Raw genomic sequence first — 54,943 nt, 5'->3', positions numbered from 1 at the left:
TCGCCGCGCAGCCGGGCGTCGTCGGCATCCGCTTCACCTCCCAGCTCGGCTACAACGGCGCGGTCAAGACGCCCGAGGAGATGAGCGGGTTCGTCACCGCCGCCGCCAAGGCCCTGCACCAGATCGCCCCGGGCAAGAAGCTCGGCGTGCACACCGTGGTCCCCGCGTTCGGGTGCGGCGCCGACGACTCCTGCGGCACCGAGATGACCAAGAAGTACCCGCTGCTCACCCCCGAGCACATCGAGCCGCTGCTGACCTCCGGCTCGGTGGACCAGCTCGCGCTCGACTCCGGCCTGCTGTCGTCGGCGTACGCCACCTGGAAGATCACGCCGCAGCAGGCGCAGCGCAACCAGTGGAGCAAGGTCAAGTCCCTGGCCTGGGACACGCTCGCGCAGATCGCCGCCGAGGACGCCGGGCTCGCCGGCAAGAACGCCTCGCCGCTGACCACCGAGCAGGCCGCCGCCGTGGCACAGGACCGCATCGCCGCCCCGCTCAAGGACGGCGCCGCCACCGTCAACCTGTGGACCCGCTGGCAGGACACCTCGGGGGCGACCTACCGCGTCATGGGATCGGGCCTGGCCTCCACGCCCGCCTGGGAGCAGCTCACCAAGCTCCAGCCGCTCCAGCGCCGCCTGTCCACCATGTACAGCCCGGCGGCCCCCGAGGTCGGCATCGCCCAGGACCTCAAGAAGCTCTCCGAGGTCTTCAGCCAGGTGTACGTCACCGAGTGACCGCCGGTTCCCCGGCGGGGTCCGGCTATGACATAGCGCGATAACTCCGGATTTCTGCGGCGTGTCAGTGCGAATTCCGGTATTTCGCTAATGTTTCGCTCTACCATCCCCCTGTGGCATATCCGGGACCGGGGGAGCGGATCCCCCCTGGCCAGTTCGTGCAGGCCGCCTCGCCGCTGGGGCGGTCCCCGCAGGGAGGCGCTCGGCCGCAGGCGACGGCCGAGCCGGTGGTGGTCGACGTGGGAGCCGGTTCCAAGGTCAAGGCCGTCGCGGCGGCCGTCGTCGCCGGGACGCTCGGCGTGGTCACGGTGGCGTCCGCGCTGACCGGCCAGGTCGACGGCGGACCCGCCACGACCGTCGTCGCCGGAGTCCTCGGCGTGGTCTTCATCGCCCTCGGGCTGCTCCCGCTGCTCGCCTGGCGCAAGATCACCCGGCCGCGCAAGCTGGTCATCGAGCAGGTCGGCATCCGGTGGGACGACCCGCGCGGCACGTCATGGGCGGTCCCCTGGCATGAGCTGTCCGGGGTCGCCGTCTCGCGCACCGTCCAGCGCCGGTTCAAGCTGGACGACTACCTGCTGCCGCGCAAGGTGATGGTCCGGGTCGACCTGTTCCCGGCCGACCCGGGCTTCCGGGTCAGACACCCCGAGATGGAGCCCCTCTGGGAGTTCCACCGGGTGCGGAACGGCTACCGTCTTCCGCTGGGGTCCGCGCCCAAGCACATCGCCCCCATCGACCGGGGGATGCGGGCCCACCGGCCGAACCTCTACCTCGGCGTGCGGGACGAGGGCTTCGTGATCGGGCTCGTCTGAACCGGCGTCGCGCCCCCGTCCGGGGTGCCCGGACCCTGCTCGCAACTGCCGTCCCGGTCCGTGCCGCCGACCTGCGGCAGCTCGTCCACCACCGACGTCTTGAGCCGCGCGGTCAGGGCAAGGACGCTGCCCGCCGGCGCGCCCGCGGCCTTGGCGTCGACGACCGTGCCGCGTTCCCCGAGGTACATGGACGTCTGCGGGTCGAAGATGAGCTGGGTGAGCACGCCGTCGCGCGCCCTGCCGAGCGCGATGCCCCGGCGCCCGGCCGCGTCCTCGACGCCCTCGGCCACCTCGACGCCGCCGATCGTCTTGGCCGCGGCCACGAGCGCCTCCCGCTGGGCGCGCGGCAGGTAGCTCTCGCGCACCAGGTCGCCCACCGCCGTGAACGCTTCGTCGTCGGCGGCCACCTTCCCTCCGGGACGCGCGTAGAGGTGCTCGCGCATGCCGGCCTCGTCCGCGGGCAGGGTGCTCACGTAGGCGTAGTCGGTGCGGGAGTCGTCGGGCGTGCCCGGACAGTGCCCGGCGATGTCGTGCCACTGCTCGCCGGGCCATCCCTGCGCGTCCGCGGGGAGCGACTCGCCGGGCCACGGCTTGGACGGCAGCCCCTCGATCGAGAGCAGACCGCGCGCCGTCCCGTCGGCCGACTGCCAGATCTTGCGCTTGGTCCGGTAGAGGTAGCGCGTCCCGTCCTGCGGACCGGCGGAGGAGGCCGTGGACATCGTGGACATCGTGTACATCGTCTCCGACTCCACCAGGACGAACTGTCCGGGGCGGGGGTGCAGCTCCGTGCCGTCCACGAACGGGGCGAGCGACACCGCGTCGGTCGCGGGCTCGGGTGAGGCGGCGGTGGCGACGGCGGCCGGCCTCGGGACGGGTGCGGGACGCGAGGAGAGGGCGACCCCGACGCCGCCCACCAGGGCGAGGGTCACCCCGAAGGCCGCGGCGGCCTGCCAGCCGGGCCGGGGGACGCCCGTCCGGAAGAGGCGGGGACGGGCGCGCGAACCGTTCGCGGCCTGGGCGAGCAGGCGGCGCCGCGCGCTTTCCCGGGCGCCGGGCCGGTACGGCGGGGCGTCCGGACGGCCGTCCCTGAACGACTGGATCTCGTCAGTCATGCTGGTGCTCCAAGGTGAGGGGGTCGCTGCCACCGAGCGCCCGGCGGAGTTTGACGCGGACGCGATGCAACCGGGAGCGCACGGTCCCGGAGGGGATGTCGTGTGGGCCGCCGTACCGGCCGGTGTGGCGGCCCGCCTGCGCCCGGTCGCCGGCGACCTCGCCGACCAGATGATCTGCGAGATCCAGCAGCGCGTCCCCGAGTACGCCCGCCCGGCGGACGAGGTCTACCTCAAGGTGCTGCGCCTGGCGGTCGACGAGGCGCTCCAGCGCTTCATCGGCCGCATCGAACGGCCCCGCGAGCCCTGGGACCCCGACGTCTTCCGCGCGATCGGGCGGGGCGAGGCGGCCGAGGGCCGTGACCTGGAGCCCTTCCAGACCGCCATGCGGCTCGGCGCGCGCGTGGCCTGGCACCGCCTCACCGACCAGGCGGAAGGGCTCGGCCTCGACCCGCGCACGCTGTACGACATGGGGGAGGCCATCTTCGTCTTCCTCGACCAGCTCGCCGACGCCGCGACCGAGGGGGACAACGAGGCCCGCGCGAACGCGGCCGGCGAGATGGAGCGCCGCGACCTCACTCGGATGGGCCAGGGACGCGCTCGCGCTGGCCGCGCGCGGCATCCTCCCCGACGGGACGGAGTTGCTGCGGTGCGCCGACCACATGGCCGCGCTGGTCGTGTTCAGGGACGAGGAGCTGGTGGCCGCGCTGGCCGCGGTGCGGCTCGCCCCGCTCGCCCACCTGTGCCCGCGGCAGCGGGACCGGCTGGCCGAGACGCTGCTGGCGTGGCTGCGGTACGGGCGCGGCGCCGGGGAGGTCGCCGCCCGGCTGCACGTCCACCCGCAGACCGTCCGCTACCGGCTGCGGCAGCTCGAGGAGCTGTACGGCGACCAGCTCGCCGACCCGGATGTCCGCTTCGAGCTGGAGGTCGTCCTGCGCGCCCGCCAGGCCCTCCGATGAGAGCGGCGGCCTGACGGGGCCCCTCGGCGACTCCCCGGACGGGTCAGCCGGTCGTGGCGGCGAGGTAGCGGGAGAACTCCTCCAGCGAGATGCGCCCGTCGCCGTCGAGGTCGAGCTTCTGGACCGCCGCGTCGGCTGCCTCCTGGGACACGGGCTGGCCGAGCACGTCCATCAGCCGCAGCAGTTCCTCGGCCGAGATGAGCCCGTCCTTGTCGACGTCTACCAGGTCGAAGGTCACCGCGTAATCGCTCATAGCCACTCCTCGCGAGTTAGGTCGTCCAGCACCTTAGTGCGCCAACTGCCACCATTTCGGGATTTCATTCACTTACGTCACCCTGCGGCGCCTTTCCACGTCCGCGTGCGCCGTACCAGGGCGGGCCGGACGCCCGTCCGGGATTGCCGTGCCGCAGATGGGTATGTGGGGTTGGTGAGAGTTGGTGAGAAGAAGGGAGCGCCGATGGCCGCCGAGCGTGACCAGGCCCGGCTGCGGGAGGAGCTCGACATGGTCGAGGAGGACCTGGTGAAGCTCCGCGAGACCGTGGCCGAGCTGCGCGGGACCGTCGGAGGAAGTGCCGAGGCCCCGACCGACGCGGCCGAGGTCTCCATGCTGATCGCCATGGCCGACGAGCAGGAACAGCTCATGAACACGCTGGAGGCCCGCCGCGAGGACCTGCGCCGCCGCCTGGGCGAGCAGCCCTGAGAGCGGTGAGGCCGCCCTCCCGGAGGAAGGCGGCCTCGGACTGGCCGTGGCCCGGGCGCGCTCGGCCGCGGTGTTCCAGGTGCGGTCAGCCGCAGTGTTCGAAGGGGCTGTCGTAGGTGGACGAACCGGCTTTACCACCCCACTTCACGCACTTGTCGGCCGCCGCAGCGCGCACCGGGCCCGCGTAGTAGGCGAAGTCGCCCGAGTCGGTGATCCTCGTCGATCCCTGCACCTCCAGGTACGCCGAGGTGGCCGTGGCCGTGCCGAGCGAGGTGCTCTTGATCGTGGCCACGCAGTTGCGGCCGCTGGAGGTGTCGTACAGCAGGTACACCGTCCCCGACGTGCCGAGCGCGGCCGAGTCGATCACGCTGTAACCGGTGCCGCACACCTGCTCCGGGGTGTACGGGTTGCCGCCGGAGCCCCCGGTGACGTACTGCATGTACTTGGTCCAGTTCCAGTTGGGCCCCGGGTCGGTGTGGTCGGTCCCGGGCACCTGGGCGTGGCCGATGATGTGCGTGCGGTCCTTCGGGATGCCGTACTTGTCGGCGACGTAGCGGGTCAGCGCCGCCGACGAGCGGTACATCGCGTCGGTGAACCAGCTCGCGTCGTTGACGTACCCCTCGTGCTCGATCCCGACGGAACGGTCGTTGTAGACGGTCGCGTGGTAGGCGACGTCCTTCTCACGGACCATCTGCGTGATGTCGCCGTCCGACGACCGCACCAGGTAGTGCGCCGAGACCTTGGCGCTCGGGTTCTGGAACCAGGAGATCGTCCCGGCGTACGAGCCCTGCATCACGTGGATGACGATGCGGTCGATCGTGCTCGCGCCCCGGCTGCCGACCCGGTAGTTACTGGTACTGGCCGCCGCCCAGTGGGCGCTCGGGTAGTCCGCGGCGGCCGCGAGGCGCGGAGCGTTCAGGTCGGGCGCGTCGGCGTACGCGCCCCGGTCGGGTTCCACGGTCCTGGCCTGGACGTCCACCGTCTCGCCGCGGGGCGTGACGGTGTGGATGCCTTCGCCGAGCAGGTCGTACACGGTGTCGGCGTAGAGCCGGGCGGAGGAGGGGTTCGCGGCCCCGCCGTACCTGGCCACGGCCGAGTACCACCTGCCGATGTCCCGGCGGTCGGCGGCGCGCAGGCCCAGCCCGTCGGCCTCGGCGCGCAGCACCGCGGCGCCGCCGGCGATGTTGGCCGCGCTGTCGGACCGCACCGCCGCGACCGGCCTGCCGGTGAGCGCGGCGGCCTGCTCCAGAGTGTGGCGCGTCGGATTGGTGACCAGGTGCATCACGCCGTACCCGCCGCTCGCGCTGGGCGCGCCGTCGTGCCCGTCGAGGTGGGTCTCTGCGTAGGCCAGCGCGACGAGCAGATCGCGCGGCACCTCGTACCTCGCCGCCGCGCCGCTGAACGCGCCGCCCAAGGGGTCGGCCGGTGCGGCCGGTGCGGCGTTCGCCGGTGCGCCGAACAGGCAGACCGGAGCCGCGAGCAGACCGGCCAGCGCCACCGCCAGGCGATGTGAGCGGCGGACGCGGAAAGCCATCATGGGTCCTCCTCAACACGGGCGCTCCTGGTGCGAAGCGCCGTGCCGTACAGCGTCCGGAGGACTCATATAAGAAAGCTCCAAAACCCATACATCCGCATGAAACGGATGCGGCCGTACCCCGGGAGCCGAGGGGTCAGCGGCCGGTGGGGGTGAGGGGGGTGAGCGGGCGTTCGAGGGAGACGGGGCCCGTCTCGGCGGGTCTCCCCTCGTTACGCCGGAGCGCGTTGAGGGCGAGCACCAGCACCGCCCCGTACGTCACGTGCGCGGCGGCCAGGACGGCCTGCCGGCCGGGCCGGTCGCGGTGGGCGGGCGGCATGGCGGTGAGGCGTGGCACCCACCCCTGGTAGCTGACCAGCCAGATCGCCAGCCCGTACGCCATGCCCTCCGCCACGCGGGGCCGGCGCCGCCGGAACGGGACCGCGAACAGCCCGCCGGCGGCGGCGCCGAAGCCGACGTGCGCGACCGTCGCCAGCACGTTCTCGCCCGGCTTGGGCCGGTGTTTCGAGCCGGGCAGCACCGCCCGGACGATGTGCTTGGGCGGCGGCTTCCACGACCGCCCGGCCCTGCTCCCGGTCATCATGACGACAGTGTGGGCAGCGGTCGCGATCGTGCCGCTGACGGCGCCTTTGACGAGGTCACGGATCATTGCCGCTACCTGCCCTCACGGCCGGTCCCGAAAACGGGTTCAAGGGATGGCCGAGTCGGCGTCGTGGCCGGAGACGGCGAGGACGCCGTCGATCTCGGTCAGCGTGGCCGTCAGCTCCGCGACCGGCCCCGGTCCGTGCACGCTGAGCCACAGGGTCACCGCGGAAGGATCCCTCTCGGCGCGCTGGTCGACCGACACCTCGCTCATGGTGAACCCCTGGCCGCTGCACACCTCAAGCACCCGCCGCAGCACCCCGCGGCCCGGCAGGTACGAAAGGTGGACGCGCGACGGCGCGTACTTGGAACGGGGCAGCATGTCCGAGACCGGGGCCAGCACGAACACCGCGATGAAATGGCCGACGGTGACGATGATCGCCAGCAGCCACAGCCCCGCCCCGGACGCCATCCCGACGGCGGCGGTCAGCCAGATCGTCGCGGCCGTGGTGAGGCCGCGCACGGCGTCCCGCCTGATGAAGATCAGCCCCGCGCCGATGAAGCCGATGCCCGACACGATCTGCGCGGCCACGCGGGACGGGTCCAGCGTCACGTTGTGCCCGAGGACGTCCTGGAAGCCGTACTTGGACACCAGCATGATCAGCGCGGCGGCGAACCCGACGAGGATGTGCGTGCGCAGGCCCGCGCTCTTCTGGCGGATCTCGCGCTCGACGCCGATGGCCGCCGACAGGACGAACGCCAGGGCGAGCTCCCCGACCTGTGTCCAGCCCTGCCCGGGGAGGCCGCCGAGATATGCCGCCACCATCCGACCAGGTTAGAACAGCCCCGCCCTTCCACCACGAGAGCACGCCGCACGTCTGCGCAGGTCAGCGCGGTGCTTCGTCCGCAGGGGGAGCCGCGCGGGCGGCGGCGAGCGCGTCGGCGACCACGCGGGGGGCCTCGGCCAGCGACGGGCCGTACCAGGTGAGGTGCCGGCCGCTGACCAGCGCGGCGGGGACGCCGGGGAAGAAGCCCGGCCCGTCGCCGGGGGTGAACCGGTACGGCTCGTCCGGCAGGACCACCAGGTCGGGACGGGCGTCCAGCAGCTCGGCAAGGGGGATGCGCGGGTAGCGCTCCGCGTGACCGGCGTAGATGTTGCGCACGCCGAGGCGCATCAGCAGGTCCCCGGCGAAGGTGTCCCGCCCGACCACCATCCACGGTTTCCGCCACACCGGGATCACCGCCCGCCGCACCCCGCCCGCACCCGTCGAGCCCGCGGCACCCGTACCTCCATCCGGTCCGGGACCGGTGCCGGTGCCGGTGTTCCAGGCTCGTTCGGCGGCGGAGAGCCAGGCGGGCTCGGGCAGGCCCAGGGCGGTGACCAGCAGCCGGCGCAGAGAGGCGAACGCGTCGTCGAGCGTGCGGACGACCGTGACCCAGACGGGCACGCCCGCCGCGCGCAGCGCGTCCAGGTCGGGGACGCGGTTCTCCTCCTCGTTCGCCACGACCAGGTCCGGACGCAGCGCCACGATCGCGTCCACGTCGGGGTTCTTGGTGCCGCGCACCCGGGTCACCTGGAGATCGGCGGGGTGCGAGCACCAGTCGGTCGCGCCGGCGAGCAGCCCTGGAGCCGTCGCCGCGACCGATTCGGTGAGCGAGGGGACCAGGGACACCACCCGGCGCACCCGCCCCGGGACGGGCACGGCGAGGCCGAGATCGTCGTGGAGGAGTGTCATGCCCCGGCCCCTTCTCCCGCCCGTTGCGCGGCGTGCGCCCACTGCGCCTCGCGGACCGCCGGGTCGAGCAGGGCGCAGTCGTCGCACATCCCGCCGCCGGGGACGCGGTAGTACAGGCAGCAGCTCACTCGCACGAAGGAGTACCAGCCGGGCGCGGGCTCGGCGAGGCGCCCGGTGCCGGCCAGGACGCCGAGCCCGAGCACCTCGCGCACGAGCCGCGCGGCGCGCGGGCCGAGGTCCGGCCGCGCGACGGGGAGGGTGCGCAGTGTCCCGGCGAGCGAGGAAGCGGCGTTCCCCCACAGGAGCGGCACGGAGACCCCGGCGATCTCGCGGACGGCGCCCAGCAGGGGTTCCAGCAAATCGGTCACGACCACCCGATAGGCCACCTCGGCCGCCCCTCCTGCGCCCTCCGACCCGCCCCCGCCTCCGGGGACGGCACCGCCGGAGGAGGTCCCACCGTCCGGCACACCCTGCGCGGACGAGTCCACGCCGGCCGGCAGGTCCTCCCCGGCGGAGCCTCCCCTGGCCGGCAGGACGAGCCAGCGGGATGTGGCGGAGGCGCGTAGGGGGAGGGGGCCGGTGGCAGCCGGGCGCCAGTGGAGGTCCGACGGGGCCTCGGCCGGGATCAGGCCGCGTGCGGCGACGGCGCCGATGACCGGCGACCACAGCCGGGCGGCGAGCCCCTGGAACAGGACTGAGGCGGCGACGCGGACCTCCTCGGCGCCGAGCCGCCGCTGGTAATCCTCGATCTTCGCGCGCAGCGCTCCGGTGTCCGTCACGAGCTCACTCAGCGGACGCCAGCCCCCGTCATCCTCGGAGCTGGAAGTGGAGCCGGAGTCCGAGCCGGAGCCGGAGTCCACGCCGGAGCCGGGGTTCGTCCCGGGGCCGGAGCCGGGCTCGGGGCCGGTGGAGATGGCGTAGTAAGGACCGATGGCCGAGAGTTCGGCGAGGGTCTCGGCGACCAGACCTAAATCCGCCCGCACACCCCGCACGACCCTCACCCCCCGGTCCGCCTCGGTACGCCTCGGTACGCCTGACCCGGTCAATCCTCGCATCAGACCCGTCCGAACGTACCCGTCCGGGAACCGGCGCGGGCCGCTCACCCCGGTCCGCCTCGTTACGTCCGACCCGGTCAATCCTCGCATCAGACCCGTCCGAACGTGCCTCTCCGGGAACCGGCGCGGGCCGGGGGCCGGGCCGACCGGATGTTACCAACAAGTCAGTAACTTGTGGTGTGAGGTTGTCAAGCGGCCGGGACGGGCCGACAGTCTGAGCAACAGCCGATCGGGGGATCACCCCAGGAGCCAGCTTGGACATCCGCCGCCGCACCCTCGTCATCCTGTCCGCAGTAGCGTTCGTCTTCCTCCCCGCCTCCGCCGTGGCGCTCCCGTCCCCGGCCCTCGCCGCGGCCCCGCCGGTCCCCGGTTCGATGGCCTCGATGGGCGACTCCATCACGCGCGGCTTCAACGCCTGCGGCTTCTACCTGGACTGCACCTCCCGGTCGTGGTCCACCGGGTCCAGCAGCTCGGTCAACAGCCACTACCTGCGCCTCAGAGCCGCCAACCCGTCCCTGGTCGCCCACAACGACGCCAAGTCCGGCGCCACGGTGGCCGACATGCCCGGGCAGGCGCAGCAGGCCGTCTCGCAGGGCGTGGACTACGTGACCATCCTGATCGGAGCCAACGACGCGTGCGCCTCCTCCGAGGACGGCATGACCTCGGTGGCCGACTTCGAGGCGAGGTTCCGCGCCACCATCGACACCCTCTCCACCGGGCTGCCGGAGGCGTCGATCTTCGTCGCGAGCGTGCCGGACCTCAAGCGCTTGTGGGAGGTCGGCAAGGGCAACCTCGCCGCGCGCACCGCGTGGGCCGCACTGGACATCTGCCAGTCGATGCTCGCCCGTCCCCGCTCGACCGACGCGGCCGACGCCGCCCGGCGCGACCGGGTGCGCCGGCGCGTCGCCGACTACAACACGGTGCTGTCGCAGGTGTGCGCCGAGCGGCCCGCCTGCCGGTACGACGGCGGGGCCGTCTTCGGGTACCCGTTCGCGCTCGCGGACCTCAGCACGTGGGACTACTTTCACCCCAACACCAACGGCCAGAAAGTGCTCGCCGAGGTGACCTACGCGGCCTCCTTCGGTCTGGCCTCCCACGACGACCGCTAGCGCGGTCGACCACCCGTCCACCACACCGACGGCCAGCAGGTGCTAGCCGAGGTGACCTCCGCGGCCTCCTTCGGCCTGGCCCCCACGACGACCGCTAGCGCGGTTGACCACCCGTCCACCACACCGACGATCAGAAAGTGCTAGCCAAGGTGACCTCCGCGGCCTCCTTCGGCCTGGCCCCCCACGACGACCGCTGGCGCGGTGACCACATCCGTCCACCGGGCGCGGCTTTCCACCCCCGGCCATGAGTCGGAGGTGATCGGCGCCGGGTCGGCGGGTCGTGGTACGGCGATGCCGGCGCCCGCTACGCCGCCAGAGCCGGTGCAGGCTCGTGAACAGCGCATCAGCGCGCCGTTGGATCCTTGGGACCGATTGGGGAGCCGGCCACGTCCGTCCACCGGGTGCGGTTCTCCAGTCCCGGCCATGAGTCGGAGGTGATCGGCGCCGGGTCGGCGGGTCGTGGTACGGCGATGCCGGCGCCGGTTACGGTGCCCGACCCGGTCAACATTCGCGGACAGCCCACCAGCACGCCGTGGAAGGAGATGGTGCCCGTGTCGGGGTGGGTCAGGGGACCAGGTAGGTGGTGTCCCTGATGTCGGTGATGGCCATGTGGCCGGGCGCGTGCCCGATGGCGAACGGCGGGCGTGAGCGCATGACCGCCGCCTGCGGGGTCACCCCGCAGGCCCAGAACACCGGGATCTCTCCCGCCCGCACCTCGACCGGCTCGCCGAAGTCGGGCCGGTCGAGGTCGCGCACGCCCAGCGCGCCGGGGTCGCCGACGTGGACGGGAGCACCGTGCACGGCCGGGTAGCGGGAGGTGACCCGCACCGCCGTCGCGACCATGTGCGCGGGCACCGGGCGCATGGACACGACCATGGGCCCGGACAGCCCGCCCGCGGGCCGGCAGTCGCGGTTCGTGCGGTACATCGGCACGTTCGTCCTGCTCTCCAGGTGCCGCACGGGCACCCCCGCCTCCAGCAGCGCGGCCTCGAAGGTGAAGCTGCAGCCGATGAGGAAGCAGACCAGGTCGTCGCGCCAGTACGCGGTCACGTCCGGCACCTCGGCGACCTGCTCGCCGTTCTCGTACACCCGGTAGGCGGGCAGGTCGGTGCGCAGGTCGCCGTCGAAGACGGAGGCGGCGACCTCGCCCGGCTCGGTCACGTCCAGCACGGGGCACGGGCGCGGGTTGCGCTGGGCGAAGAGCAGGAAGTCGTACGCGCGGTCCCGGGGGAGCGCCAGCAGGTTGGCCTGCGTCCAGCCGGCCGACCAGCCCGACGTGGGCGTCACCAGCCCGTCGCGGAACAGCGACCGGGCCTCGCCGGGCGTCAGCAGAGCGGGATCGAGCATGCCTTCGTCTCCTTCCTCGCGCTTCATGGGCGAGCCTCGTGCCTCATGGGCGGGCCTCATGTTTCATGGGCGGCTCTCGTGCTTCATGGGCGGGCCTCGTGCGTCACGCGCGCGCCAGGCGGAACCGGACGCGCTGGCCGGGGCGGACCTGCGCCGCGCGGTCCACGTCGGACGTGCGGACCACCGCGATCACCGGGTACCCGCCCGTGACGGGGTGGTCGGCCAGGAACAGCGTCGGCTGCCCGGACGGCGGCACCTGCAGCGCGCCCGGCACCATGCCCTCGGGCGGAAGCTCGCCCTCCCGGACCCGCTCCAGGCAGGGCCCGCGCAGCCGCATGCCGACCCGGTTGCTGTCGACGGTCACCTCGTACGGCTCGGCGCACAGCGCCTGGAGCGCTCCGGGGGCGAACCAGTCGTCCCGGGGTCCTGGCAGGACGGAAAGGACGGGCTCCCCGGGGTACAGGGGGGTCACCGGGGCGAGGTCCACGATGGGGAACCTCTCCGGCGGCGGCCCCACCGGCAGCGCCGAGCCGCGCGCCGGCCGGTCGGGGCCGACCCCGGCCATGATGTCGGTCGCCCGGGACCCGAGGACCTCCGGCACGTCCAGCCCGCCCCGCACCGCCAGGTACGTGCGCAGGCCGCGCCCGGGTACGCCGAGCCGTAGCGTGGCTCCGTCGGGCAGCCGTTCGACGGCCTGGTGGCCGGCTCCCCGCGCCCGGCCGGCGGCGTCGGTGACGGTGGCGGGGCACGGCGCCCCGCTCAGCGCGATCGTCAGGTCGCCGTGGGCGCGCACCTGGAGCCCGCCCAGGGTGACCTCCAGCGCGGCGGCGCCCTCGGGGTTGGCCAGCAGGCGGTTCGCCAGGCGCAGCGCCGCCCGGTCGGCCGCGCCGGACCGTCCCACGCCGAGGTCGCCGCGGCCTGGACGCCCGAGATCCTGCACGGTCGTGAGCGGCCCGGTGGCCAGCACCTCCAGCCACCCCGGCCGCTCCGCCTCACCCATGACGGACCTCCCCGCGGCCGGGAGCGACCTCGGTCCAGACCTCCCTGCGGCCGGGGGCGACCTCGGTCTGTATCTCGGTCGCGGTCTCGGGCATGGTCGCGGTCGCGGTCCCGGGCGTGGTCTCGGTGAAGCGCACGCGCATGCCGGGGCGCAGGAGGGCGGGCGGGTCGGCGGCGAGGTCCCACACGGAGAGCGGGGTGCGGCCGATGAGCCGCCAGCCGCCGGGCGACTCGCGCGGGTAGACCGCGCTGTACCCGGCCGCCAGCGCCACCGCCCCGGCGGGGACCCGCACCCGCGACTCGGTGCGGCGCGGCACCCGCAGCCGCGGGTCGCCGCCGACCAGGTACCCGAAGCCGGGGGCGAAGCCGGAGAAGGCCACCGTCCACGGCGTTCCGGTGTGCGCCTGGACCACCTCGCGTTCCGAGAGCCCGGTCAGGGCCGCCACGTCGGCGAGGTCGGCCCCGTCGTAGACGACCGGGACGGTCACCTCCCCGCTCGCCGCGCGCCGGCCGGCCGCCGGACGGGCGCGCAGGATCGCCGACTCGACCGGTTCGCGGCGCCGGGGCCCGTCGAAGCGGACCAGCAGCGTCCCGGCCGCCGGGAGCAGGTCGGTCACCCCGGGCGGCGGGTCGGCGGCGAGCGCTTCGTACAGGGCCAGGACCTCCTCGACCCCGTCCAGCTCGACCAGGACGGCGCTGTCCCCGCACCTGCGCAGGCGCGGGCTCATGGCGCCCGGTTCCCGATGAAGGGCGCCACCTCGACGCCGCCCGCGGCCAGCGCGGCCCGTACCCGCCGGGCCATGGCGACCGCGCCGGGGGTGTCGCCGTGCACGCAGATCGACGCGGCCGTGACCGTCAGCGGCGTGCCGTCGATCGCGGTGATCGGCTCGCCGCGCGCCATGCGCACACAGCGTTCGGCCACCTCGCCGGGGTCGTGCAGCACCGCGCCCGGCTCGCCCCGCGGGACCAGGGTGCCCTGGGGGGTGTAGGCCCGGTCGGCGAAGCACTCGGGGACGACGGTCAGGCCCGCCTGCCCGGCCTGGCGCAGCCACTGCGAGCCGGGCAGGCCGAGCACCGGCAGCCCGGGATCGTAGGCGCGGACGGCCGCGACGACCGCGGCCGCCTGCTCCTCATGGTGGACGATCGCGTTGTACAGGGCGCCGTGCGGCTTGACGTAGCTCACCCGCGTCCCGGCCAGCCGGGCGAACGCGTCCAGGGCCCCGATCTGGTAGACGATCTCGTCGGTCAGCGTCTCGGGCGGCACGTCGATGAAGCGCCGCCCGAAGCCGGCCAGGTCGCGGTAGCTCACCTGGGCGCCGATCGCGACGCCGAGCGCGGACGCGGTCGCGCACGTGCGCCGCATGATCGTCGGGTCGCCCGCATGGAAGCCGCAGGCCACGTTGGCGCTGGTGACGACCGACAGCAGCGCCTCGTCGTCGCCGAGGCTCCAGCGGCCGAACCCCTCACCGAGGTCGGAGTTGAGGTCGACGGTCGTGACCGGGCCTGGGCGGCCGGCCGTCGCGATCGGGCCTGACACGATGGGCTCCCAATTGACTCGTGCGGGTGGGTCAGGAAAGGCGCCGGGCCCGGGTCTCGGGCAGTCCCAGCAGGGCCACGACCGCGAGCCCGTACGCCAGCGCGCCGAACGCCATGGCGCCGCCGACGCTGTAGGCGGTCGCGAGGTATCCGATGATCGTGGGGAAGAAGGCGCCGAGGCCGCGGCCGACGTTGTAGGTGAAGCCCTGCCCGGTGCCGCGGATGGCGCTGGGGTACAGCTCGGCCAGGTAGGCCCCGAAGCCGGAGAAGATGGCCGAGGAGCAGAACCCGAGCGGGAAGCCGAGGAACATCACGTACTCGCCGGCCGAGCTCGGAAGCTGTGTGTAGAGCAGGATGAGCGCGCCGCTGAGCACCGAGAAGATGGCGAAGGTCCGCTTGCGCCCGATCTTGTCGGTGAAGTAGCCGCCGGTCAGGTAGCCGCAGAACGCGCCGGTGATGAGGAAGACCAGGTAGCCGCCCGTGCCGATGACCGACAGGCCGCGCTCGGTCTTGAGGTAGGTGGGCACCCAGGTGGCCAGGGTGTAGTAGCCGCCCTGCACGCCGGTGGCGAGCATCGTCGCGAAGACCGTGGTGCGCCGCAGGCCGTCGCCGAAGACGGCGAGCGGTGACACCCGGTCGCCGGTGGCGCGCTGCTCGGTGAAGATCGGCGCGTCGGTGACGTTGCGCCGTACGTAGATCACCGCCAGCGCCGGGAGCGCGCCGGTCCAGAACAGCACCCGCCAGGCCAAATCCTCGTCCAGGAACTGGAACACCAGCGTGTACACCAGGACGGCGAGGCCCCAGCCGATGGCCCACGAACTTTGGATGACCGCGACGGCTCGCCCCCGGTGGCGCGCCTGGGCGTACTCGGCGACCAGGATGGCCCCGGCCGCCCACTCGCCGCCGAAGCCGAGGCCCTGCAGAGCGCGGAACCCGAGGAGGGTCTCGTAGTTGGGCGCGATGCCGCACAGCGCGGTGAACAGCGCGTAGACCGAAACGGTGATCATGAGCGTGCGGGCGCGGCCGACCCGGTCGGCGAGCACGCCCGCGATGACGCCGCCGAGCGCGGAGCAGACCAGCGTGGCCGTGGCCAGCAGCCCGGTCTGGGCCGTGCCGAGGCCGAAGGTGCCCGCGATGGCCACCAGGCCGAGCGGGAGCACCCAGAAGTCGTAGGAGTCGAGGCTGTAGCCGAGGAAGGCCCCGGCGAACGCCTTGCGGCCCTTGGCGCTGAGCGTGGAGTACCAGGCGAACGCGCCCTTGTGGGGCTGCTCGTCGTGGGGGAGGTATGCGGCTGGTTCCGGCTTGGACGTCGTCATGGCGCACCTCGCTGCCACTCTGCCAGACGGGAGGCGCCACCGGCTCCGGCGGGCCGGAGCGGTGTCCCCGAGCGCCTCATGGCTCTGTGAGCCAGTGGATTCAACATAAGGATCGTTCAACGATCTGGCAATAGCCTCGTGCTAGGATTTCACCTCACACCGATGGGATTGAAGGGGCTGAACCGTCGTGACCGATGGTGCCGCGGGGGTCACCGAGCGCCTCGCAGAGGACCGTGCCCTGCTCGGGCGCACCAGCACGGCCGAGCGCGTCGCCGCCATCCTCCGCGAGCGCATCACCGAGGGCATGTTCTCGCCCGGCACCCGCCTGTCGGAGGAGTCGATCGGCGCGGCGCTCGGGGTGTCACGCAACACGCTGCGCGAGGCCTTTCGCCTGCTGTCCCATGAACGGCTACTCGTCCACGAGCTCAACCGGGGCGTGTTCGTCCGCCGGCTCACCGCCGAGGACGTCGTCGACCTCTACCGCGTCCGGCGCCTGATCGAATGCTCGGCGATCCGCCAGTCCGGCCGCCCCTCCGCCGAGGCGCTCGCCGACCTGCGCGAGGCCGTCGCCGCCGCCGGGCGCGCGGCGGCCGAGCAGCGCTGGGAGGACGTCGGCACCGCCAACATCCGCTTCCACCAGGCGATCGTGCACCTCACCGGCAGTCCCCGCCTGGACGAGACCATGCGCCGCCTGCTCGCCGAGCTACGGCTGAGCTTCCTGGAGATGGCCAACCCCCGCGCCTTCCACGAGCCGTACCTGTGGCGCAACCGCGACATCCTCCAGCTCATCGAGACCGGCGACACCGAAGGCGCCGAACGCGCCCTCAGCGACTACCTCACCGACGCCGAACACCAACTCGTCACCGCCCACACCTGAGGCGGCTACTGTCCCCTTCCTGCGGTCCTCGCCTCCGCGCCCTGGGGGCGCTCCGGCTCGGGCTGTATTTCCCAGGAGGCAAGCCCCCTTCGACCCCCGATCGAGGGGCCGGCCCCTCAAGCTCCCCGCCATCTGGCCCAAGTCGTCAGCGGAACACCGCTTACGGAAGCGCCAGAAAGCAGGGCCCGCCACCACGATGTGTGACCCGCTCCGCTGTCCGTCGAAATTTGTCTCATACATAGTCGGCTTATATGCGACTTGCGCTGATTGTGCAGTCGGCTAACCGCTCGCCGAAAGATAGTGCCGGGTTTACCATTCTCGGGAATCGGCGCGTGTTGCCATGGTCGTGAACGTGGCTGGGTGTATCGCCGTGAGTTTCATCATCTGGTGAAGCAGGTGAAGTATGCCCTCCGATCGGGAAATGGACCCCTATGCGTCCCCTCGCGCTCTGTTCGCCTTCGAGTTGCGCCGTCACCGGCAGGCGGCCGATCTGACGCAGCGGCAACTCGGCGAACGCATCGGCTACTCCGACTCGCTGGTCGCCATGGTCGAGTCGTGCAAGCGGGCGCCGTCGCGGCAGTTCGCGGAGCTGTGCGATCGGGCTCTCGGGCTGGACGGCACCATGGCCAGGCTCTACGCCGCCACCACCTGGAGGACCGCACCGGACTACCTCCGGCCCTGGCTGGAGGAGGAACAGGACGCCACCAGCCTGCGCACCTGGCAGCCGACCCTGGTCCCCGGCCTGCTCCAGACCGAGGCGTACGCCCGGGAGATCCTGGCGACCTGGCCGGGCATCGGTGCCGAGCAACTGGAGGAACGCCTGGCGGGGCGCATGGAGCGCCAGACGATGTTCAGCGGTGAGATGCCGCCGGACTTCACCGTCGTCATCGACGAGGACGTGATCAGCCACGTGATCGGCGACACGAAGGTCATGCGCGAGCAGCTCACGCACCTGCTGGAGATCGCCCACCATCCCCAGGTGACGCTCCAGATCGTCCCGTACGCGGCCAGACCGCATTGTGGCGCGATGGGCGGGTTCATTATCGCCGAACGCAACGGGCATCCCTATGCCGCGTACGCGGAGGCTCAGCCAGTCGGTCGCACCTTTGATGACCGCCGGCTCATATCCGAATTGATCCGGAGATATGACGCGATCCGGGCGGAGGCCGTACCGTTCAAGCAGTCCCTCCGGCTGATAGAGGAAGCGGTGAACCGACTTGGCGTCTGAGCTTCAGAACGCGCGGTGGCGTAAGAGCAGCTTCAGCGGTGACTCGGGGGAGTGTGTCGAGGTGGCCTCGGGCGTTCCCGGTCTGGTCGGGGTGCGCGACAGCAAGAATCCCGGCGGTGGCGTACTGGCTTGCATCCCCGGCGAGTGGTCCGCGTTTCTGGCCGGCGTGAAGGCCGGTCGCTTCGACGGCTGATCCCTCCGGAGCGTCCGTCCCCAGGACGAGAGCTCTCAACGATGAGGGCTCTCGTCCGCCGTTCTGGCAGTCTGGCTCTCGTCCCAGTGAGCCTTTCCGCGCAACGATGTGTAGCGCTTCGTGATCGACGACTGTGATCAGGTGATGCGCTCGTGTTCGATGTGCGGCAGGACGAGTGTGGTACGCGGCTCGAGGTGTCGCGCTACACCTCGTACACCTCGTATGCCTCGCCATCGGTGCTGGCGACCACGACCGTATAGCCGTCGAGATCCTTGAGCCAGATTTCGCGGTGGCCCGGCCCGTTGCCTTGGCCCTGCGGGGGGTTGCGGTGCGGCGGTCGGACCACCGTGGCTCCGAGGTCGGCTGCGCGTTGGAGTACGCCGTCGAAGTCGCCGACTTCCCCGAACCACACCAGGACGCCGTTGCCGACATCGCTGCCGACGTCGGTGAACAGGCCGTGGTGGTGCTCGACGCGCCGCTGGTGGAGCTGGAGCACGAGGACGCCGTCTGCGAGCAGGCGCTCGTACTCCGGCCCGCCGTGGTCGCTGCGCAGGCCGAGGAGCTGCTGGTACCAGCGGCTGGACGCCTCGACGTCGCTGACGGCGAGCAGCGTCTGGGCCTGGGCGGTGCGGGCCGGCGCGACGACGCCGATCCGGTTGCCCGCGGGGTCGTCGATCTCAGCCAGCCAGCGTTCGCCGCCGTCCGGCCGGGGGCGGCCACGAACCCGGCCACCGGCGGCCTCCACCCGTTGCAGCGCCGGATACAACTGGTCGACCCAGACCCAGACGACCGGCCCGGCATCGCGGGCCGGCGTCAGATCGGTGGTCCACTGGCCGATCATCCCGGGTGCTTCGAAGTCGCCGTGCTCGCTGTCGGCAGACCAGCCGAAGGCCGCCTGGTAGAAGGCCGCGGAGCGGGCCACGTCGGTGGCGGGCAGTTGCAGGTAGGCGATGCCGCCCTCGGGCGGGTACTGACCCATGGCGGGGGTGGGTCGGGTCACGTCGTTCTCCTTCGGTGGTGGACGGATCCGGGGGTGTCGTCGATGAGCAGCCGGCTGGCGGAGCGGGCGAACCAGTCCTGATAGCGCTCGACCGTCCAGCCACGGCGACGGACCAGTCGGTCGAACAGTGCGGGGTCCATCAGGATCCACACGGTGTCGATGGCGTCCTGCCTGCTCAGGCCGCTGCGCAGGGCTGCCTTGGCGGTCAGCCCGTCGACGATCCAGTCGGCGGTGATCTCCCGCTGCGCGATCATCTGCTCGGCGACGTCGGCCAGCCCGGGATCAGCCGCGGATCCCTCGAACACCGCCAGGACCAGGCCGGCGGAACGCGCCTGGGCCGGGCCGAGCACGTCGGCGACGACATCGAGAAACTCCTTCGCGCCGGCGGCGTTCAGCGCGGACACCGTCCAGTCGCGTTCCAGCACCGGGACCGCCTCATCATCACCGGCGATCGCAACGTCGATGGTGGCCTTGAGCAGGCGTGCCTTGGTGCCGAACAGCAACTCGACGGTCGGCACTGAGACACCGGCCGCCGCCGCCACGGCGCGCATCGTGGTGCCGGCATATCCCTTCGCCACGAACACTGAGGTCGCGGCCTCCATCACCCGGCGCTTGGTGCGGCGTGCCTGCTCCTCCCGGCGGCTCGAACGATAGGAACGCGCCGGTGCCTGCTCGCCTGGTGGTACTGGTTCCACAGACGACAGAATTGACTATGGCTGCCCCATAGTCAATCTCTGATGCAGAGCGACATCGACGCCCCGGTTCTGGGTGAGCGGTGTCCACATGAAGGCTCTGCTGGACGATCAAACTCAACAGCTACGGAAAGTCACGAATGATTGCACGGAATGGCTCAGTGGGCTGATGACGGTCATCGTGCCGGGCGGTCAGGAGTGGGGGGTGGATGCGTGGGGCAAGGGGGGTCTCATGAGGGTCGTCGTCCTGTCCGACACGCATGCTCCCCGGTTCTGGAAGTCGTGCCCGCCGCGGGTGGCCGAACACCTGCGGGGGGCCGACGTCATCCTGCACGCGGGGGACGTGTGCACGGCCGGCGTCCTGGACGAGCTTGCCGCGTTCGCGCCGGTCCACGCGGTGAAGGGCAACAACGACGGCCCGGACGTGGACGCCCCTGAGACGCTGGAGCTCGACCTCGACGGGCTGCGGGTGGCCATGATCCACGACAGCGGCGCGGCCAAGGGACGCTGGGCCCGCATGCGCAGGCGCTTCCCATCCGCCGATCTGGTGGTGTTCGGCCACTCGCACATCCCGCTGGACCACGCCGAGGAGGGGCTGCGCATCTTCAACCCCGGTTCCCCCACCGACCGCCGCCGTCAGCCCCACGGCACCATCGGCGTGCTCCACGTCGAAGACGGCCGCCTGCTGGCCGCCGACATCATCCCGGTCACCTGACGACGCGCGAGCGCCCCGGCCTCGTCGAGGTGCGGGGGCGGCGCCGTCACCCTCGCCCCCGTGAGGGCGAGGGCGCGAAGTCCCCTGACGCTCCGCGGCGGCTCGCTAACCGGCGGCGGCGGGCGGCTGGGAGGCGCTGGTGCGCTGGAGGTGGACTATCTGGCGGAAGGCCTGTTTGAAGACGGCGTAGACGTCCTCGCCGATGGCCTCGGCGTGCCGGCGCTCGATGTCGGCGGCGATGGCGTCCGACCGTTCCATCTCGTCCAGGCCGAGCGGGGTGGGGACGATGAGCTTGGCCCGCCGGTCCTGCGGGTCGGGCTCGCGGCGCACGTAGCCGAGTTCGACCAGTTCGTCCACCAGTGTGCCGATCACCTGCTTGTGCTGGCCGGACTGCTGTGACAGGTCGGTGGCGCGGCTGCCCTCCTCGTCGAGGTACGCCAGGACGGCGCCGTGCCGGGGCCGCAGGTGCGGGTGGCCCTCCCGGACGAGGGTCTCGAACATCTCCCGCTGGACGGCGAACAGCATCTGGCCGGCCATGATGCCGAGGTCGGGGTCGGTCTTCTTGCGTTCGCTGCGCCGCATGGGGGCCATCCGTCCGTCAACTAGTCACTAAACTTGATAGTCACTGATACTTACTATATCGTCGAAGTCGCCTGCTCACATCAGGAGACAGCGATGACAACCGTAGAACTGACCAGATTCCATGTGGCGCCCGGTGAGGTGCGCCGCCTGCTCGCGGCCCGTCCGGCGATGCTCGCCGACTTCCGCGCCGACCGCGCCGGCTTCCTCGGCGCCCGGCTGGTGCGCCTGCCCGGCGACGACTGGCTGGACATCGTGCGCTGGCGGACCGCCGAGGACTTCGCCGATTCGCGGGCCAAGGGCGCGAACCTGCCCGGCATCAGAGCCTTCTTCGAGGCCATCGACCACGTGGTGTCCGCCGAGGCGGGCACCGCCATTGAAGACGAGGACCAGCCATGACCACCCTGATCACCGGCGCCACCGGCGCCGTCTCCAGTGCGCTCCTGCGCTCCCTGCCCACCACGGACGACGTCCGCCTGCTCGTGCGCGACCCCGCCCAGGCGCCCGACCTCCCCGGAGCCGAGGTCGTCGTCGGCGACCTGGAGCAGCCCCGCACCCTCGGCCCGGCGTTCGACGGGGCCGACACCGTGTGGCTGCTCACCGCGATGGGCCCGCAGGCCCCGCACGCCTCCATGAACGCCGTCTGGGCCGCCCGTCAGGCGGGGGTGCGCCACGTCGTGCGCATGTCCGCCGTCGGGGCCGGTCATGACGCTCCGACCCGCAACGGCCGGCTGCACGCGTTGTCCGACGCCGAGCTGATGGCCTCCGGCCTGCGATGGACCATCATCCGGCCGCACTTCTTCATGCAGAACCTGTTCGGCTCGGTGAACGGCGGCACGCTGTACGGGGGCCTCGGCGACGGGCGGGTCGGCATGATCGACGTGCGGGACATCGGCGACTTCGCCGCCCGCGTCCTCACCGAGCCGCAGTCCCACGAGGGGAAGGTCTACACCCTGACCGGACCGGCCGGCATCTCCCTCAAGGAGGTCGCCGAGCGGCTCCGGCTCATCTATGGCACGCCGGTCGACTATCACGCGCTGAGCGAGAGGGAGGCATACGAGGCCATGCTCGGCGCCGGGCTGCCCGACTGGATCGCCGCGGTCAACGCCGAGTACGGCACCGCGTACGCGCGTGGCTGGGGAGACTTCACCACATCGGACTTCCCCGATGTCATGGGACGGCCCGCCCGGTCGTTCGGCGACTTCGCCCGCGACTTCGCCGACCGCATCCGCGGCGCCTGAGGAGCCCACCGGAGCTGCGGCGCCCGAGGAGTCCGACCGGTTCCGCCGCGCTGAGCGTTTCGCCGGCCGTTCCGCGACGCTCGTCCAGCGGTTCCGTGCTCCCGTCCATCGGTTCCGGGGCATCGATGGGCTCCGCCGGGCGGATCCGTGGCGCCGGGAGGGGAATGTACCCGGGATCGAGCCGGGAGGGGCGGCTCGCGGCCGGGAAGGTGGGCGGATGGGCGAGGTGTGGTCGATCGCCGTGCGCGGGCTGTGCGGGGGGCTGCTGGTCATGGCCTTCGCTCTCGCCGGCGAGATCGTGAGCCCGAAGCGGTTCGCCGGCATCTTCGCCGCGGGGCCGGCCGTCGCGCTCGCGGGGATGGCCGTGACGCTGCTGGTGCTGGGGGAACGCCAGGTGGCGGAGGCGGGGCACGGCATGGTCGTCGGGGCGGTGGCGCTGGTCGCCTACTGCGCTTCGGCGGTCCCGCTGACGCGGCGGCTCGGCGCCACCGCCGGCAGCGCGGTGGCGATGGTGATCTGGGCGGCCGTCGCGGCCCTCGGCTGGGAGCTGATCACGTGAGCGACGATCCCGGCAGGATCCGCGTGCACCCCGAGAAGATCCGCGAGATCTCGCTGCCCGGGATGGCGCTGCGCTTCGCCTTCGGCATGGTGGTCTCCGTGATCGCCGGCCTGGTGGGGCAGCGGTGGGGGGTCACCGCGGGCGGGGTGTTCCTGGCCTTTCCCGCCGTCATGGCGGCCACGCTCACGTTGATCCAGGACGAGGAGCACAGCCGGGTCCCGGTCGCGCAGGACGCCCGGGGCGCGGTGCTGGGCGCGATCGGGATGATCGTCTTCGCGGTGTGCGTCTGGGCGCTGGCCGGCCGCGTCCCGGCGGCGCCGGCGATGGCGTTGGCGACCGTGGCCTGGATGATCGTCTCCGCCGTCCTCTACCTGGCGGTGCGGCGTCACACGAGATAGGTGTGCCGGGGTGTCACCGGGAGGATGGAGAACCCTCACCTCAGGGCGGCGGGAACCGAAGGTGGGAAAACGCTGGGCGACGGGCGAATAGGGGGCCCGATAGCGCGGTAGGGGTGGCCGGCGATAAGTGTGCGACGCGCTGTTTCGCAGGACGGCGCGGCTGTTCTTCCAATAATTCCCGGAAAATGACTGATGCGGCCGGAGACGTTGTCTCCGGCCGCACCTCAGCCGTCTGCCACTAGCGGTCGGTCAGATCCAGGGAGTGCTGTTGTCACTGGTGGGGGTGGGGGTGGGAGTCGGGGTCGAGCTCTGGGTCTGCGTGTCGCCCGGGGTCGTCGCGTCGGCCATGGACATGCCCGCGACGGCGGCGCTTCCGGCGGTGGCGAAGATGGCGACGATGGCGATGCGGGCGGCGGCGGACTTCATGTTCTTCATCATTTTGCTGACCCCTTTTTTGTGGCCTTCGGCTTGTTTCCCTCACCGTTTTCCTGGTGACATTTACGAAGGTATGGGGGGTCGCTATCCATGCCTTATCGCTCCGCTTCTGTTTCACCACCGCCGAAGTAGGGGGCGGCGATAGCGGTTATCGAATGCCTTTTTCCGGAGGGCGTCGCGCCGCGCGGGAAGGTGGGCCATGGGCCTCGCGCCCCAGGTCGGGGAACGGCGATGACGGGCGATGACGGGCGACGACGGCAGCGACAGGGGCGGCCGGGTGGCGGGACGCGATGGCGGGACGCGATGGCGAGACGAGGTCGCGGCGTCGACCGGACGGGGGTGGCGCGTCCGCCCGGACGAGGATGGGCCGACGATGGCGGCAGGGAGCTGGGCGAGGAAGGTATGAGGCCGGTCGTCCGGTCGCTACCGTGTCGGACGTGAAGCCACATCGACGCATGCGGCGCGGTGGCCGCGCGGAGCGCGGCGCCCGGCCGGCGAAGGTGCCGCCGCCGGGGGAGCTGACGGGCATGGACGTCGTGCTCGTCGGCTACTTCTCCGCCAAGGAGCGGCATTACCTGGTGATCATGGACGAGTTCGCGAGCGCGGTGGCGGCCCTGGGCGCCCAGGTGGTGGGACGCTTCGTCCAGCGCCGGGGCGTCTCGGACGGCGGGGCGCGGACGATGGACGCGCCCTATTCGTCCCGCACGCTGGTCAGCGCCGGCAAGGTGGAGGAGATCGCGCTGGTCCGGGAGAAGACCCGTGCCGACGCCGTCATCTTTCTCAACCCGCTGACCGCGCACCAGGTCGAGACCCTCACCGGCCTGTTCAACTGCCCCGTGCTCTCCTCGCAGGACCTGGTGCCATAGGCGGGCGTCCTCACGAGGGCACTGTCGGGAACGCGGATACGGCGAGCGGCGCCGCCGTCGCGGCGGTCTCGGCCGGGAGCCGGGGGACGCCCGCCGGGACGCCGTGATGGACGGGTCCCGGTGGGCGTAGGCGCTGACCGGTGGATCACACCGGCATTGTTAGCGCTAACATTCGAGGGTCTCGAGGTGCGTCGTTCTTCCTGGCGCGGGCCCTTTTCGTAACCCGGGCTCGGCGCGCCTGTCAACCCACCGCCCGCCGCGGCTGAAATTTACAGCCGCCGGCCGGGCCGTGCCCGGACGCGGTGCCACCCGCGGGCGCAGGCGGAACGCGCCGCCGGCGGCCGGAGAACCCGCCGCTCACCGCCTGCGCGGCGCCCCCGGCGACATCTGGGCTCATGCTTGGGGGACGACGCGGGCATGGCGGACGGGCGCACGCCGGCCGTTGCGCGCCGGTGATCGCGGACGTACAGTCGCCACCGCCTCACCCCTCCACCCACAGGGGCGGGCCCTTCACGACGCCCTCCGGCCGCACCGACGGCCGCGGGCGACGGCCTGGCGCGGGAAGCCGGGCACCGGCACGACGCCCCGCCACCTGCGGCGCGCCTCCTCCGGCGCCGACCCGGCGTGCCCGCGCGGGCGCGCCTGTGCGCCGGACCGCCGTCCTGCCCCGGTGAGTCCCTGCCGCCCCGCCTCGCCCTGTGCCGTGGCGCGGGCGGCGCCGCTCGAACCACGGATGAGGACCAGGGATGAACTCCGCGACTTCCACGCCCAGAACCGGCCCGCGCCGCCGCCTCCGCCGAACGCTCGCGGCGGCGGCCGTCGCGGTCGCCGCCCTGTGCGGCTCCGCCCCGGCGCACGCCGCGACGTCCGCGCCCGCCCTGACCGGGAAAGCGACCGCTGCCCTGACCGCGAAAGCGACCGCCGCGCTGACCGCGTCCGCGACGGGTGCGGCAGGTACGACCGCCGCGTCGGCGACCGGTGCGACCCTCGGACAGGCCGCTCGGCGGTCCACGGCCGGGGGCGCCCCCTTCGCGGCCCGCGCCGCCTACCCCAACCCCGGGTACGTCACCGGATCGATCTCGGTGCACGACCCGTCCATGGTGAAGACGCCCGCCGGCGGCTACATCCTCGTGCACACCGGCGACAACATCGCCATCAAGACCTCCACCGACCGGACGGCCTTCCGTGACGCCGGCACGGTGTTCCCGGGCGGCGCGTCCTGGACGACGGCCTACACCGGCGGCAGCCGCAACCTGTGGGCGCCGGACATCTCCTACCGCAACGGCCGGTACTACCTGTACTACTCGGCCTCCACCTTCGGCTCCAACCACTCGGCGATCTTCCTGGCGACCAGCACGACCGGCGCCTCGGGAAGCTGGACCAACCAGGGCCTGGTCATCGAGTCCCGGACCTCCGACAACTTCAACGCCATCGACCCCAACCTGGTCGTCGACGGCCAGGGCGCCTGGTGGCTGTCGTTCGGCTCGTTCTGGTCGGGCGTCAAGCTCGTCCGGATCGACCCGGCCACCGGCAAGCGGGCCGACTCCACCATCCGGTCCATCGCCGGGCGCAACGGCGGCGCGATCGAGGCGCCGTACATCTTCAGGCGCGGCTCGTACTACTACCTGTACGTGTCGTTCGACCTGTGCTGCCGGGGCGCGTCCAGCACCTACCGCGTCATGGTCGGCCGCTCGACCAGCGTCACCGGCCCCTACGTCGACCGTAACGGGGTCGCGATGACCTCCGGGGGCGGCACCGAGATCCTCGCCGGGCACGGGAGCATCCACGGCCCCGGCCACCAGGCCGTCTTCACCGACGTCGACGCCGACGTGCTGGTCTACCACTACTACGCCGACAACGGCGCCTCGCGGCTCGGCATCAACCTTCTCGCCTACGACTCCGCCGGCTGGCCCTACGTCTACTGACCGGGGATGAGGGGGACCGGGCTCCGTCCGGTCCCCCGTCGCCCTAGCCGACGGTGTAGTTACGGAACAGCAGCAGGGCCAGGCACAGGGCCACCACGATGTTGACCACCGTGGCGGCGGCGAACACGCCCACCGGGCGCCAGCCGGCCTCCTTGAGGGAGGAGACGCGGAACTCCAGGCCGATGCTGACGAAGGCGAGGATGAGGAACCAGGTGCGCAGGTCGTTGGCCACGCCGATGACGGCCTTGCCGTGGTCGGCCGGGACGGTGGTCAGCCACCAGGTGGCGATCACCGACGCGGCCACGAACCCGATGACGAACTTGGGGAACCGCCGCCACAGCTCGACGGCGCTCGGCCTGGCGCTGTCGGCGCGGCGCTCGACGCGGAAGGCGAACCAGGCGGTCAGCGCCACGACGACGACCCCGATGAGCGCGTTCTGGGTGACCTTCACGATGGTCGCGATGGCCAGGGCGTTCTCGCCGACGATGGTGCCGGCGGCGGTCACCGCGGCGGTGGTGTCGATGTTGCCGCCGATCCACGCGCCGGCCACCTCGGGAGTCAGGCCGAAGGCGGAGGCCAGCGCCGGCAGGATGAAGATCGACGGCAGGGCGAAGGCGATCACCAGGCTGGCGCTGTAGGCGAGTTGCTCGCGCCGGGCCTGCACGGCGCCGGCCGCGGCGATGGCGGCGCTGACCCCGCAGATGGACACGGCCGCCGACAGCAGCGCGCGGAGCTTGTCGTCCAGGCCGAGCCGGCCGCCCAGCCACCAGGTGAACAGGAAGACCGTGCTGATCAGCACGATGCCCTGGACGATGGCGGGCCCGGCCGCGGTGACGATCACCTTGAGGTTGATCGACGCGCCGAGCAGCACCAGGCCGGTCTTGATGAAGAACTCGGTGCGAAAACCTCCGGACAGCCGTTCGCGCAGGCCGGTCGCGGTGAGGACCGCGTTGCCCAGCAGGCCGAGGATGATGGCGTAGACCGGGAACTCGATGGCCTTGGCGAAGCTCGACCCGGCGAACCAGGCGGGGACGTTCTTGTCCAGGAACCGGGTCGCCGCGGCGAGCAGGAGCACGACGAGCACGCCGGCGACCGGCCACTGCCAGGCGACGGGCGCGCGGGCCGGTGCGGTCTCCGGGACGGTCCGCTCGGTGCTCATCAGGGCACCAGCCCGACGGGGATCACGCCGATGATGATCAGCACGAGGAGCGCCAGGCCGACGATGGTCGCCGCCCAGTCCTCGTTGATCGCGATACGGCTCTCGCTGCTCGTCGGCGGTTCCTGGCCGCTCATACCGGCGCCTCCGGCGATCGCTGCACGCTCATGGCGGTGCCTTCCTGCGGCCCTCGGACCGCGTCGGGACGGGCCGTCACTCGCAGCCCGCCCCAAGAGTCGGGCGCATTTAGCTATAAGTCAATAGGGAATACATGGATTAGGTCCGGGGCAGGGCCCGGCCGGAGCGACCCGGAGGTCAGGCCGGGACCCGGCACGGTGACCCGGGTGTCCGGCGCCGGACCGCGCCTGGGCGCCTCCTCGGCCGCGTACCTCCGTCCGGAGGGCGGCGCGCTTTCCGTGTCCCGGCGAACCCGCACGGTGTCCGGCCGCATGTAGTTTTCATCGGACGGCGCCGTCCATCACCCCTTTGACCATGAATGCAACACATATCGCTTTCCCTGTGTCATATCCATATTGCTCGGAGCGTGACGCCGTCGTTATGATCCCTCGATGCGGAGTAGCCTCGGGATGATCGCCCTCCGACGGGGTGCCCGCCTCCGCCTTGACAGTGCGACGGCCGGCGCTTTCTTCGTGCCCGCCCTCCGATTCTCCCGACACAGGGGTGCTTCGACTCGTGCATGAAATCGACCGGCCCGAATTGGCGACGCCGGAAAGCGGAGAGCGTTTCACGGCCGCGCTCCACCTCCCCTCCCGCGGCCACGTCCGCGCGCCCCAGTGACATGTGGGTCCTCGGGCTCAACGCACCCGCGGTCGGCTGGCACGACGTGGCCGCCTGCCTGGTGGACGGCGACGGTGTGGTCCACGCGCTGGTGGAACAGGAGCGGGTCAGCCGCGTCAAGCACGGCCTGCGCGAGTACCCCGCCCGCGCGGCCCAGGCGTGCCTGGACATGGCCGGCATCACCGCGGCCGACGTGGACGTCGTCACCGTCGGCTGGGACATGCCCCGGCACTCGGCGCGCGACGATCTCGGCCTCGACCCCCCGGTGCTCGGCCGGCCGTGGCGGTTCGGCGACAGCCGCGACTGGCTCGCCACCGCGCTCGGGTGGCGGGTCGACGCGGCCCGCCACCCCGAGGTCGTCTTCGTCCCGCACCACCTCGCCCACGCCTGCGCGTCCTTCTACGCCTCCGGGCACGCCGAGGCGGCCGTCCTGGTGGTCGACGGCAACGGCGACGACGAGAGCGTCTCTATCTACGACGCCCGCTACGGCCGGATGCTGGTGCGCCGCGAGCGCTGGCCCATCCCGCACTCGCTGGGGCTGATGTACGACGCGGTCTCCAGGACCATCGGGCTGTCGTTCCTCGAGGCCGGCAAGACCATGGGCCTCGCCGCGTACGGCAAGGCCCGCGGCGCCGACCGCTGGCCGATCTACGAGGTGTGCGCCGGCGCCTTCACGCCTCCCTTCGACCTGCCGCCCGGCGCTCCGCACCGCGACGTGATGCGGGCCTGGTGGGACCACTTCGCCCGCATCGGCTTCCGGCGGCACGACGGTGACCCGGCCACGCTGGACGGCGACGAGGACGCCGTCCGGCTCGCCTGGAGCGCCCAGGCGAGCCTGCAGGAGGTCATGGCGATGCTCGCGCGCCGGGCCAGGGAGGTGACCGGGCACGACGTCCTGTGCCTGTCCGGCGGCGTCGCGCTGAACTGCTCCTCCAACGGCCTGCTGCCGCCGCCGGTGTACGTGCCGCCGGTGCCGCACGACGCGGGCGTGTCGCTCGGCTCGGCCTGGGCGGTCGCGCCGCCCGCCCGTCCCCGCGCCCCGCTCAGCCCGTACCTGGGCCGGCGGGTGCGGCCCCGGGAGATCGACGAGGCGCTCGCGCGGCACGGGCTCGCGGCCCGGGAGGTGCTGCCCGAGACCGTCGCCCGCTGGCTGCTGGCCGGCCGGATGGGCGGCGTCGTCACCGGGCGGGCCGAGATCGGCCCCCGCGCGCTGTGCCATCGTTCGATCATCGCGGCGGCCACCGACGACCGGATGCGCGACCGGCTCAACCGCGCCAAGGGCCGCGAGTTGTGGCGGCCGCTCGGCCCGGTGGGCCTGGCCGAGAGCGAGGGACGCCACTGGGAGGCCAGCCCGCTGCACCGCTACATGGTGGGCGCCAGCCTGATGACCGACCTCGGCGCCAAGGAGGCCCCGGCCGGCGTGCACGTCGACGGCACCGCGCGTCCGCAGATGATCGGCCGTGAGGACGGGGTGGTGTGGGACGTGCTCGACCGGTTGCGCGCGAGTGGCGCACCGGCCGTGGCGATCAACACCTCCTTCAACACCCGGGCGGAGCCGATCGTCGACGACGCCGAGGGCGCCGTGCGCTCGGCCCGGGCGATCGGCCTGGACTTCCTCATCCTGGAGGACCGCCTGGTCGACCTGAGCGGCGACGGCTGACCGGGCGCGGACCGGTCAGGCGCCGCCCACAGGGCGGCGCCTGACCGTGGAAGGCGAAAGGCGCCCCGCTCGTGCGGGACGCCGTCGCGGTGGGCCGGCGGTCACCAGGTGGCCGGCTTGCCCTTCTGGTACAGCCACACGTCGAAGAAGCCCTTGAGGTCCTTGCCGGACGCGCTCTGCGCCGCGGCGACGAAGTCGGCGGTGGTGGCGTTGCCGTACTTGTGCGTGGTGGCCCAGTCCTTGAGCAGCGTGAAGAACGCCGCGTCACCGATCTTGCCGCGCAGCGCGTGCAGCGTCATCGCGCCCCGGTTGTAGGGCACGTTTCCGAACATGTCGACCGGCCCGGGGTCGGTCAGGACGGTCTGCCAGAACGACGAGGTGGCCGCGCGCCCGTAGTTGCTCGCGCTGTCGAAGGTCTGCTGCGCGGTGGCGCCGCCGTTGTGCTCGGTCCACAGCCACTGGGCGTAGGTCGCGAAGCCCTCGTTGAGCCAGATGTCGGACCAGCGCTTCAGCGACACGCTGTCGCCGAACCACTGGTGGGCGAGCTCGTGGGCCATGGTGCCGAGGCTCGGCGCGCTGGAGAAGATCGGCTTGGTCTGGCTCTCCAGGGCGTAGCCGACGTCCGGCGCCTTGTCGATGATCGCGCCGGTCGAGGCGAAGGGGTAGGGGCCGAAGAGCGAGGAGAAGTACTCGACGATGTCGGGGATGCGGGCGACGGTGGCCGCCGACTGGCTCGCGAGCTGCGGGTCCACGGCGGTGTAGACCGGGACGCCGCTCGGCGTGACCGACCTGGCGACCTGGAATCTGCCGAGGGTCACCGTGGCCAGGTAGGTCGCCATCGGCTCGGTGGAGTCCCACACGAAGGTCGTCCTGCCGCCGGTGGTCGTCTGCGACAGCAACTGCCCGTTGCCGACGACGGTGATGCCCTCGGGCACGGTCGCGTGGAAGGTGAACGTCGCCTTGTCCGTCGGGTGGTCGTTGCCGGGCAGCCAGGCCGGCGACCCCTGCGGCTCGCCCGGGACGAACGCGCCGTCGTCGGTGGGCACCCAGCCCTCGATGGAGTCGTCGGGGTCGGTGATGACCGGCGGCGTGCCCGCGTACTTGACCTGGACGGTGAACCGCTCGCCGTTCTTCAGCTTGGGCCGCGGGGTGACGACGAGCTCCTGTCCTTCCCGCTTGAACGACGCCGGGTGCTTGCCGACGGTGAGGGAACTGATCTCGGGGCCGCGGAAGTCCAGGTCGAACCGGTCGAGGTCCTGGGTCGCCACCGCGGTGATCGTCGTGGTGGCGTCCATGCGCTTGGTGGCCGGGTCGTAGGAGAAGACGACGTCGTAGTGCCGCACGTCGTAGCCGCCGTTGCCCTCGGAGGGGAAGTACGGGTCCCCGACGCTCGGCGCGCCCGCCGAGTACCGCGGCCCGCCGGGGTCGCCGGGGGCGGCGAAGGCGGGTGGGGCGCAGACCAGGACGGACAGCCCCGCCACGACGGCGGCTCCCCGCAGACCACGAGACCTCATCGAATTCCTCTCTGGACGCTCCCTGCCGGAACCGGCTGGTTTCTAGGGGAGCGGAGCATGTGGACGCCACGTGCGATCCAGGTCGGATCGTACAAACCCCCCTTAAACCGGTCAAGATCCACTGAATCCCCTGAAAAGCAACTTTCCCCGCTTTCTACCCCAGAACGGATGGTCGCTCGCACGGGTACGGTCCGCGAAAAGCACCGGCCGGCAGGGGGTACGGCACTCCGAGGCGTCCAGGCTCCCATGGGTCACCGCGCCCCGTCCCGCCGGTTGTGAACTTCTCGTTACGTCCTCGGCCGGGCCGCCGCCGCCCCTCGCCGGGTCTCACTGCGACGGCATCAGGACGACCTTGCCGGTGAACCCGCCGGCCTCGGCGAAGCGCAGCGCCGCCGCCGCCTCGGTCAGCGGGAAGGTGCGGGCCACCTGCGCCGTGATGCTCCCGGCGGCCAGCATGGCGAACAGCCGGCCGAGGTCGGCGCGCAGCTCGGCGCGGTAGCGGTCCAGGTGGCGGGCCTTGCCGGCCCACAGGTTGAAGAAGTGGGCGCCGCGTCCGTTCGGCAGATGATTCCAGACCGCCAGCCGGGCCACCAGCTTGAGCACCGCCAGCGTGCCGCTGCCCGGCTTGTCGCGGGTGGACGCGCTGCCGTAGGACACCAGCGTGCCGCCGCGCGCCAGCATCCGCCAGGAGCCGGCGATGCCCGGGCCGCCGACGTGGTCGAACACCGCCGCCACGCCCTCGGGCGCCAGCTCGCGCACGCGGGCGGGCACGTCGTCGTGGTAGTCGACGGGGATCGCGCCGAGCTCCCGCAGCCGGTCGTGACCGCGCGGCGAGGCCGTGCCGATGACCCGGACGCCGGCGTGCCGGGCGAGCTGGACCAGCGTCGAACCCACCCCGCCGTTCGCGCCGAGCACGACGATCGTCTGTCCGGCCCGCACCCGGGCCGTGCGGTGCAGCATGCGCCAGGCGGTGACGCCGTTGACCACGACGGTTTCGGCCTCGGCCGCGCTCACCCCGTCCGGCACCGGGACCAGGTCGGCCACGTCGAGCACGACGCGATCGGCCCACCCGCCGATCTTGGTCAGCGCCGCGACCCGCTGCCCCACCTCCACGGGCGAGCCGCCCGCGCCCGGAGCCGTCCGGCCGCCGAGGGCCTCCACGACGCCGACCAGGTCGTACCCGGGGACGAAGGGGAAGGCCGGCTGGTCGTAGTACTTGCCCCGGCGCATCTGCTGCTCAGCGAAGGACACCCCGCTCGCCTCCACCCGCACCACCGCCTGACCGGCCCGCGGCGCGGGCAGCTCCCTGCCGCGCACCAGCATCGCCTCCGGCTCCCCGACTCCGGCGAGCACGATCTCGGTCGTCTCCATGGCCCGTCTCCTCAGCGTAGTTATAGCCTCTAACTAAAGTTAGAGTATCTGAAAATCGGCGCATGACAAGAGGAGGGCCTGCGCGCGGCCGCGCCGCCAGGGGGCGATGGAACGGCATGGAACGCCTCGAGGGTGAGACCAGTTCCCCCTCTAAGGAGAAACCTCCCGTGCCAAGAACCATCTCCCTGTCACTGTTCGGACTCGTAGCCCTGTTCGCGGCCGCGGTCCTGGCGACCCCGGCGTCCGCCGCCTCCGCCTCGCTGGCGTGCCAGGTCATCCCGTCCACCAGCGGGTCGAGCACGACCGTCTGCGGCACGTTCCGGGCCGCGTCCAGCTACGTGATCGACAACGCGGTACAGGGCGGTCCGGCGAGCGGCTACGACTGGCAGGTGCCCTCGGGCACCAAGGTCGTCGGCGGCTGCAACTCCACCACCCCGTTCTGCGACCTGTCCGTGCGCGCCGCCGCCCGTGACCGCGAGTTCGTCACGTCGGTGGGGGTGCCCGGCTCCGGCACCCTCTCGGTCACCGCGGTGCTCCCTGCCGTCTGCGGCGCCTTCCTCTGCTGATCCTCGACGCGCGCGGACGTCGCCTACGGCGGCCCGCGCGCACCGCACCCCGAGCCCGGGGCCGGGAACCCATCCGGCCCCGGGCGGCGCCGTGTCTACGGCGCGTCGTCCGGATCGGTGACGCGGTAGCCGACGCCGGGGGTCGTGGTGATGATCGGCGGGCCGCCGAGTTTGCGGCGCAGCCGGCCGATGGTGACGGCGACGGTGTTGGTGAACGGGTCGGCGTGTTCGTCCCAGACCTGCTGGAGCAGGGCCTCCGCGCTCAGGAACGCGGGGCCGGCCCGCAGGAGGGCCTCGAGGACCGCGAACTCCTTGACCGACAGGTCGAGCCGCCGGCCGTCGCGGGTGGCCGTGCGGCGCAGCGGATCGAGTTCGATGCCGGCCGCGCGCAGCGTCCGCGGCCGGGCGGCGGGGCGCCGCCGGGCCAGGGCGCGGACGCGCAGCACCAGTTCGGGGAAGTGGAAGGGCTTGGCCAGGTAGTCGTCGGCGCCCTGTGTGAGGCCGCTGACCCGGTCGGCGGGGGAGCCGGCGGCGGTGAGCATCAGGACCATCGGCCGGTCGTCGTGGTCGGTGATCATCTGGCAGAGCGTGTCGCCGTGGATCCCGGGCAGGTCGCGGTCCAGGACGACGACGTCGTAGGCGTTGAGATCGAGCTTGGTGGCGGCGGACAGGCCGTCGTGCGCGAGGTCGACGGCCATGCCCTGGTCGCGCAGCCCCTCGGCCAGGACCTCGGCCAGCGACAGCGCGTCTTCGACCACCAGCAGCCTCACGCGGCGGCGCCCCGAGGTACGGCGGCCGGCAGTGGCAGCGAGACGGTGACGCGCAGGCCGCCCTCGGGCCGGGCGTGCAGTTCGAGGCGGCCGCCGTGCGCGGCGGCGACGGCGGCGACGATCGACAGGCCGAGGCCCGAGCCGGTCCCGGAGCCGGTCCGGTCGGCGGTGAGCCGCCGGAACGGCTCGCCGAGCCGGGCGATGTGCCGCGGGTCCAGAACCGGGCCGCCGGTCTCCACGGCCAGCCGCGCCGAGCCGTGCTCGGTCCGGGTGGCGACGCGGATCCAGCCGCCGTCCTGGTTGTGGACGACGGCGTTGTCGACCAGGTTGTCCGCCATGCGCGTCAGCAGCGTCGGGCTGCCCTGGATCGGCGGGGTGTCCCGCAGGCCGCCGTCGTCCACGGTCAGGTTCTTCTCGGCGATGCCGGCGGCGTGGGCGGCCAGTGCGCCGGAGACCAGGTCGCCGAGCGACACCGCGGCCCGGTCGGGGAGCGCTCCGTGTTCCGCGCGGGCCAGGACGAGGAAGCCCTCCAGGAGGCGGTCCACCAGGTCGAGTTCGGTGCGCAGCCGGTCGGCGAGCGCGACCGTCTGCGGGGGCGCCGGCCGCGGCTTGGCCATGGCCACGTCCAGCGCGGCCCGCATCGTCGTCAGCGGCGTCCGCAGCTCGTGGGAGGCGTTGGCGACGAAGCGGCGCTGGGCGGCGAAGGACGCCTCCAGGCGTTCCAGCAGTCCGTCGATGGTGTCGGCGAGCTCCTTGACCTCATCGGCCGGGCCGGGCACCGCCAGCCGCTCGTGCAGGTTCTCGGCGGAGATCCGCCGCGTGGCCGCCGTGATCGTGCGCACCGGGCGCAGCACCCGGCCGGCGACGGCGTTGCCCAGCACGACCGACACCGCCGCCATCACCACCAGCGCGATGAGCGAGCCCACCAGGAGCTGGCGCGACTGGAGCGCGTGGACGTCCGCCAGCTCCGATTCCAGTTGGTGGATCCTCTCCCGGGCGACGGCGAGACCGGCCCCCGGGGCGTCCATGCCGGGCGCGTGGGAGGTCGCGCTGCCGCTGGACAGCAGGTACGTCAGGAGCAGCAGGCCGATCCCCGACATCAGGAACAGGCCGGCATACAAGATCGTGATGCGCAACCGCACCGTCCGCCCCGACCCCTCGCGCCGCCGGGACCCCTCATGGCGCGGCGACCCCTCTGATCGTCCGGACCGCCGTCCCGGCTCCTCACGGCGCTCCGACCTCACCACCGGCCCCGCCTCTCGCGGCATAGCATCCTCACCATCCGGGTCCGCTCGTCCCCGCATGGCATCCTCGCCGGCCCTCGCAGCGCCGATCCGCCCGCGCCGGTGACCGGCGACGCCACGCGGTCTCGTCGCCCGGTCCCGTGCCTCCCGGCGTCGCGGTGCGCGCACTGGTCCATCCGCGGGCACGTCGAGAGCACCAGGATGGTCTGCGGGACCTAACACCGATATAACACCCGCGGACTCCGTCGCGGTGACGTGAGCGTTCCGGCCCCTTTTCGATCTCTGACGCCTACCATTGCTGAACGATAAGCCGGTCATATACCGATACCTCCGCCGATCGGGTCGTTACCGCCGTTTCGACGGTCTGGGACAAGAGGAGCCGGGCATGCACGATTCCGCCGAGTCGGCCGAGCCGCCGTTCCCGTACCCGCTGCTGGAGGCGCTGCGGACCTCGCCCGGCGGCACGGCCTTCGAACAGGGGGACAGGCGCGTCTCGCGGGGGGAGCTGCTGGATCTCATCGGGCGGCTGGCCGCCGCGCTGCGCGACGCGGGCCTCGGTCCCGGCCGGGGGGTCGCCATCCGCGCGGGCGTCTCGCCGGAGGCGTTCGCCGCGCACATGGCCGCGCACGCGCTGGGCTGCCGCGTCCTGTGCGTACGTCCCGGCTACACCCCCCGCCTGCTCGCCCACGTGTTCGGCATGGACATCGACGCGGTGGTCCTCGACGCCTCGACGGCGACGCCGGAGCTGCTCCAGGCCGCCGGACCTGCCACGGTGCTCTCGCTCGGACCCGTCGCGGGCGCGGCCGACCTGCTCGACCACCCCGGCGGCGACGGCCCGCTCCAGATCACGGCCCGGCCGGACGACGTGGCGATGCTGATCTTCACCAGCGGCAGCACGGGCGAGCCCAAGGGCTGCGCGATGACCTACCGCGCGCTCGGCGCGCACTGGTCGTGGCACCCGCGCAACTGGTCGCCGATCGCCACCGCGCTGGCCGGGTCCTTCCAGCGCTTCCTGCTGTTCGGCACGCTGTCCGCCACGGTCATCCTGGACTACGTCATGCTGTGCCTGCTCGGCGGCGGCACCGCGGTGATCCCCGAGGAGGACGGCGGGCCGCTGTTCCCGTACGCGATCGAGCGTCATCGCATCACCGGCTCGGTCATGGCCGCGCCCCGGCTGTGCGCCATGCTCGACGTGCTCCGCGACGAACAGGTCGACCTCGGCAGCCTGCGCGCGCTGATGGTCGGCGGGTCGTCCATCAGCGCCCACCGGCTGACCGAGGCGGTGGAGCGGCTGGGCCCGGTGGTCTACCACGGGTACGGGATGACCGAGTCCGGCCTGATCTCCATCCTGACCCCCGACGACCTCGCCCGCTTCCCGGACCGCGCGCCGGCCTCGGTGGGCCCGCCGCACCCCGGTGTCGAGATCAGCGTGCGCGACGAGGAAGGCCGTCCGGTCCCCACAGGGCGGACCGGTGAGATCCACGTCCGCACCCCGTACCTGATGGCGGGCTACTGGGGACGTCCGGAGGAGACCGCCGAGGTGCTGCGGGACGGCCTGCTGCGCACCCGCGACCTCGGCCACCTGGACGAGAACGGCCTGCTTTACCTGGTCGGCCGGATCAGGGACGTCATCATGGTCAACGCGATGGTGGTGTACGCCGGGCCCATCGAGCGCGTCCTGGCCGCGCACCCCGACGTGGCCGAGGCGTACGTGACCGGCGCGCCGGACGAGCGGACCGGGGAGGCCGTCCACGCGTTCGTCGTGCCGGCCGCCGGCCGCACCCCCGACCCCGGTGCGCTGACCGAGCTGGTGCGGGCCGACCTCGGCGCGGACAGCGTCCCGCGGACGATCACGACGGTGTCCACCGTGCCGGTCGCGGCCAGCGGTAAACCGGACAAGCGCGCCCTGTTGGAGCAGTACGGCCCGGCGGCGACCTGACCGGAACGGCGCTCGAAGGCGTCGCCGCCGCGAGCCCCGGCGATGTCGGGGGCCTTTCGCTTCCCGCCATTCCGGGGCCAGGGGAGTTGCTTCACCTGTCGACGAAACGGCGGTTCGGCGTAATCGACTCCGCGCGTGTTCCGGCGCGACGCGGAATACCGTACTGTGACGCGCGACAGCGACGACGCTCACAGGAGATGTGATGACGCCCGCTCGCCCGGCCGTCCGCCGCAATGGTCGCAACACTCGGAACGCTCGCGATGGTCGCGATGCCCCGAACGCTCGCAGTGGTCGTGACGCTCGCGGCGCCGGCGGCCGTACGTCCGCCGCCGCGCGGCGCGAGCGCCTCCCGTGGCACTGGATTCTGTCCGCGATCGTCGTGGCCGCCTTCGTCGTGCACGCCAACGGCATCGGCAACGGCTTCATCTATTTCGACGATCCCGAGAGCGTGGTGGACAACGTGTCCATCCGCGAAGTCGACGGGGCCGCCATCGGCCACTGGTTCACCACCCCGCTGCAGTCGATGTACACACCACTGGTGTACGCGTCGTACGCGATCGACCATCTGGTCGGCCAGGGCGCGATGGGCGTCTACCACTTCACCAACGTGCTGCTGCACCTTGCCAACGTGGTGCTGGTGTTCCTGCTGGTCCGCGGGCTGACCGAGCGGGTGTTCCCGGCCGCTTTCGTGGCGGCGGCCTTCGCGGTCCATCCCGTGAACGTGGACACCGTCGCCTGGATCTCCGCCCGCAGCAATCTGCTGGCGACGCTGTTCTCCCTGGCCGCGCTGCTGGCCTACCTGCGTCATCTCGACTCGCGGCGCTGGGGGTCGCTGGCGTGGTCGGCGGCCCTTTTCGGGCTGGCCACGTTGTCGAAGTCGACCGCTGTCGTGCTTCCCCTGGTGCTGTTCCTCGTCGATTTCCTCAAGGGCCGCAGGCCGAGCCGGCGTTCGTTTCTGGAGAAGGTCCCGTTCCTGTTCATCGCCGCGGCCATGGGGCTGGTCGCGCTCACCGCGCGGCAGGATGTGGTGCCGCCCCGCGACTACACCGTCGTCGACCGGTTCTTTCTCGCCTGTTCGGCGGTGGTCGACTATCTGGCGCAGCTCGTCGGCCCCTTCCATCTGTCGCTCGCCTACGAATACCCCGGAAAACCCCTGCCGTGGTACGTCCTGCTCTCCCCGCTCGTGCTGGCGGCGGTGGTGGCGGCCCTGCTCGTGCCCAGGTCGTCGCGCAAGGTCGTGGTGTTCGGGCTGGCGTTCTTCGCGGTCGGCATCGCGCTCACGCAGGCCGTGCTGCTCATCGACAACTACCACGCCAACAGGTACGCGTATCTGCCCTATCTCGGCCTGTTCCTCATCGCGGCTCACTTCGCGGAGAAGGCGTTCCAGCACCGCGACCGGGTTCCGCGCATCGCGGTGACCGGGGCGATGGCGGTGTTCGCCGTGCTGTTCGCCACGCTGACGATCACCAGGAACATGGCCTGGAAGGACACCGAGACCATCATGAGCGACGCCATCGCCAAAGAGCCCGGAGTGGCGTTCGCGCACAACAGCCGGGGCATCGCCAGGTACACCGCCGGCGACTACACCGGCGCGGCACCGGATTTCGAGGCCACCATCGCACTCGACCGCGATTTCATGCTCGCCTACTACTACCTGGGCCTGATCAGGTACCAGAACGGCGACTACGCGGCGGCGCTGTCCAAGCTCGACTACGTGGTGTCACGGCTGCCGACCTTCGCCCCCGGCTACAGCGAGCGCGGCAGGACCAGACTCGCGCTGAAGGATTACGCGGGCGCGCGGGCGGACCTGTCCACCGCCATCCGCTATGACCCCGGCCTGGTGGAGGACTACCACCTCCGGGGGCTCGCCGAAGCCGGCCTCGGCGACACCGGCGCCGCCTGCGCCGACTGGAGGACGGCGGCCTCTCTCGGCAACGCGGACGCCGGCAGGTCCATCGCCGGCGCCCACTGCCCGGGTTGACCGCCGACCGGGTTGACCGTCGACCGGGTTGACCGCCGGCCGCACTCGGGGCGCGGCCGCCGCGTCCCTGAACGTTTCACCGGCCGCGAGCTCCGTCCCCGGGTTCTCACCAGCACGGATCAGTGCCCGCTCCCGCAGCGGACGGCGCGGAGGTTGACCGGCGACTCCCGGCGGCCGTAACTACGCCCATGTTCTCTTTCGTGAATGCCGTACAGAGGTGTGAACGGCACCCGCGTAACGGGATCGAGGCCGGCCCCGCGCCGCCTCGGCCATGGAGGTGCGCGCTCAAATGTGAGCGCTAACAACAGCGGCCCGGGACGTAGCCCGGTCACGGGCTGTCCCGCCGCCGGCATCCACGCGCCGGGCGGTGCGCAGGTCCCATCGTCTCTCATCACGCAAAGGAGCGGTCCTTGCTCTCTCGGCCCCCCATGCGACGGCGTCGCCTCGCCATCTTCAACGCGGTCACGGCGATGGTCGTCGCCGCGGCCGGACTCGCGACCTTGACCTCCCAGGCCGACGCCGCGACCGGCTGCAAGGTCACCTATGCCGTCGCCTCGCAATGGCCCGGCGGATTCACCGCCAACGTCGAGGTGACCAACCTCGGCGATCCGCTGACGAGCTGGTCCCTGGGCTGGTCCTTCGGCGCCGGCCAGCAGGTCACCACCGGCTGGAGCGCCACCTTCTCCCAGAGCGGGAGCCAGGTCACCGCGACGAACGTCTCCTACAACGGCTCGCTGGCCACGGGCGGCGCCGTCGCGATCGGCTTCCAGGGCACCTGGACCTCCTCCAACCCCGTGCCCGGGTCGTTCACCCTCAATGGCGTCACCTGCACGGGAGGCGTCGGCGGCACCCCCACGCCGAGCTCGACCCCGACGCGCTTCCCCTCGCCGACCCCCACTCCCACCCCGCCGCCCTCGCCGACCCCCACGCCGACCCCCACGCCCACCCCGACGACGCCGCCCCCCACCGGACTGGTCGGCTGGGCGACACAGGGCGGGGGCACCACCGGCGGCGCCGGCGGCGCCACGACCACCGTCACCTCCCTGAGCGCGCTCACAAGCGCGGTCTCGGGCAACGGCGCCAAGACCGTCCAGGTCAACGGCAACTTCAGCTGCTCCGCCGACGTGCGGGTGGGCTCCAACACCACCGTCCTCGGTGTCGGCTCGAACTCCGGACTGACCGGCTGCGGCCTCAACATCAGGGACGTCAGTAACGTCATCGTCCGCAACATGAAGATCTCAAAGGTCCTGGCCGACAACGGCAACGGCGACGCGATCCACGTCGACCACTCCACCCGGCTGTGGTTCGACCACAACGACCTGTCCAGCGACACCGGCCACGGCACCGACTACTACGACGGGCTGCTGGACATCACCCACGGCGCCGACTACGTCACCGTCTCGTGGAACAAGCTGCACGACCACGTCAAGTGCTCGCTGGTGGGCCACAGTGACAGCAACGCGTCGGAGGACACCGGGCACCTGCGGGTGACCTACCACCACAACGCGTTCCAGACCTGCGCCCAGCGCAACCCGCGCGTCCGTTTCGGCAACCCGATCCACGTGTTCAACAACTACTACTACAAGAGCTCCTCCTACACCGACTACAGCTACGGCGTCGCCTCCACCTGTGGCGCCGGCGTCCTGGTCGAGGGCAACTACTTCGAGAACGTCGCCGAGCCCACCCACACCAGTGAGGGCTCCTCGCCGGGCGGCTCGATCGTCGCGCGCAACAACTACCTGGTGAACTCGGGCGCCTTGCAGACCGCCGGCAGCGTCAACTCCATCCCCTACTCCTACACCGTCGACACGCCCAGCGGCGTGAAGACGACCGTCCTCGCGAACGCGGGCACCGGCAAGATCTGACCGCCGCCGGCGGAACCGGCGACCGAAGGCCTCGGACCTGTTCCTCAGGTTCCGGGGCCTTCGGCGTCTCCGCCGGGGCGCCCCTGCTTCTTCTCGGCGCAGATGCGGGCCAGTTCGGCGCGCGATGCGATGTCGAGCTTGGCGAAGATCCGGCGAAGGTGGGTGGAGACGGTGTGCGGGGACAGGAACATCCGCGCGGCGGCCTGGCGGTTGGTCAGACCTCGGGCGATCAGCTCCGCCACCGCCCGTTCGGTCTCCGAGAGGCTGTCCCACCCGAAGGCAGCAGCGTCCAGCGTTGTCCTTCCGCGTCGGTGTAGGTGGGTTCGAGAATCTCCACCGCCCGTCCCAGGTCCTCCGGGGTGTCCCTGACCGGCCTGCTGGTCCTCAGTCAGGTGGTCATCTCGCTGGGAGTGCCCGTGGCGCTGTTCCTGCTCGTCCACTTCTGCCGCGACAAGTCGCTGATGGGGCCGCTCGTCAACGCCCCGTACACGACCTGGATCGCCGGCGCCGCCGCGGTGGTGGTCCCCCTCCTCGGCTGCTCGACCTGCACTCCGACGGCGGATGCAGGCCGGCGTCAGGGCCGTTGACAGCGGGTTGCAGGCGGCATGCCCGTCAATGGTGGAGCAGCCCGGCCGACGTAGCGTCCCGGACCACAGGGGGCCGGCACCGTCTCGGAGGAGATCGAAATGACCTGCACCATCCGCGCCCTGCTCGGCGTCACCGCCGCCGCCGGCGTCGTCGCCCTGGGCGTTCCCGCGCTCGGCGCCGCCGCGAACGCCTCGGCCGCCGCCGGCACGGTCACCACGAGCTCCGCCCGCTCTCTCCAGCTGGCGCAGCCGTTCCTGTTCACCTACACCTTCGACGGCCACCTCAAGGTCGCCGGCGGCAACTTCACCGTCGGAGGCCGTGTCTACGTCGCCGTCAAGTTCAACAACGGCCGTGTGGCCTTCTCCAGGTGGCAGACCGCCCGTACGCACCCCATCACCCCCGGTGGCGCCGTCTACGTGGACACGACGATCGCCGCTCCCTGCGCCCCTGGAACCAATGGGTACGCCCGCGGGTACGACGAGGTCACCAAGCGGTGGTCGCCCCGCCTGCCGGTGACGATCTGCCAGCGAATCGACTGACCCCTCGCGCGGGGGAGCGGACCGGCCCCGCTCCCGGCTTCGGCCGGGAGCGGGGCCGGCGGCATGTTCGCGGCGGTGCGGTGTTTTCGGCCATGTGATGCAGTTCACAGGGATGTCCGAAATATCCGGGGACGGTCTCCCCGTTTGCACGGAGGTCGCAACCGGGGAGAACGTCCCCGGTTGTGCGCCGGAGGACGGAAGGGAGCACCGCTGTGGGAACCGTGAGCATGACCGCCGGGCGGAGCCACGTTCAGCGGCTGCGGGCGGACGCGTCACGCAACCGGGAACGCATCGTGGCCGCCGCGCGTGAGGCGTTCGTGGAGTACGGAGCCGAGGTGACTCTCGACCAGATCGCGCGGCGGGCCGGCGTGGGCAACGCCACGATCTACCGGCACTTCGCCGACCGTCCCGAACTCATCCGCCAGGTGACCCTGGAGGTCATGAACCGAATCGTGAAGCTGGCCGAGACGGCGCTCGCCGAGGAGCCGGACGCGTTCGCGGCGCTGCGGCGCTTCGTGCACGGCGCGACCGACGAGCGAATTGGGGCCCTGTGTCCGATTCTTTCCGCCGACTGTGAGAGGATCGCCTCGGCGCTCACCGTGGAGCGCGCCCGCCTCGAACGGGCGGTGGAGGCCATCGTGGAGCGGGGGCGCGACGCGGGCCTCCTGCGCCCGGATGTGACCCCCGCCGACATCCTGATCGCACTCTCCCAGCTCACCCGGCCCCTGCCGGGTTCCAGGCGTCTGAACCTCGACAGGTTCGTCGGTCGTCATCTGGAGCTCTTCCTGGACGGGCTCCGCACCCCGGCGCGTTCCCCCCTGCCCGGAGCCGGCGCCACCTTCGATGACCTCAAGCGGCGACCACCGACCACGACGACGCCGACCGCCTGAGCCCCCCGCTCCGGCGACAGATCGCTATTACCTTTCACCTGCCGATTCGGCATCTCTGTACCGTAAGTGAGTTAACGCATGTCTGAAACAGCCCAGGTCCAGCCGGACCCCCGGCGCTGGAAAGCCCTCGGATTCATCGCCATCGCCCAGCTGATGGTCGTGCTCGACGCGACGATCGTGAACATCGCCCTGCCTTCCGCGCAGGTGGACCTCCATATCTCCGACGTCGACCGCCAGTGGGTCATCACGGCGTACGCCCTGGCGTTCGGGGGACTGCTCCTGTTCGGCGGCCGCATCGCCGACCTGTGGGGCCGCAGGCGCGCCTTCATCGCCGGCCTGATCGGCTTCGCCCTGGCCTCCGCGATCGGTGGCGCCGCCGGCAACGAGGCGATGCTCCTCGGAGCCCGCGCGCTCCAGGGCGTGTTCGGCGCGCTGCTGGCGCCCGCCGCGCTGTCGCTGCTGGCGGTGATGTTCACCGAGGCCCACGAGCGGGCGAAGGCGTTCGGCATCTACGGCGCCATCGCGGGCGGCGGCAGCGCCGTCGGCCTGATCCTCGGCGGCTTCCTCACCGAGTACCTCGATTGGCGCTGGACGTTCTACGTCAACATCCCCTTCGCCGTTCTCGCCGTCATCGGTGCCTTCCTGGTCATCCGTGAGCCCGCCGGGACCCACAACGGCAGCGGCCTGGACATCCCCGGCGTCGTGCTGGCCACCCTCGGCCTGGTCTCCCTGGTCTACGCCTTCACCCGCGCCGAGTCCGACGGCTGGTCGGCGAACGTGACCATCGGCCTGTTCGTCGCGGCGGCCGTGCTGCTCGTCGCCTTCGTGCTGGTCGAGAGCAAGGTCAGATCGCCGTTGCTGCCGCTGCGCGTGGTGACCGACCGCAACCGCGGCGGCGTGTACCTGTCACTGGGACTGGCGATCATCGCGATGTTCGGCCTGTTCCTCTTCCTGACCTACTACCTGCAGGTCGTCAAGGGGTACTCGCCGGTGCGCACCGGCTTCGCCTTCCTGCCGATGGTCGCGGGCATGGTCACCGGCTCGACGCAGATCGGCGCCCGTCTGATGACCCGCGTCCCGCCGCGGCTGCTGATGGTGCCCGGCTTCCTGCTCGCCGCCGTCGGCATGCTCATCCTCACCCAGATGAAGGTGGACAGCTCCTACGCCGGCCTGGTGCTGCCCGCGCAGATCCTGCTCGGTCTCGGCATGGGCACGGCCTTCATGCCGGCGATGAGCCTGGCCACCTTCGGGGTCCAGCCGCGCGACGCGGGTGTGGCCTCCGCGATGGTCAACACCTCCCAGCAGGTCGGCGGCGCCATCGGCACCGCCCTGCTCAACACCATCGCCGCCGGCGCCGTCACCGGCTGGGTCACCTCGCACGCCGCCCAGGCGCGGACCCTCGGCAAGGCCGCCTTCGCCAACGAGGCGGCGGTGCACGGCTACGCGACCGCGATTTGGTGGGCGGTGGGCATCCTGGTGCTGGCCGCGGCCATCGTGCTCGCCCTCGTCGACAGCGGCCACCAAGGACGGCGCCCCGGCGCCTCGTCCGGCCGTGACGGCCACGAGGACGCGCCCTCGGTGCCCGTGCTCGCCCACTGACCAGGCCGCGCGGGACGCCGATCCCCGCGGCCCATGAACGCCGCCCCCTGCCCGGGCCACCTCCTTTCCGGTGGTCCGGGCAGGGGGCGAGGCATTTCTTCTAGGGCCCGGTGAAGGAGGAGACGGCGAGCCAGACCGCCGACAGCGCCACGACGATCAGTACGGCCAGGTCCTTGCGGCGGACAGGATGTCCCTCCCACCCCCGGCGAACGACCGCGCCGGCCCCGCCGGCGACCCGTACGCCTCGCGACGCGAAGCCGTCACCGATCGCGGCGACCGGCGGCCGGGATGCGCGGACGGCGGCCGTGGCGGTGAGGGCGGCGGCGAGCAGGCGAAGCCTGTGTCGGGCACCGGAATCCGGCAGGTCGCGGCCGTCCACCCCGCGACCGCGGCGGCGGGCACCCACAACAGGACCCCACCCCGCGCCGATGAGGGCGGCGACGAGGCCGCCGCGATCAGTGCGGCCGCCGCGGCGGCGTAACAGGCGATCAGGATCCAGGGCGGGGAGAACGCACGGGCCTCGCCGGTGCACGGATCGGTGGCCGGCATGCCGACCATGGTGACCAGGCCGAGCGCGAGCACGGCGCCGATGGCACAGACGGACGTGACGGCGGCCCTGCCCGGCCGGCGCAGCAGCAGGCAGGCCACGACCAGGGGCAACAGCACCCTCGCCCAGAACAGCGCCTCGACCAGGACCCTCTCCAGCGGGTGGGTACCGGCGAGGGGACAGAGCCATCCGGCGCTCCATCCGTCCGCCCCGGAAGCCGTCGCGATCACCGGGCCCGCCGTGGCGAGCACCGCGCCGCAGCGAAGCGTCGCCGGCCGTCCGGTCCATGAGTTGGACATTCGTGCCACAGCGCCTTTCGGTCCCCACAGCAGGGTCGACCCGGCGAGAGTAGTGCATGACGGGCAGGCCGCGCGGCGCGGGCGGCGGGGGCGCCCGAAGGGCGGCGTCCCGGACCGGGGCTCGCGCCCCGCACCGTCGACCGTCCTGGTACGAAAACATACCATCGAAGAGGTATTTTCTTCCGTCAGGACATGACCTCCCGCTGTGCAAGTGAGGATTCACCCGGTCGCACACTGGCCGCGCCGCCCTGTCACTCGCTGGCGCGGACAACCGGTGCCGCCGCCGTGAGGTGAGCGGAAGCGGAGAGTCATGCTGGCAGGCGCATTGTCCGCGTGCGCCGCGAAGAGGGCCGGCCGGCGGTCGTGTCGTGGTGCTGGGAGGCCCGGGGGTGCCGGTCGGCATCGGCGGGGTCCGCCTGCCGCTCCCCGGTGGCTTACACACAGTTACATACCTTCATGAAGGTATGCGATAGTGGGCGAAGCCACCGATCGCCCCGTGCACCAACGTCGGCTCTCAGGTGGTGGACGACCGCGCACCGCGCTCCGCCAAGTACGGAGCCCCATATCCCCGGCCAGACGCACCGCCGGCCCGACGTCCGCCTGCCGGAATATCGCACTCCCGATCACCCCACGGATCCCGAGCTTCCAAGGAATCTGAGAGGAGCCCGATGAAATTCGGAAACGACCTGCGGATCAAGACCGTGACCACATGGTTTCCGCCGGATCGCGAGAACGTCGAGGACGCCGTCGCGGCGGGCAAGCTGGACACCCAGGACGTGGAGCGGCTCGGCCTCACCGGTCTTCCGGTCTCGACGCGGTGGTCCGCTCCCGAGATGGCGGCGGCGGCCGGTCGTGACGCGATCAGCCGGGCCGGCTGGAGCCCCTCCAATGTGGGCCTGGTGATGCACACCTGGATCTACCACCAGGGCCATGACATGTGGTCGCCGCCGCACTTCGTGGCGAACGAGGTCGGCGCTCCCAATGCCCTGGTGTACGGCGTGCAGCAGGGCTGCAACGCGGCCGCGCTCGCCCTCCAGCTCGCGGCGCTGCATCTGGACGCCGAACCGGGGCTCGGCGCCGCGCTCATCACCACGGGCGACCGCTTCGCCCCGCCCGGAATGGACCGCTGGACCTCGGACTACGGCCTGGGGTTCGGCGACGCGGGAACCGCGGCGCTGCTGCACCACGGCGACTCGGGGCCCGACGACTGGGCGCTGCTGTCCCTGGCCAGCGAGACCGAGGCCGAGCTCGAACTGATGATGCGGCACGGCAACGACTTCAGCGCGGCGCCCATGTCGCACAGCAGCCACATCGACCTGCGCCGTCCCAAGAAGTCCTACGTGGAGGCGTACGGCAAGGACAAGTTCACCTCCATCGCCAGCCGGTCGATCCGCAAGGTGATCGTGGACGCCGTGCGCGACGCGGGACTGCGGCTCGACGATCCCCGGATCAAGTACATCGCGCTGCCGCGGCTCGGAGCGTACCTGCTGGACGCCAACTACGTGCCGGTGATGGACGACGTGCTGAAGGCCGAGGCGCTGCGGTTCGGCGCGGACACCGGCCACCTGGGGTGCGGGGACTTCCTGGCGAACCTGGCCGACCTGCGCGATCGCGCGCCACTGGAGCCGGGCGACGTCGCCCTGGTGATCGGCGGCGGGGCGGCCTGGACCTGGGCCTGCGCCGTCGTCCAGGTGCCGCGGGAGCAGGCGGCGGAGAGGAGCGACTGATGGGCGTGGGATTCCTCGGCCTGGGCGGCCACGTGCCGCCGGTGGTCATCGACAACGCGCGGATCGCCGAGTGGACCGGCGTGGAGGAGAACTGGATCGTCGAGCGTACCGGCATCCTGGAACGCAGGTACCGCGAGCCCGGCACCGCCACCTCCGACCTCGCGCTGCACGCCGCCCGTGAGGCGCTGGCCGCGCGGCCCGAGGCGGCCGACCGGCTCGGGCTGATCATCGTGGGCACCTCGACGCCCGACCAGCCGCAGCCCTCCACCGGAGCCATTCTGCAGGACAAGCTCGGGCTGTCCGGTGTCCCGGCGTTCGACGTCAACGCCGTGTGCTCCGGCTTCCTCTACGCACTGGCGGTCGCCGACTCGATGATGTCGGGGCGGCTGTCCGGGCAGGGTGGCGAGTACGCCCTGGTGATCGGCGCGGACGTGTACTCCTCGCTGATGGACCCCACCGACCGGCGCACCGTCAGCCTGTTCGGCGACGGGGCCGGGGCGGTGCTGCTCGGTCCGGTGCCCGAGGGGTACGGCGTTCTGGGCTGGCGGCTGGTCGCCAACGGCGAGTACCGCGACCTGGTCGAGGTGGCCGCCGGGGGCACCCGCCGGCCGCTGGACGCCCAGGCGTGGGAGGCCGGAGAGCACCTGTTCCGGATGAAGGGCCGCCCCGTACGCGAGTACGCGATGCGCACCCTCCCCAAGGTGATCGACGAGGCGCTCGCCTCGGCCGGGCTCCGGCTGGAGGAGGTGGACCGTCTCATCCTGCACCAGGCCAACACTCGCATGGTCGAGGAGTGCGTCCGCGAACTGCGCGTCGACCCCGCCCGGGTGCCGCTCACCGCACCGCACTTCGGCAACACCGCCGCGGCCTCCATCCCGCTCACCCTCCGCGTGGAGCACGAACGCCGGCCCTTCCAGCGGGGCGAGCGCTTGGTGCTGGCCGGAGTGGGCGGCGGCATGACCGCGGGCGCCGTCGTCGTCCGCTGGCACTGAGCCCGCCGGACCACCGCCGGACCACCGCCGGACCACCGCCGGACCACCGCCGGACCACCGCCGGACCACCGCCGGACCACCGCCGGACCACCGCCGGACCACGCCGGACGACCGCTGGAAACCGGGCAAGCGCTGCAAAAGGAGACAGAAATGCCGATGGCCACCGCGGCGGGGCACCGTTGCTACGAGCTGTGGGATCCGATGCCCGACGAGGTACGGGAGGGCGCCAGGCGGTTCGCCACCGTACAGGCGCTCAACGAGCTGGTGGGCGTGCTGCCGTTCGCCGAGTGGCTGGACCGCGCGCCCAGCCACACCAGGCGGCAGATGCTCATGGCCAAGATCCAGGACGAGGTCGGTCACGGGCATGTGGCCGCGCGCGTCGCCGAAGACCTGGGCATGCCGCGCGAGCGGATCCTGCTCGACTACCTCGAGGGCCGCGCGAAGGTGCACAACATCTTCCACTACTCCTTCGGGACCTGGGAGGAGCTGGGCCCCGGGCTGCTGCTGATGAACTCGGCGGCGATCGTCCAGTTCCAGTCCCTGATGAAGGGCGTGTACCTGCCGTACGCCCGGGCGCTGCGCAAGATCGAGCGCGAGGAGTCCTTCCACTACCAGCACGCCCTGGACCTCACCCACGAGGTGCTGACCCACGGTGACGCCGAGCAGCGCCGGCGGGTGCAGGAGGGGTTCGAGCTGTGGATGCCGCGCGTGCTGGCCTACCTCGGTCCGCCCGACACCGACACCCTGCACGCCAACCGCATGTGGCAGATCGGCCTGAAGCCGGACGGCAACGACGCGCTGCGCCAGGCATGGCTCAACAAGATCATCCCGGTCTTCCGGAAGCTCGGTGTGCACGTGGATCCCGCGCTGGTCCGTCAGGCGCCCTCAGGGGAGTGGGAGTTCGCGATGCCCGACTGGGCCGAGGTGAAGAAGGTGATCGCGGGCGGCGGGCCGGCGTCGCAGCGCCGGCTGGACTGGGTGCGCCACGCCCTGGACCGCAACACGCGGTACCGGCGCGCGCTGCGGGAGGTGTCGTGATGCCGCACGTTCCGAACGACCCCGACGTCTATGAGGTCTTCACGCAGAATGGCGTCGGCAAGACGCTCAGCCATGTCGGCTCCATCGTCTCGCCGCGCCCGGACGGCGCCTGGCACCTGGCCAAGGAGACCTACGGGCGCCGCGACGACCTGGCCACCCTCTGGGTGGTCCGCCGCGCCGACATGATCGTCTCCACCGGGGACGACCGCGACCTGCTCGCCGCCAAGACCCGGATGCCGCACCGCCAGCCCGGCTTCCCCACCGCCCGCCGCCGCGACCGCTCCGACTCCCCGCCCGCCGCCGACTCCCCGCCCGCCGCCGGCTCGCCGCCCGTCGTCGACACGCTCGTCGCCGATTCGCCGCTGGTCGCCGGCTCGCCGGCCGTCGACTCCCCGGCCGAGCCGAGGGACGGCGCCCTCTCCGAGCTTCGCGACGACGCGTCTCCGGCCGCCGACCCCGAGCTCCGCGACCTGTGGCCGGCGCTCGCCGACGACCTGTTCGTGCTGGGCAACCGGCTGGGCGAACGCATCGTCGACTACATCGACCTGGAGGAGTCGCTGGCGGTCGGCTCGATCGGACAGGAGGCGCTGGCGCACGCCGGGACGATCCTGGCGCTGTGCGGTTTCGACGAGGTTGCCGCCGACGCGTGGTTCTTCGACCGGCCGCAGGCGCGGTGGCGGGTGTCGCGCGCCATCGAACGGCTCACCGACTGGCCGTCCACCGTGGCCTGCGGTCTGGTGATCGCCGCTGCCGTCGTCGCGCTCGCCGAGCGGACCGTGGAGGCCGAGCCCGGCCGCACCGAGCAGGCCGCGGAGGCAGGGTCCGGCGGGGCGTGGCTGCCCGCGATCATCGCCATCCGCGACGAGCAGCGGGTCCATCTGGACCACTGGCGGCGGTGGGCGCGGGCGCTGACCGCGTGGCCCGAGACCAGTGAGGAGTTCGCGCGCGCCTACGCCGAGGTGACCGAGCGCGCCGGGGACCTGTTCGGCGCCGGGCCGCAGGGAGTCACGGCGGGCGTACTGCCCAGCGCTCCGGTACCGGCCGCGACCCTGCACGAGCGTCTCGCCGTGCTGGTCGGCGACAGCGGCGGCCCCGCGTCGCGCCTGCCCGGCCGCCCGCTGCCGCGGACCGCGGGGATGGGCGGGAGCGCACTGGCCTACTGCCTGTCCCGTGGCCGCATGGTGAGGGACGACTACGCCCCGGGGGTGTTCCGGTGAACGCCGACCGACTCCAAGGCCGGCCCCCAGGCCGGCTCACGGCTCAGCCCACGGACGAGTTCACGGCCCGGCACACGGACGAGCTCACGAGCCGGCTCGCCGACGTGGTCGCCGGTGTGCGCGATCCGGAGATCGACGTCGGCCTGCGCGATCTCGGCGTGCTGCGCTCGGTGTCGCTGACCGGCGGCCGCGTCCGGGTCCGCCTGGCCCCCACCCGGCTCAGCTGTCCCGCCGTCGGTGAGATCGCCCGGCGGGTGCGGTCCGCGCTCGCCGACGCGGCCCCGGGACGTGAGGTCGACATCGTGTGGGAGCGCGGCGCCTGGCAACCGGCGTCGGTCACCGCCGCCGGCCGGGACGCGCTGCGCAGGGGCGGATACCGCGTGGCGGGCGCCGCTCCCAGATGCCCGTACTGCGGCTGCGACGACGTCGCGCGCGCCGGCCGCTTCGGCGGGGCGGTGTGCAAGGTCCCCTACGACTGCCGCGGCTGCGGCTCGACCTTCGACGTGATCGGCACGGCCGGCTGCACCGCCATGCTCCCGGCCCCCGGTCCCGTGCGAGGAGGATCGTGATGAGACTCATCGGAAGAACCGCCGTCATCACCGGAGGCTCCCGGGGCCTCGGCCGGGCGATCGCGGAACGCTACCTGCAGGAAGGGGCGCAGGTCGTCTGCGCCGCCCGCAACCCGTACGACATCAAGGAGGTCATCGACCTCGCACCGGGCCGCTGCGCCTACGTCCCGGTCGACGTCACCAGCGACGATTCGGTCAATGAGCTGATGGCCGAGACCGCCGGACGCTTCGGGGGCATCGACATCCTGGTGGCCAACGCCGGCGTGAGCCGGGACGGGCGGGTGGACCGGCTGCCGGTCGCCGACTGGCAGGACATGGTGACCACCAACCTGACCGGGGTCTTCCTGTGCACCCGGGCCGCGGTTCCCTACCTGGAACGCAGCGACGCCGGCCGGATCGTCAACGTCTCCTCCAGCATGGCGACCCGGGTCGCGATCGGCGCCGCCGGATACTGCGCCACCAAGGCCGCGGTGGAGATGTTCACCAAGGTCAGCGCGATCGAACTCGCCCCCCGCGGCATCCTGGTCAACTCCCTGGCCCCGGGGATCCTCGACGAGGGGATGGGTCGGCAGGTCACCGGCAACGACCGGATCTGGTCGCGTTACAAGACCCGGCTGTCGCTCGGCCGGCCCGGCCACGCCGACGAGGCCGCCGACGCCGCGGTCTTCCTGGCCGGTCCCGAGGCCAGCTATGTCAACGGCCACGTGCTGGAAGTGAACGGAGGTCTGTTATGGGCATGACGACCGCCCCCGAGGTGGGGCACCCCACCGTATGGCTGGACATCGACGGGGCGGTGGGCGTCCTCCGCCTCGACCGGCCGCCGCTCAACGTGCTCGACCGCGCCGCGCAGGGCGCGTTGCGCGCGGCCGCCGAGCGGGCCGCGACCGACGAGCGGGTCCGCGCGGTGGTCGTGTACGGCGGGCCCACGGCCTTCTCGGCGGGGGGCGACATCAAGGAGATGGCCGCGATGTCGCACGCCGAGATGGTCGGCCACGCGGCCGTGCTCCAAGGCGCCTTCGACGCGGTCGCCGCCATCCCCAAGCCGGTGGTGGCCGCGATCAACGGGCCCGCTCTAGGCGGCGGCTGCGAGCTGGCGCTGACCGCCGACGCGCGCATCTGCGGCACCGAGGCGCGGCTCGGGCTCCCCGAGGTCCTGCTCGGCGTCATTCCCGGTGCGGGCGGCACCCAGCGGCTGCCCCGGCTGATCGGCCCGGCCAAGGCCAAGGAGCTGATCTTCAGCGGACGCCAGGTCGGCGCGGCCGAGGCGCTGGAGATGGGCCTGGTGGACTACGTCGTGCCGACCGACCTGGTGCTGGACAGCGCGATGCAGTGGGCGCAGCGCTTCGAGACGGGCCCGGCGCTGGCCCTGCACGCCGCGAAGACCGCGATCGACGGGGGCCTGGCGACCGACCTGGCCGCCGGGCTGGCGATCGAACGGTCGGTGTTCGCCGGGCTGTTCGGCACCCAGGACCGTTCGACCGGCATGCGGGGGTTCGTCACCGACGGCCCCGGCCGCGCGCGATTCAGCGGGAGGTAGTCATCATGCGCACAGCGACCGGCGAGTTCCAGCGGGCCCGCGACCACCTGCTGTCCTCCTACGGTGACCTGCCGCGTGCCCGGGCCTTCCCCAGGCCCGAGGTCGGGCAGAGTTTCAGCTGGGTCGCGGACTGGTTCGACGTCATCGCCGACGGCAACCACGCCACCGCCCTGCGCGTGCTCGACCTGGACCGCCAGGGGAGGCTCCTGGCCGACACCGCGGTGAGCTTCGCCGAACTGGCCGAGCGTTCCCAGCGGGTGGCCCGATGGCTGCGGTCGGCGGGCGTGCGGCGCGGGGACCGCATCCTGCTGATGCTCGGCAACCGGGTGGAACTGTGGGAGTGCCTGCTGGCGGCGTTCAGGCTGGGCTGCGCGGTGATCCCCGCGGCCGTCCAGCTCGCCCCCGCCGACCTGGCCGACCGGCTGGAACGCGGCGAGGTGGCGCACGTCATCGCCGAGGCTCGCCTCACCCCCAAGCTGGACGCCCTGGGCGGCCGGTGGACGCGCATCGCCGTCGGGGGCCCCGTCGCGGGCTGGCAGGACTACCAGGGGGCCTATGCCGCCGAGCCGCTGCGCGAGGCGGTGCGGACGCGTCCCGAGGAGCTGTCGCTCATCTATTTCACCTCGGGCACGACCTCCCGGCCCAAGATGGTCGGCCACACGAGCGTGAGCTACCCCGTCGGCCACCTGTCGACCATGTACTGGATCGGCCTGCGCCCCGGCGACGTGCACCTCAACATCTCGTCGCCCGGCTGGGGAAAGCACGCGTGGAGCAGCCTGTTCGCCCCCTGGAACGCGCAGGCGACGGTCATGGCCGTCAACCAGCCGCGGTTCGCCGCGCGTCCGCTGCTGGAGATGATGTCGCGCTACGCGGTGACCACCTTCTGCGCGCCGCCCACCGCCTGGCGGAGCCTGATCCAGGAGGACCTCACGCGGTGGCCGATGGTTCTCCGCGAGGCGCTGGCCGCCGGGGAACCGCTGAACCCGGAGGTGGTGCGCCGGGTCCGCGAGGCGTGGGGGGTCAGGGTACGGGACGGGTACGGGCAGACCGAGACCACCGCCCAGATCGGCACCCCGCCGGGGATGCCGAGCGTCGAGGGGGCACTGGGCTGGGCGCTGCCCGGCTACGAGGTGGCGCTGCTGGACCCGCACACCGGCGCCCCCGTCCGGGACGTCTCCGCGGAGGGCGAGATCTGCCTGCCGCTGGCCGGCCGGCCGCTGGGCCTGATGGGCGGGTACGTGGGCGACCCCGAGGCGACCGCGCGCTGCATGCGCGGCGGCCACTACCGGACGGGCGACATCGCCACCCGTGACGCCGACGGCCTGTTCCGCTACGTGGGGCGGGGCGACGACGTCTTCAAGGCCTCCGACTACCGGATCTCGCCCTTCGAGCTGGAGAGCGTGCTGCTGCAGCATCCGGCCGTCGCCGAGGCCGCCGTGGTGCCCTCACCTGAGCCGCTGCGGCTGGCCGTGCCCAAGGCCTACGTGGCGCTCGCCTCCGGCTACCGGCCGGAGGCCGAGACCGCACAGCTCATCCTCGCCCACTCCCGTGAACACCTCGCCTCCTACAAGCGCGTCCGCCGCATCGAGTTCGCCGAACTGCCCAAGACCATCTCCGGCAAGACCCAGCGCACCGAACTGCGCAAGCGGGAGGAGCAGCGGCTCTCGCGGTCGGCGCAGGAATGGTGGGAGGAAGACTTCCAGAACTAGCCCCCTGGCGACATGAGCGGGTCGCGCGACCGGCGGACATTCCCCCGCGCGACCCGCCCGCCCGGGCCTACCACTCCTCGGAGACGAAATGACTGCCGTCACCATGAGCAGGGGTCAGCGCAGACGAGCCGTAGTGAGCAGCCTCATCGGGAACAGCATCGAGTTCTACGAGTTCCTCATCTACGGTTCGTTCTCCTCCCTGTACTTCAACAAGCTCTTTTTCCCCTCGTTCGACCCCACCACCGGCACTCTGTTGTCGCTGTCGACGTTCGCGGTCGCCTTCGCGGGAAGACCGCTCGGCGCCTTCCTGTTCGGGCACTTCGGCGACCGGGCCGGCCGCAAGGCGACGCTGATCACCACTCTCGCCGTGATGGGCGGCGCGACGGTGACGATCGGCCTGCTTCCCACCTACGGCACGATCGGCGTCGCCGCCCCGATATCGCTGACGATCCTGCGATTCATCCAGGGATGCTCGCTCGGCGGCGAGTCGAGCGGCGGGTTCCTGATGGCGCTGGAGAGCGCCAAGCCGAACAGGCGCGGCTTCCTCACCGCCGTCGTCGGCACCGGCAACGCCTGGGGACTGCTGCTGGCCAACGGC

58 protein-coding genes (2 of these 58 only partly in view) are annotated in these 54,943 nt (G+C 72.1%); 33 read left to right on the top strand and 25 right to left on the bottom strand.

What is annotated here, in order from left to right; translation table 11 throughout:
* Both ACWEN6_RS20985 and ACWEN6_RS20980 read left to right on the top strand, forming a co-directional pair.
* A protein-coding gene (locus ACWEN6_RS20985; protein ID WP_452571996.1) for a hypothetical protein crosses the window boundary here: on the top strand, positions 1-731 show its 3' portion. It extends 547 nt beyond the left edge of the window; 731 of the gene's 1,278 nt are visible here — the last part of the coding sequence; its start codon lies off the left edge, out of view; its stop codon occupies positions 729-731.
* 113 nt (positions 732-844) lie between these two features.
* Positions 845-1,540, top strand: a complete 696-nt coding sequence (locus ACWEN6_RS20980; protein ID WP_452571994.1) for a hypothetical protein — start codon at positions 845-847, stop codon at positions 1,538-1,540.
* Here ACWEN6_RS20980 and ACWEN6_RS20975 read toward each other — a convergent pair.
* Both ACWEN6_RS20975 and ACWEN6_RS20970 read right to left on the bottom strand, forming a co-directional pair.
* Positions 1,495-2,652 (bottom strand): CU044_5270 family protein, encoded by a 1,158-nt coding sequence (locus tag ACWEN6_RS20975; protein WP_452571992.1) that lies wholly within the window; start codon positions 2,650-2,652, stop codon positions 1,495-1,497. The genes ACWEN6_RS20980 and ACWEN6_RS20975 overlap by 46 nt on opposite strands.
* Positions 2,645-3,271 carry a hypothetical protein gene (locus ACWEN6_RS20970; RefSeq protein ID WP_452571990.1) on the bottom strand — a complete coding sequence of 209 codons (627 nt, stop codon included), beginning with the start codon at positions 3,269-3,271 and terminating at the stop codon, positions 2,645-2,647. The genes ACWEN6_RS20975 and ACWEN6_RS20970 overlap by 8 nt, the downstream gene beginning before the upstream one ends.
* A gap of 40 nt (positions 3,272-3,311) precedes the next feature.
* Here ACWEN6_RS20970 and ACWEN6_RS20965 point away from each other — a divergent pair, with 40 nt between their 5' ends.
* Positions 3,312-3,608, top strand: a complete 297-nt coding sequence (locus ACWEN6_RS20965) for a helix-turn-helix domain-containing protein (RefSeq protein WP_452571988.1) — start codon at positions 3,312-3,314, stop codon at positions 3,606-3,608.
* Positions 3,609-3,651: 43 nt separating this feature from the next.
* Here ACWEN6_RS20965 and ACWEN6_RS20960 read toward each other — a convergent pair whose 3' ends face one another.
* Positions 3,652-3,861, bottom strand: coding sequence for an EF-hand domain-containing protein (locus ACWEN6_RS20960; RefSeq protein ID WP_380827974.1), 210 nt, complete (start codon positions 3,859-3,861; stop codon positions 3,652-3,654).
* A 204-nt stretch (positions 3,862-4,065) separates the two neighbouring features.
* Between ACWEN6_RS20960 and ACWEN6_RS20955 the strand changes: the two genes are divergently transcribed.
* A complete protein-coding gene (locus tag ACWEN6_RS20955; RefSeq protein ID WP_452571986.1) occupies positions 4,066-4,308 on the top strand; it encodes a hypothetical protein in 243 nt (80 codons plus the stop codon).
* 85 nt (positions 4,309-4,393) lie between these two features.
* On the opposite strand, the gene ACWEN6_RS20950 is transcribed toward ACWEN6_RS20955, so the two are convergent.
* From ACWEN6_RS20950 to ACWEN6_RS20930, 5 genes are all read right to left on the bottom strand, one after another.
* A complete protein-coding gene (locus tag ACWEN6_RS20950) occupies positions 4,394-5,845 on the bottom strand; it encodes an N-acetylmuramoyl-L-alanine amidase (RefSeq protein ID WP_452571984.1) in 1,452 nt (483 codons plus the stop codon).
* Positions 5,846-5,978: 133 nt separating this feature from the next.
* Positions 5,979-6,491, bottom strand: coding sequence for a DUF6789 family protein (locus ACWEN6_RS20945; protein WP_452571982.1), 513 nt, complete (start codon positions 6,489-6,491; stop codon positions 5,979-5,981).
* A 39-nt stretch (positions 6,492-6,530) separates the two neighbouring features.
* Positions 6,531-7,250, bottom strand: a complete 720-nt coding sequence (locus tag ACWEN6_RS20940; protein ID WP_452571980.1) for an MgtC/SapB family protein — start codon at positions 7,248-7,250, stop codon at positions 6,531-6,533.
* A 61-nt stretch (positions 7,251-7,311) separates the two neighbouring features.
* Positions 7,312-8,160 (bottom strand): helical backbone metal receptor, encoded by an 849-nt coding sequence (locus tag ACWEN6_RS20935; protein WP_452571978.1) that lies wholly within the window; start codon positions 8,158-8,160, stop codon positions 7,312-7,314.
* Positions 8,157-9,152 (bottom strand): (2Fe-2S)-binding protein, encoded by a 996-nt coding sequence (locus ACWEN6_RS20930; protein WP_452571976.1) that lies wholly within the window; start codon positions 9,150-9,152, stop codon positions 8,157-8,159. The genes ACWEN6_RS20935 and ACWEN6_RS20930 overlap by 4 nt, the downstream gene beginning before the upstream one ends.
* A 317-nt stretch (positions 9,153-9,469) precedes the next feature.
* Between ACWEN6_RS20930 and ACWEN6_RS20925 the strand changes: the two genes are divergently transcribed.
* Complete coding sequence (locus ACWEN6_RS20925) at positions 9,470-10,324, top strand: SGNH/GDSL hydrolase family protein (RefSeq protein ID WP_452571974.1); 855 nt, start codon at positions 9,470-9,472, stop codon at positions 10,322-10,324.
* 564 nt (positions 10,325-10,888) lie between these two features.
* Here ACWEN6_RS20925 and ACWEN6_RS20920 read toward each other — a convergent pair.
* From ACWEN6_RS20920 to ACWEN6_RS20900, 5 genes are all read right to left on the bottom strand, one after another.
* On the bottom strand, positions 10,889-11,671 hold the full coding sequence (locus tag ACWEN6_RS20920) for a putative hydro-lyase (protein WP_452571972.1): 783 nt from the start codon (positions 11,669-11,671) through the stop codon (positions 10,889-10,891).
* A 103-nt stretch (positions 11,672-11,774) separates the two neighbouring features.
* Entirely contained in the window at positions 11,775-12,671 is an 897-nt protein-coding gene (locus tag ACWEN6_RS20915) for a 5-oxoprolinase subunit C family protein (RefSeq protein WP_452571970.1), read from the bottom strand.
* Positions 12,664-13,398, bottom strand: a complete 735-nt coding sequence (locus ACWEN6_RS20910; protein ID WP_452571968.1) for a 5-oxoprolinase subunit B family protein — start codon at positions 13,396-13,398, stop codon at positions 12,664-12,666. Before ACWEN6_RS20910 ends, ACWEN6_RS20915 begins: the two co-directional genes overlap by 8 nt.
* On the bottom strand, positions 13,395-14,207 hold the full coding sequence (locus ACWEN6_RS20905; RefSeq protein WP_452571966.1) for a LamB/YcsF family protein: 813 nt from the start codon (positions 14,205-14,207) through the stop codon (positions 13,395-13,397). Before ACWEN6_RS20905 ends, ACWEN6_RS20910 begins: the two co-directional genes overlap by 4 nt.
* Positions 14,208-14,238: 31 nt before the next feature.
* Positions 14,239-15,522, bottom strand: a complete 1,284-nt coding sequence (locus ACWEN6_RS20900; protein ID WP_452571964.1) for an MFS transporter — start codon at positions 15,520-15,522, stop codon at positions 14,239-14,241.
* Between the two features lie 187 nt (positions 15,523-15,709).
* Between ACWEN6_RS20900 and ACWEN6_RS20895 the strand changes: the two genes are divergently transcribed.
* From ACWEN6_RS20895 to ACWEN6_RS20885, 3 genes are all read left to right on the top strand, one after another.
* On the top strand, positions 15,710-16,399 hold the full coding sequence (locus tag ACWEN6_RS20895; protein ID WP_452571962.1) for a GntR family transcriptional regulator: 690 nt from the start codon (positions 15,710-15,712) through the stop codon (positions 16,397-16,399).
* A 421-nt stretch (positions 16,400-16,820) separates the two neighbouring features.
* Complete coding sequence (locus tag ACWEN6_RS20890; RefSeq protein ID WP_452571960.1) at positions 16,821-17,627, top strand: helix-turn-helix domain-containing protein; 807 nt, start codon at positions 16,821-16,823, stop codon at positions 17,625-17,627.
* Positions 17,617-17,820, top strand: a complete 204-nt coding sequence (locus ACWEN6_RS20885; RefSeq protein ID WP_452571958.1) for a DUF397 domain-containing protein — start codon at positions 17,617-17,619, stop codon at positions 17,818-17,820. The genes ACWEN6_RS20890 and ACWEN6_RS20885 overlap by 11 nt, the downstream gene beginning before the upstream one ends.
* Positions 17,821-18,022: 202 nt before the next feature.
* On the opposite strand, the gene ACWEN6_RS20880 is transcribed toward ACWEN6_RS20885, so the two are convergent.
* On the bottom strand, positions 18,023-18,820 hold the full coding sequence (locus ACWEN6_RS20880) for a VOC family protein (RefSeq protein ID WP_452571956.1): 798 nt from the start codon (positions 18,818-18,820) through the stop codon (positions 18,023-18,025).
* A complete protein-coding gene (locus ACWEN6_RS20875; RefSeq protein ID WP_452572185.1) occupies positions 18,817-19,422 on the bottom strand; it encodes a TetR family transcriptional regulator in 606 nt (201 codons plus the stop codon). Before ACWEN6_RS20875 ends, ACWEN6_RS20880 begins: the two co-directional genes overlap by 4 nt.
* A gap of 322 nt (positions 19,423-19,744) precedes the next feature.
* On the opposite strand from ACWEN6_RS20875, the gene ACWEN6_RS20870 reads away from it, so the two are divergent.
* Positions 19,745-20,227, top strand: coding sequence for a metallophosphoesterase family protein (locus ACWEN6_RS20870; protein WP_452571954.1), 483 nt, complete (start codon positions 19,745-19,747; stop codon positions 20,225-20,227).
* A 105-nt stretch (positions 20,228-20,332) separates the two neighbouring features.
* Here the strand turns inward: ACWEN6_RS20870 and ACWEN6_RS20865 are convergent, their stop codons facing one another.
* Positions 20,333-20,809 (bottom strand): MarR family winged helix-turn-helix transcriptional regulator, encoded by a 477-nt coding sequence (locus tag ACWEN6_RS20865; protein WP_452571952.1) that lies wholly within the window; start codon positions 20,807-20,809, stop codon positions 20,333-20,335.
* A 93-nt stretch (positions 20,810-20,902) separates the two neighbouring features.
* Between ACWEN6_RS20865 and ACWEN6_RS20860 the strand changes: the two genes are divergently transcribed.
* From ACWEN6_RS20860 to ACWEN6_RS20845, 4 genes are all read left to right on the top strand, one after another.
* Positions 20,903-21,205: an antibiotic biosynthesis monooxygenase gene (locus tag ACWEN6_RS20860; RefSeq protein WP_452571950.1), complete on the top strand. Its 303-nt coding sequence runs from the start codon at positions 20,903-20,905 to the stop codon at positions 21,203-21,205.
* Positions 21,202-22,047, top strand: coding sequence for an SDR family oxidoreductase (locus ACWEN6_RS20855; RefSeq protein ID WP_452571948.1), 846 nt, complete (start codon positions 21,202-21,204; stop codon positions 22,045-22,047). Before ACWEN6_RS20860 ends, ACWEN6_RS20855 begins: the two co-directional genes overlap by 4 nt.
* Before the next feature lie 217 nt (positions 22,048-22,264).
* Positions 22,265-22,606 carry a DUF3147 family protein gene (locus ACWEN6_RS20850; RefSeq protein WP_452571946.1) on the top strand — a complete coding sequence of 114 codons (342 nt, stop codon included), beginning with the start codon at positions 22,265-22,267 and terminating at the stop codon, positions 22,604-22,606.
* Positions 22,603-23,004 carry a DUF3147 family protein gene (locus ACWEN6_RS20845; protein ID WP_452571944.1) on the top strand — a complete coding sequence of 134 codons (402 nt, stop codon included), beginning with the start codon at positions 22,603-22,605 and terminating at the stop codon, positions 23,002-23,004. The genes ACWEN6_RS20850 and ACWEN6_RS20845 overlap by 4 nt, the downstream gene beginning before the upstream one ends.
* A 249-nt stretch (positions 23,005-23,253) precedes the next feature.
* Here the strand turns inward: ACWEN6_RS20845 and ACWEN6_RS20840 are convergent, their stop codons facing one another.
* Positions 23,254-23,442, bottom strand: a complete 189-nt coding sequence (locus ACWEN6_RS20840; protein WP_452571942.1) for a hypothetical protein — start codon at positions 23,440-23,442, stop codon at positions 23,254-23,256.
* Between the two features lie 434 nt (positions 23,443-23,876).
* Here ACWEN6_RS20840 and ACWEN6_RS20835 point away from each other — a divergent pair, with 434 nt between their 5' ends.
* Positions 23,877-24,305 (top strand): HflX-like GTP-binding protein, encoded by a 429-nt coding sequence (locus tag ACWEN6_RS20835; protein ID WP_354921674.1) that lies wholly within the window; start codon positions 23,877-23,879, stop codon positions 24,303-24,305.
* A gap of 746 nt (positions 24,306-25,051) precedes the next feature.
* Positions 25,052-26,230, top strand: a complete 1,179-nt coding sequence (locus ACWEN6_RS20830) for an arabinan endo-1,5-alpha-L-arabinosidase (protein WP_452571940.1) — start codon at positions 25,052-25,054, stop codon at positions 26,228-26,230.
* Positions 26,231-26,273: 43 nt separating this feature from the next.
* Here ACWEN6_RS20830 and ACWEN6_RS20825 read toward each other — a convergent pair whose 3' ends face one another.
* Both ACWEN6_RS20825 and ACWEN6_RS20820 read right to left on the bottom strand, forming a co-directional pair.
* Positions 26,274-27,389: a YeiH family protein gene (locus tag ACWEN6_RS20825; RefSeq protein WP_452571938.1), complete on the bottom strand. Its 1,116-nt coding sequence runs from the start codon at positions 27,387-27,389 to the stop codon at positions 26,274-26,276.
* Entirely contained in the window at positions 27,389-27,523 is a 135-nt protein-coding gene (locus ACWEN6_RS20820) for a hypothetical protein (RefSeq protein ID WP_452571936.1), read from the bottom strand. Before ACWEN6_RS20820 ends, ACWEN6_RS20825 begins: the two co-directional genes overlap by 1 nt.
* 662 nt (positions 27,524-28,185) lie before the next feature.
* Here ACWEN6_RS20820 and ACWEN6_RS20815 point away from each other — a divergent pair.
* The gene (locus tag ACWEN6_RS20815) at positions 28,186-29,844 is read left to right on the top strand and encodes a carbamoyltransferase C-terminal domain-containing protein (RefSeq protein ID WP_452571934.1); all 1,659 of its coding nucleotides are present in this window, start codon (positions 28,186-28,188) and stop codon (positions 29,842-29,844) included.
* Between the two features lie 101 nt (positions 29,845-29,945).
* On the opposite strand, the gene ACWEN6_RS20810 is transcribed toward ACWEN6_RS20815, so the two are convergent.
* Both ACWEN6_RS20810 and ACWEN6_RS20805 read right to left on the bottom strand, forming a co-directional pair.
* On the bottom strand, positions 29,946-31,358 hold the full coding sequence (locus tag ACWEN6_RS20810) for a M1 family metallopeptidase (RefSeq protein ID WP_452571932.1): 1,413 nt from the start codon (positions 31,356-31,358) through the stop codon (positions 29,946-29,948).
* Between the two features lie 327 nt (positions 31,359-31,685).
* Positions 31,686-32,729, bottom strand: a complete 1,044-nt coding sequence (locus ACWEN6_RS20805; protein ID WP_452571930.1) for a medium chain dehydrogenase/reductase family protein — start codon at positions 32,727-32,729, stop codon at positions 31,686-31,688.
* 167 nt (positions 32,730-32,896) lie between these two features.
* Here ACWEN6_RS20805 and ACWEN6_RS20800 point away from each other — a divergent pair, with 167 nt between their 5' ends.
* The gene (locus ACWEN6_RS20800; RefSeq protein WP_452571928.1) at positions 32,897-33,295 is read left to right on the top strand and encodes a hypothetical protein; all 399 of its coding nucleotides are present in this window, start codon (positions 32,897-32,899) and stop codon (positions 33,293-33,295) included.
* 95 nt (positions 33,296-33,390) lie between these two features.
* Here the strand turns inward: ACWEN6_RS20800 and ACWEN6_RS20795 are convergent, their stop codons facing one another.
* Both ACWEN6_RS20795 and ACWEN6_RS20790 read right to left on the bottom strand, forming a co-directional pair.
* Positions 33,391-34,065, bottom strand: coding sequence for a response regulator transcription factor (locus ACWEN6_RS20795; RefSeq protein ID WP_354921658.1), 675 nt, complete (start codon positions 34,063-34,065; stop codon positions 33,391-33,393).
* Entirely contained in the window at positions 34,062-35,207 is a 1,146-nt protein-coding gene (locus tag ACWEN6_RS20790) for a sensor histidine kinase (RefSeq protein WP_452571926.1), read from the bottom strand. The genes ACWEN6_RS20795 and ACWEN6_RS20790 overlap by 4 nt, the downstream gene beginning before the upstream one ends.
* Positions 35,208-35,694: 487 nt before the next feature.
* Here ACWEN6_RS20790 and ACWEN6_RS20785 point away from each other — a divergent pair, with 487 nt between their 5' ends.
* The 3 genes from ACWEN6_RS20785 (at position 35,695) to ACWEN6_RS20775 (ending at position 41,094) form a co-directional block, all read left to right on the top strand.
* Positions 35,695-37,248 (top strand): class I adenylate-forming enzyme family protein, encoded by a 1,554-nt coding sequence (locus ACWEN6_RS20785; RefSeq protein WP_452571924.1) that lies wholly within the window; start codon positions 35,695-35,697, stop codon positions 37,246-37,248.
* A gap of 379 nt (positions 37,249-37,627) precedes the next feature.
* Positions 37,628-39,229, top strand: a complete 1,602-nt coding sequence (locus tag ACWEN6_RS20780; RefSeq protein WP_452571923.1) for a glycosyltransferase family 39 protein — start codon at positions 37,628-37,630, stop codon at positions 39,227-39,229.
* A gap of 410 nt (positions 39,230-39,639) precedes the next feature.
* The gene (locus ACWEN6_RS20775; RefSeq protein ID WP_452571921.1) at positions 39,640-41,094 is read left to right on the top strand and encodes a pectate lyase family protein; all 1,455 of its coding nucleotides are present in this window, start codon (positions 39,640-39,642) and stop codon (positions 41,092-41,094) included.
* Positions 41,095-41,138: 44 nt separating this feature from the next.
* Here the strand turns inward: ACWEN6_RS20775 and ACWEN6_RS20770 are convergent, their stop codons facing one another.
* Positions 41,139-41,387 carry a helix-turn-helix domain-containing protein gene (locus ACWEN6_RS20770; RefSeq protein ID WP_452572183.1) on the bottom strand — a complete coding sequence of 83 codons (249 nt, stop codon included), beginning with the start codon at positions 41,385-41,387 and terminating at the stop codon, positions 41,139-41,141.
* A 24-nt stretch (positions 41,388-41,411) separates the two neighbouring features.
* Between ACWEN6_RS20770 and ACWEN6_RS20765 the strand changes: the two genes are divergently transcribed.
* From ACWEN6_RS20765 to ACWEN6_RS20750, 4 genes are all read left to right on the top strand, one after another.
* A complete protein-coding gene (locus ACWEN6_RS20765; RefSeq protein WP_452571919.1) occupies positions 41,412-41,681 on the top strand; it encodes a divalent metal cation transporter in 270 nt (89 codons plus the stop codon).
* A gap of 99 nt (positions 41,682-41,780) precedes the next feature.
* Positions 41,781-42,221, top strand: coding sequence for a hypothetical protein (locus tag ACWEN6_RS20760; RefSeq protein WP_452571917.1), 441 nt, complete (start codon positions 41,781-41,783; stop codon positions 42,219-42,221).
* A 212-nt stretch (positions 42,222-42,433) separates the two neighbouring features.
* A complete protein-coding gene (locus tag ACWEN6_RS20755) occupies positions 42,434-43,111 on the top strand; it encodes a TetR/AcrR family transcriptional regulator (RefSeq protein WP_452571915.1) in 678 nt (225 codons plus the stop codon).
* 78 nt (positions 43,112-43,189) lie between these two features.
* A complete protein-coding gene (locus ACWEN6_RS20750) occupies positions 43,190-44,710 on the top strand; it encodes an MFS transporter (protein WP_452571913.1) in 1,521 nt (506 codons plus the stop codon).
* A 156-nt stretch (positions 44,711-44,866) separates the two neighbouring features.
* Here the strand turns inward: ACWEN6_RS20750 and ACWEN6_RS20745 are convergent, their stop codons facing one another.
* Positions 44,867-45,556, bottom strand: coding sequence for a hypothetical protein (locus ACWEN6_RS20745; protein ID WP_452571911.1), 690 nt, complete (start codon positions 45,554-45,556; stop codon positions 44,867-44,869).
* Positions 45,557-46,224: 668 nt separating this feature from the next.
* Here ACWEN6_RS20745 and ACWEN6_RS20740 point away from each other — a divergent pair.
* From ACWEN6_RS20740 to ACWEN6_RS20700, 9 genes are all read left to right on the top strand, one after another.
* Positions 46,225-47,283, top strand: a complete 1,059-nt coding sequence (locus ACWEN6_RS20740) for a 3-oxoacyl-ACP synthase (protein WP_452571909.1) — start codon at positions 46,225-46,227, stop codon at positions 47,281-47,283.
* Entirely contained in the window at positions 47,283-48,275 is a 993-nt protein-coding gene (locus ACWEN6_RS20735) for a 3-oxoacyl-ACP synthase III family protein (RefSeq protein ID WP_452571907.1), read from the top strand. Before ACWEN6_RS20740 ends, ACWEN6_RS20735 begins: the two co-directional genes overlap by 1 nt.
* Before the next feature lie 150 nt (positions 48,276-48,425).
* A complete protein-coding gene (locus ACWEN6_RS20730; RefSeq protein WP_354845739.1) occupies positions 48,426-49,313 on the top strand; it encodes a Phenylacetic acid catabolic protein in 888 nt (295 codons plus the stop codon).
* Positions 49,313-50,530, top strand: coding sequence for a Phenylacetic acid catabolic protein (locus tag ACWEN6_RS20725; RefSeq protein WP_452571905.1), 1,218 nt, complete (start codon positions 49,313-49,315; stop codon positions 50,528-50,530). Before ACWEN6_RS20730 ends, ACWEN6_RS20725 begins: the two co-directional genes overlap by 1 nt.
* A complete protein-coding gene (locus ACWEN6_RS20720; protein WP_452571903.1) occupies positions 50,527-51,099 on the top strand; it encodes an iron-sulfur cluster assembly protein in 573 nt (190 codons plus the stop codon). Before ACWEN6_RS20725 ends, ACWEN6_RS20720 begins: the two co-directional genes overlap by 4 nt.
* Positions 51,099-51,839: an SDR family NAD(P)-dependent oxidoreductase gene (locus ACWEN6_RS20715; RefSeq protein WP_452571901.1), complete on the top strand. Its 741-nt coding sequence runs from the start codon at positions 51,099-51,101 to the stop codon at positions 51,837-51,839. The genes ACWEN6_RS20720 and ACWEN6_RS20715 overlap by 1 nt, the downstream gene beginning before the upstream one ends.
* Entirely contained in the window at positions 51,836-52,636 is an 801-nt protein-coding gene (locus ACWEN6_RS20710) for an enoyl-CoA hydratase/isomerase family protein (RefSeq protein WP_452572181.1), read from the top strand. Before ACWEN6_RS20715 ends, ACWEN6_RS20710 begins: the two co-directional genes overlap by 4 nt.
* A 5-nt stretch (positions 52,637-52,641) precedes the next feature.
* On the top strand, positions 52,642-54,345 hold the full coding sequence (locus ACWEN6_RS20705) for an AMP-binding protein (RefSeq protein WP_452571899.1): 1,704 nt from the start codon (positions 52,642-52,644) through the stop codon (positions 54,343-54,345).
* 133 nt (positions 54,346-54,478) lie between these two features.
* Positions 54,479-54,943 carry the 5' end (the start) of an MFS transporter gene (locus ACWEN6_RS20700; protein ID WP_452571897.1) on the top strand. It continues 906 nt past the right edge of the window, so the window shows 465 of its 1,371 coding nt (coding positions 1-465); it begins with the start codon at positions 54,479-54,481; the stop codon falls past the right edge of the window.

It is taken from the genome of Sphaerisporangium sp. NPDC004334, from assembly GCF_053602655.1.
The sequence above is the reverse complement of the archived record's forward strand: the minus strand, read 5'-3'. Positions and strand labels throughout refer to the sequence as shown.

Excerpts from the sequence above, each read along its gene's own strand:
- ACWEN6_RS20950 (WP_452571984.1), bottom strand. The coding sequence starts at position 5,845 with ATGATGGCTTTCCGCGTCCGCCGCTCACATCGCCTGGCGGTGGCGCTG.
- ACWEN6_RS20870 (WP_452571954.1), top strand. The coding sequence starts at position 19,745 with ATGAGGGTCGTCGTCCTGTCCGACACGCATGCTCCCCGGTTCTGGAAG.
- ACWEN6_RS20705 (WP_452571899.1), top strand. The coding sequence starts at position 52,642 with ATGCGCACAGCGACCGGCGAGTTCCAGCGGGCCCGCGACCACCTGCTG.
- ACWEN6_RS20875 (WP_452572185.1), bottom strand. The coding sequence starts at position 19,422 with ATGGAGGCCGCGACCTCAGTGTTCGTGGCGAAGGGATATGCCGGCACC.
- ACWEN6_RS20745 (WP_452571911.1), bottom strand. The coding sequence starts at position 45,556 with ATGTCCAACTCATGGACCGGACGGCCGGCGACGCTTCGCTGCGGCGCG.
- ACWEN6_RS20900 (WP_452571964.1), bottom strand. The coding sequence starts at position 15,522 with ATGACGACGTCCAAGCCGGAACCAGCCGCATACCTCCCCCACGACGAG.
- ACWEN6_RS20710 (WP_452572181.1), top strand. The coding sequence starts at position 51,836 with ATGACGACCGCCCCCGAGGTGGGGCACCCCACCGTATGGCTGGACATC.
- ACWEN6_RS20850 (WP_452571946.1), top strand. The coding sequence starts at position 22,265 with ATGGGCGAGGTGTGGTCGATCGCCGTGCGCGGGCTGTGCGGGGGGCTG.
- ACWEN6_RS20810 (WP_452571932.1), bottom strand. The coding sequence starts at position 31,358 with ATGAGGTCTCGTGGTCTGCGGGGAGCCGCCGTCGTGGCGGGGCTGTCC.
- ACWEN6_RS20825 (WP_452571938.1), bottom strand. The coding sequence starts at position 27,389 with ATGAGCACCGAGCGGACCGTCCCGGAGACCGCACCGGCCCGCGCGCCC.
- ACWEN6_RS20740 (WP_452571909.1), top strand. The coding sequence starts at position 46,225 with ATGAAATTCGGAAACGACCTGCGGATCAAGACCGTGACCACATGGTTT.
- ACWEN6_RS20970 (WP_452571990.1), bottom strand. The coding sequence starts at position 3,271 with ATGCCGCGCGCGGCCAGCGCGAGCGCGTCCCTGGCCCATCCGAGTGAG.
- ACWEN6_RS20815 (WP_452571934.1), top strand. The coding sequence starts at position 28,186 with ATGTGGGTCCTCGGGCTCAACGCACCCGCGGTCGGCTGGCACGACGTG.
- ACWEN6_RS20855 (WP_452571948.1), top strand. The coding sequence starts at position 21,202 with ATGACCACCCTGATCACCGGCGCCACCGGCGCCGTCTCCAGTGCGCTC.
- ACWEN6_RS20960 (WP_380827974.1), bottom strand. The coding sequence starts at position 3,861 with ATGAGCGATTACGCGGTGACCTTCGACCTGGTAGACGTCGACAAGGAC.
- ACWEN6_RS20750 (WP_452571913.1), top strand. The coding sequence starts at position 43,190 with ATGTCTGAAACAGCCCAGGTCCAGCCGGACCCCCGGCGCTGGAAAGCC.
- ACWEN6_RS20760 (WP_452571917.1), top strand. The coding sequence starts at position 41,781 with ATGACCTGCACCATCCGCGCCCTGCTCGGCGTCACCGCCGCCGCCGGC.
- ACWEN6_RS20715 (WP_452571901.1), top strand. The coding sequence starts at position 51,099 with ATGAGACTCATCGGAAGAACCGCCGTCATCACCGGAGGCTCCCGGGGC.
- ACWEN6_RS20955 (WP_452571986.1), top strand. The coding sequence starts at position 4,066 with ATGGCCGCCGAGCGTGACCAGGCCCGGCTGCGGGAGGAGCTCGACATG.
- ACWEN6_RS20945 (WP_452571982.1), bottom strand. The coding sequence starts at position 6,491 with ATGATCCGTGACCTCGTCAAAGGCGCCGTCAGCGGCACGATCGCGACC.
- ACWEN6_RS20820 (WP_452571936.1), bottom strand. The coding sequence starts at position 27,523 with ATGAGCGGCCAGGAACCGCCGACGAGCAGCGAGAGCCGTATCGCGATC.
- ACWEN6_RS20910 (WP_452571968.1), bottom strand. The coding sequence starts at position 13,398 with ATGAGCCCGCGCCTGCGCAGGTGCGGGGACAGCGCCGTCCTGGTCGAG.
- ACWEN6_RS20830 (WP_452571940.1), top strand. The coding sequence starts at position 25,052 with ATGAACTCCGCGACTTCCACGCCCAGAACCGGCCCGCGCCGCCGCCTC.
- ACWEN6_RS20735 (WP_452571907.1), top strand. The coding sequence starts at position 47,283 with ATGGGCGTGGGATTCCTCGGCCTGGGCGGCCACGTGCCGCCGGTGGTC.
- ACWEN6_RS20965 (WP_452571988.1), top strand. The coding sequence starts at position 3,312 with ATGGCCGCGCTGGTCGTGTTCAGGGACGAGGAGCTGGTGGCCGCGCTG.
- ACWEN6_RS20920 (WP_452571972.1), bottom strand. The coding sequence starts at position 11,671 with ATGCTCGATCCCGCTCTGCTGACGCCCGGCGAGGCCCGGTCGCTGTTC.
- ACWEN6_RS20840 (WP_452571942.1), bottom strand. The coding sequence starts at position 23,442 with ATGATGAAGAACATGAAGTCCGCCGCCGCCCGCATCGCCATCGTCGCC.
- ACWEN6_RS20935 (WP_452571978.1), bottom strand. The coding sequence starts at position 8,160 with ATGACACTCCTCCACGACGATCTCGGCCTCGCCGTGCCCGTCCCGGGG.
- ACWEN6_RS20865 (WP_452571952.1), bottom strand. The coding sequence starts at position 20,809 with ATGCGGCGCAGCGAACGCAAGAAGACCGACCCCGACCTCGGCATCATG.
- ACWEN6_RS20915 (WP_452571970.1), bottom strand. The coding sequence starts at position 12,671 with ATGGGTGAGGCGGAGCGGCCGGGGTGGCTGGAGGTGCTGGCCACCGGG.
- ACWEN6_RS20730 (WP_354845739.1), top strand. The coding sequence starts at position 48,426 with ATGCCGATGGCCACCGCGGCGGGGCACCGTTGCTACGAGCTGTGGGAT.
- ACWEN6_RS20725 (WP_452571905.1), top strand. The coding sequence starts at position 49,313 with ATGCCGCACGTTCCGAACGACCCCGACGTCTATGAGGTCTTCACGCAG.
- ACWEN6_RS20805 (WP_452571930.1), bottom strand. The coding sequence starts at position 32,729 with ATGGAGACGACCGAGATCGTGCTCGCCGGAGTCGGGGAGCCGGAGGCG.
- ACWEN6_RS20940 (WP_452571980.1), bottom strand. The coding sequence starts at position 7,250 with ATGGTGGCGGCATATCTCGGCGGCCTCCCCGGGCAGGGCTGGACACAG.
- ACWEN6_RS20785 (WP_452571924.1), top strand. The coding sequence starts at position 35,695 with ATGCACGATTCCGCCGAGTCGGCCGAGCCGCCGTTCCCGTACCCGCTG.
- ACWEN6_RS20890 (WP_452571960.1), top strand. The coding sequence starts at position 16,821 with ATGGACCCCTATGCGTCCCCTCGCGCTCTGTTCGCCTTCGAGTTGCGC.
- ACWEN6_RS20860 (WP_452571950.1), top strand. The coding sequence starts at position 20,903 with ATGACAACCGTAGAACTGACCAGATTCCATGTGGCGCCCGGTGAGGTG.
- ACWEN6_RS20975 (WP_452571992.1), bottom strand. The coding sequence starts at position 2,652 with ATGACTGACGAGATCCAGTCGTTCAGGGACGGCCGTCCGGACGCCCCG.